The 55675-nt window shown below is 69.6% G+C and carries 58 protein-coding genes (2 of these 58 cut by a window edge); 31 read left to right on the forward strand and 27 right to left on the reverse strand.

Features of this window, described 5'->3' with window-relative positions; translation table 11 throughout:
• Window positions 1-424, forward strand: the 3' portion of a protein-coding gene (locus ACFYZ3_RS25685) for a serine/threonine-protein kinase (RefSeq protein WP_388522074.1). 1322 nt of this gene lie to the left of the window's left edge; only the last 424 of its 1746 coding nucleotides appear in the window; its start codon lies off the left edge, out of view; the stop codon is at window positions 422-424.
• A 43-nt stretch (window positions 425-467) separates the two neighbouring features.
• Here the strand turns inward: ACFYZ3_RS25685 and ACFYZ3_RS25690 are convergent, their stop codons facing one another.
• Window positions 468-5045 carry an FtsK/SpoIIIE domain-containing protein gene (locus tag ACFYZ3_RS25690; RefSeq protein WP_388522077.1) on the reverse strand — a complete coding sequence of 1526 codons (4578 nt, stop codon included), beginning with the start codon at window positions 5043-5045 and terminating at the stop codon, window positions 468-470.
• 285 nt (window positions 5046-5330) lie between these two features.
• Here ACFYZ3_RS25690 and ACFYZ3_RS25695 point away from each other — a divergent pair, with 285 nt between their 5' ends.
• Window positions 5331-5633, forward strand: coding sequence for a WXG100 family type VII secretion target (locus ACFYZ3_RS25695; RefSeq protein WP_016326975.1), 303 nt, complete (start codon window positions 5331-5333; stop codon window positions 5631-5633).
• Window positions 5634-6162: 529 nt separating this feature from the next.
• On the opposite strand, the gene ACFYZ3_RS25700 is transcribed toward ACFYZ3_RS25695, so the two are convergent.
• The 12 genes from ACFYZ3_RS25700 to ACFYZ3_RS25755 all read right to left on the reverse strand — a co-directional run bounded on the left by ACFYZ3_RS25700 (window position 6163) and on the right by ACFYZ3_RS25755 (window position 15683).
• Window positions 6163-6873, reverse strand: coding sequence for a hypothetical protein (locus ACFYZ3_RS25700; protein ID WP_388522080.1), 711 nt, complete (start codon window positions 6871-6873; stop codon window positions 6163-6165).
• Window positions 6874-6925: 52 nt separating this feature from the next.
• Window positions 6926-7840 (reverse strand): hypothetical protein, encoded by a 915-nt coding sequence (locus tag ACFYZ3_RS25705; RefSeq protein ID WP_388522082.1) that lies wholly within the window; start codon window positions 7838-7840, stop codon window positions 6926-6928.
• A 52-nt stretch (window positions 7841-7892) separates the two neighbouring features.
• Complete coding sequence (locus ACFYZ3_RS25710; protein ID WP_388522084.1) at window positions 7893-9110, reverse strand: enoyl-CoA hydratase/isomerase family protein; 1218 nt, start codon at window positions 9108-9110, stop codon at window positions 7893-7895.
• Window positions 9111-9112: 2 nt separating this feature from the next.
• Window positions 9113-9418 carry a hypothetical protein gene (locus tag ACFYZ3_RS25715; RefSeq protein WP_373901298.1) on the reverse strand — a complete coding sequence of 102 codons (306 nt, stop codon included), beginning with the start codon at window positions 9416-9418 and terminating at the stop codon, window positions 9113-9115.
• 206 nt (window positions 9419-9624) lie between these two features.
• Window positions 9625-10266, reverse strand: coding sequence for a hypothetical protein (locus ACFYZ3_RS25720; protein ID WP_388522086.1), 642 nt, complete (start codon window positions 10264-10266; stop codon window positions 9625-9627).
• Window positions 10267-10308: 42 nt separating this feature from the next.
• Window positions 10309-10842 carry a hypothetical protein gene (locus ACFYZ3_RS25725; protein ID WP_388522089.1) on the reverse strand — a complete coding sequence of 178 codons (534 nt, stop codon included), beginning with the start codon at window positions 10840-10842 and terminating at the stop codon, window positions 10309-10311.
• 85 nt (window positions 10843-10927) lie between these two features.
• Complete coding sequence (locus ACFYZ3_RS25730) at window positions 10928-11341, reverse strand: hypothetical protein (protein ID WP_388522092.1); 414 nt, start codon at window positions 11339-11341, stop codon at window positions 10928-10930.
• Between the two features lie 9 nt (window positions 11342-11350).
• Window positions 11351-12706 (reverse strand): hypothetical protein, encoded by a 1356-nt coding sequence (locus tag ACFYZ3_RS25735; protein WP_388522094.1) that lies wholly within the window; start codon window positions 12704-12706, stop codon window positions 11351-11353.
• A gap of 4 nt (window positions 12707-12710) precedes the next feature.
• A complete protein-coding gene (locus ACFYZ3_RS25740) occupies window positions 12711-13010 on the reverse strand; it encodes a WXG100 family type VII secretion target (RefSeq protein ID WP_388522097.1) in 300 nt (99 codons plus the stop codon).
• A gap of 206 nt (window positions 13011-13216) precedes the next feature.
• Window positions 13217-13930 carry a hypothetical protein gene (locus ACFYZ3_RS25745; protein ID WP_388522100.1) on the reverse strand — a complete coding sequence of 238 codons (714 nt, stop codon included), beginning with the start codon at window positions 13928-13930 and terminating at the stop codon, window positions 13217-13219.
• Window positions 13930-15015, reverse strand: a complete 1086-nt coding sequence (locus ACFYZ3_RS25750; protein WP_388522103.1) for a hypothetical protein — start codon at window positions 15013-15015, stop codon at window positions 13930-13932. The genes ACFYZ3_RS25745 and ACFYZ3_RS25750 overlap by 1 nt, the downstream gene beginning before the upstream one ends.
• Window positions 15012-15683 (reverse strand): hypothetical protein, encoded by a 672-nt coding sequence (locus tag ACFYZ3_RS25755; protein ID WP_388522106.1) that lies wholly within the window; start codon window positions 15681-15683, stop codon window positions 15012-15014. Before ACFYZ3_RS25755 ends, ACFYZ3_RS25750 begins: the two co-directional genes overlap by 4 nt.
• Before the next feature lie 141 nt (window positions 15684-15824).
• Here ACFYZ3_RS25755 and ACFYZ3_RS25760 point away from each other — a divergent pair, with 141 nt between their 5' ends.
• Together ACFYZ3_RS25760 and ACFYZ3_RS25765 are read left to right on the forward strand one after the other, a co-directional pair.
• Window positions 15825-16457 carry a hypothetical protein gene (locus ACFYZ3_RS25760; protein WP_388522109.1) on the forward strand — a complete coding sequence of 211 codons (633 nt, stop codon included), beginning with the start codon at window positions 15825-15827 and terminating at the stop codon, window positions 16455-16457.
• Complete coding sequence (locus ACFYZ3_RS25765; protein ID WP_388522111.1) at window positions 16444-17031, forward strand: hypothetical protein; 588 nt, start codon at window positions 16444-16446, stop codon at window positions 17029-17031. Before ACFYZ3_RS25760 ends, ACFYZ3_RS25765 begins: the two co-directional genes overlap by 14 nt.
• Window positions 17032-17058: 27 nt before the next feature.
• Here the strand turns inward: ACFYZ3_RS25765 and ACFYZ3_RS25770 are convergent, their stop codons facing one another.
• The 3 genes from ACFYZ3_RS25770 to ACFYZ3_RS25780 are packed head-to-tail and all read right to left on the reverse strand — an operon-like array spanning window position 17059 to window position 19675.
• On the reverse strand, window positions 17059-17946 hold the full coding sequence (locus ACFYZ3_RS25770; RefSeq protein WP_388522114.1) for a hypothetical protein: 888 nt from the start codon (window positions 17944-17946) through the stop codon (window positions 17059-17061).
• The gene (locus tag ACFYZ3_RS25775; protein WP_388522117.1) at window positions 17943-18713 is read right to left on the reverse strand and encodes a hypothetical protein; all 771 of its coding nucleotides are present in this window, start codon (window positions 18711-18713) and stop codon (window positions 17943-17945) included. Before ACFYZ3_RS25775 ends, ACFYZ3_RS25770 begins: the two co-directional genes overlap by 4 nt.
• 32 nt (window positions 18714-18745) lie before the next feature.
• On the reverse strand, window positions 18746-19675 hold the full coding sequence (locus ACFYZ3_RS25780; protein ID WP_388522120.1) for a hypothetical protein: 930 nt from the start codon (window positions 19673-19675) through the stop codon (window positions 18746-18748).
• Between the two features lie 501 nt (window positions 19676-20176).
• On the opposite strand from ACFYZ3_RS25780, the gene ACFYZ3_RS25785 reads away from it, so the two are divergent.
• From ACFYZ3_RS25785 to ACFYZ3_RS25835, 11 genes are all read left to right on the forward strand, one after another.
• On the forward strand, window positions 20177-20896 hold the full coding sequence (locus ACFYZ3_RS25785; protein WP_388522122.1) for a hypothetical protein: 720 nt from the start codon (window positions 20177-20179) through the stop codon (window positions 20894-20896).
• 18 nt (window positions 20897-20914) lie between these two features.
• Complete coding sequence (locus ACFYZ3_RS25790) at window positions 20915-21781, forward strand: hypothetical protein (RefSeq protein WP_388522125.1); 867 nt, start codon at window positions 20915-20917, stop codon at window positions 21779-21781.
• Window positions 21778-23085: a CpaF family protein gene (locus ACFYZ3_RS25795; RefSeq protein ID WP_388522128.1), complete on the forward strand. Its 1308-nt coding sequence runs from the start codon at window positions 21778-21780 to the stop codon at window positions 23083-23085. Before ACFYZ3_RS25790 ends, ACFYZ3_RS25795 begins: the two co-directional genes overlap by 4 nt.
• A gap of 73 nt (window positions 23086-23158) precedes the next feature.
• Entirely contained in the window at window positions 23159-24160 is a 1002-nt protein-coding gene (locus ACFYZ3_RS25800) for a type II secretion system F family protein (RefSeq protein ID WP_388522262.1), read from the forward strand.
• Window positions 24157-25083 carry a type II secretion system F family protein gene (locus ACFYZ3_RS25805; RefSeq protein WP_388522131.1) on the forward strand — a complete coding sequence of 309 codons (927 nt, stop codon included), beginning with the start codon at window positions 24157-24159 and terminating at the stop codon, window positions 25081-25083. The genes ACFYZ3_RS25800 and ACFYZ3_RS25805 overlap by 4 nt, the downstream gene beginning before the upstream one ends.
• 57 nt (window positions 25084-25140) lie before the next feature.
• Entirely contained in the window at window positions 25141-25392 is a 252-nt protein-coding gene (locus tag ACFYZ3_RS25810) for a hypothetical protein (RefSeq protein ID WP_388522134.1), read from the forward strand.
• Between the two features lie 29 nt (window positions 25393-25421).
• On the forward strand, window positions 25422-25883 hold the full coding sequence (locus ACFYZ3_RS25815) for a TadE family protein (RefSeq protein WP_388522137.1): 462 nt from the start codon (window positions 25422-25424) through the stop codon (window positions 25881-25883).
• Window positions 25883-26329, forward strand: coding sequence for a TadE/TadG family type IV pilus assembly protein (locus tag ACFYZ3_RS25820; protein WP_388522140.1), 447 nt, complete (start codon window positions 25883-25885; stop codon window positions 26327-26329). Before ACFYZ3_RS25815 ends, ACFYZ3_RS25820 begins: the two co-directional genes overlap by 1 nt.
• Window positions 26326-26787 (forward strand): TadE/TadG family type IV pilus assembly protein, encoded by a 462-nt coding sequence (locus ACFYZ3_RS25825; protein ID WP_388522143.1) that lies wholly within the window; start codon window positions 26326-26328, stop codon window positions 26785-26787. The genes ACFYZ3_RS25820 and ACFYZ3_RS25825 overlap by 4 nt, the downstream gene beginning before the upstream one ends.
• Window positions 26788-26847: 60 nt before the next feature.
• Window positions 26848-27519: a hypothetical protein gene (locus tag ACFYZ3_RS25830; RefSeq protein ID WP_388522146.1), complete on the forward strand. Its 672-nt coding sequence runs from the start codon at window positions 26848-26850 to the stop codon at window positions 27517-27519.
• Complete coding sequence (locus tag ACFYZ3_RS25835; RefSeq protein ID WP_388522149.1) at window positions 27519-28565, forward strand: hypothetical protein; 1047 nt, start codon at window positions 27519-27521, stop codon at window positions 28563-28565. The genes ACFYZ3_RS25830 and ACFYZ3_RS25835 overlap by 1 nt, the downstream gene beginning before the upstream one ends.
• Window positions 28566-28572: 7 nt before the next feature.
• Here the strand turns inward: ACFYZ3_RS25835 and ACFYZ3_RS25840 are convergent, their stop codons facing one another.
• From ACFYZ3_RS25840 to ACFYZ3_RS25865, 6 genes are all read right to left on the reverse strand, one after another.
• Window positions 28573-30468 (reverse strand): serine/threonine-protein kinase, encoded by a 1896-nt coding sequence (locus ACFYZ3_RS25840; protein ID WP_388522152.1) that lies wholly within the window; start codon window positions 30466-30468, stop codon window positions 28573-28575.
• Between the two features lie 109 nt (window positions 30469-30577).
• Window positions 30578-30820: a hypothetical protein gene (locus ACFYZ3_RS25845; protein WP_388522155.1), complete on the reverse strand. Its 243-nt coding sequence runs from the start codon at window positions 30818-30820 to the stop codon at window positions 30578-30580.
• Window positions 30821-31125: 305 nt separating this feature from the next.
• Window positions 31126-31467, reverse strand: coding sequence for a hypothetical protein (locus ACFYZ3_RS25850; RefSeq protein ID WP_388522157.1), 342 nt, complete (start codon window positions 31465-31467; stop codon window positions 31126-31128).
• 22 nt (window positions 31468-31489) lie between these two features.
• Window positions 31490-32113, reverse strand: a complete 624-nt coding sequence (locus ACFYZ3_RS25855; RefSeq protein ID WP_388522159.1) for a hypothetical protein — start codon at window positions 32111-32113, stop codon at window positions 31490-31492.
• Entirely contained in the window at window positions 32113-32796 is a 684-nt protein-coding gene (locus ACFYZ3_RS25860) for a hypothetical protein (RefSeq protein WP_388522162.1), read from the reverse strand. The genes ACFYZ3_RS25855 and ACFYZ3_RS25860 overlap by 1 nt, the downstream gene beginning before the upstream one ends.
• Window positions 32797-32871: 75 nt before the next feature.
• Entirely contained in the window at window positions 32872-34458 is a 1587-nt protein-coding gene (locus tag ACFYZ3_RS25865; RefSeq protein WP_388522165.1) for a putative T7SS-secreted protein, read from the reverse strand.
• 150 nt (window positions 34459-34608) lie between these two features.
• Here ACFYZ3_RS25865 and ACFYZ3_RS25870 point away from each other — a divergent pair, with 150 nt between their 5' ends.
• The 7 genes from ACFYZ3_RS25870 (at window position 34609) to ACFYZ3_RS25900 (ending at window position 42634) form a co-directional block, all read left to right on the forward strand.
• Window positions 34609-34890 carry a hypothetical protein gene (locus ACFYZ3_RS25870; protein ID WP_388522167.1) on the forward strand — a complete coding sequence of 94 codons (282 nt, stop codon included), beginning with the start codon at window positions 34609-34611 and terminating at the stop codon, window positions 34888-34890.
• 123 nt (window positions 34891-35013) lie between these two features.
• Window positions 35014-35664: a hypothetical protein gene (locus tag ACFYZ3_RS25875; protein WP_388522170.1), complete on the forward strand. Its 651-nt coding sequence runs from the start codon at window positions 35014-35016 to the stop codon at window positions 35662-35664.
• Window positions 35664-36731, forward strand: coding sequence for a hypothetical protein (locus ACFYZ3_RS25880; RefSeq protein ID WP_388522173.1), 1068 nt, complete (start codon window positions 35664-35666; stop codon window positions 36729-36731). Before ACFYZ3_RS25875 ends, ACFYZ3_RS25880 begins: the two co-directional genes overlap by 1 nt.
• Before the next feature lie 218 nt (window positions 36732-36949).
• Window positions 36950-39961, forward strand: coding sequence for a BTAD domain-containing putative transcriptional regulator (locus ACFYZ3_RS25885; RefSeq protein ID WP_388522175.1), 3012 nt, complete (start codon window positions 36950-36952; stop codon window positions 39959-39961).
• Window positions 39958-40749 carry a prepilin peptidase gene (locus ACFYZ3_RS25890; RefSeq protein WP_388522178.1) on the forward strand — a complete coding sequence of 264 codons (792 nt, stop codon included), beginning with the start codon at window positions 39958-39960 and terminating at the stop codon, window positions 40747-40749. Before ACFYZ3_RS25885 ends, ACFYZ3_RS25890 begins: the two co-directional genes overlap by 4 nt.
• 78 nt (window positions 40750-40827) lie before the next feature.
• Window positions 40828-42027 (forward strand): cyclic dehypoxanthinyl futalosine synthase, encoded by a 1200-nt coding sequence (gene mqnC / locus ACFYZ3_RS25895; RefSeq protein ID WP_388522181.1) that lies wholly within the window; start codon window positions 40828-40830, stop codon window positions 42025-42027.
• 7 nt (window positions 42028-42034) lie between these two features.
• The gene (locus ACFYZ3_RS25900; RefSeq protein ID WP_388522184.1) at window positions 42035-42634 is read left to right on the forward strand and encodes a hypothetical protein; all 600 of its coding nucleotides are present in this window, start codon (window positions 42035-42037) and stop codon (window positions 42632-42634) included.
• A 36-nt stretch (window positions 42635-42670) separates the two neighbouring features.
• Here the strand turns inward: ACFYZ3_RS25900 and ACFYZ3_RS25905 are convergent, their stop codons facing one another.
• The gene (locus tag ACFYZ3_RS25905) at window positions 42671-43675 is read right to left on the reverse strand and encodes a chitinase (protein WP_388522187.1); all 1005 of its coding nucleotides are present in this window, start codon (window positions 43673-43675) and stop codon (window positions 42671-42673) included.
• A 193-nt stretch (window positions 43676-43868) separates the two neighbouring features.
• On the opposite strand from ACFYZ3_RS25905, the gene ACFYZ3_RS25910 reads away from it, so the two are divergent.
• From ACFYZ3_RS25910 to ACFYZ3_RS25925, 4 genes are all read left to right on the forward strand, one after another.
• The gene (locus ACFYZ3_RS25910; RefSeq protein ID WP_388522190.1) at window positions 43869-44279 is read left to right on the forward strand and encodes a hypothetical protein; all 411 of its coding nucleotides are present in this window, start codon (window positions 43869-43871) and stop codon (window positions 44277-44279) included.
• Between the two features lie 18 nt (window positions 44280-44297).
• On the forward strand, window positions 44298-46568 hold the full coding sequence (locus ACFYZ3_RS25915; RefSeq protein ID WP_388522193.1) for a bifunctional polysaccharide deacetylase/glycosyltransferase family 2 protein: 2271 nt from the start codon (window positions 44298-44300) through the stop codon (window positions 46566-46568).
• Complete coding sequence (locus ACFYZ3_RS25920; protein WP_388522196.1) at window positions 46568-47668, forward strand: acyltransferase; 1101 nt, start codon at window positions 46568-46570, stop codon at window positions 47666-47668. The genes ACFYZ3_RS25915 and ACFYZ3_RS25920 overlap by 1 nt, the downstream gene beginning before the upstream one ends.
• A 104-nt stretch (window positions 47669-47772) precedes the next feature.
• Complete coding sequence (locus ACFYZ3_RS25925; RefSeq protein WP_388522199.1) at window positions 47773-48468, forward strand: demethylmenaquinone methyltransferase; 696 nt, start codon at window positions 47773-47775, stop codon at window positions 48466-48468.
• Here ACFYZ3_RS25925 and ACFYZ3_RS25930 read toward each other — a convergent pair.
• Together ACFYZ3_RS25930 and ACFYZ3_RS25935 are read right to left on the reverse strand one after the other, a co-directional pair.
• On the reverse strand, window positions 48455-48802 hold the full coding sequence (locus tag ACFYZ3_RS25930; RefSeq protein ID WP_388522202.1) for a PASTA domain-containing protein: 348 nt from the start codon (window positions 48800-48802) through the stop codon (window positions 48455-48457). The two genes, ACFYZ3_RS25925 and ACFYZ3_RS25930, sit on opposite strands and share 14 nt — an antisense overlap.
• A gap of 109 nt (window positions 48803-48911) precedes the next feature.
• Window positions 48912-49448, reverse strand: coding sequence for a GNAT family N-acetyltransferase (locus ACFYZ3_RS25935; RefSeq protein ID WP_388522205.1), 537 nt, complete (start codon window positions 49446-49448; stop codon window positions 48912-48914).
• 97 nt (window positions 49449-49545) lie between these two features.
• Here ACFYZ3_RS25935 and ACFYZ3_RS25940 point away from each other — a divergent pair, with 97 nt between their 5' ends.
• Entirely contained in the window at window positions 49546-50838 is a 1293-nt protein-coding gene (locus ACFYZ3_RS25940) for a geranylgeranyl reductase family protein (protein ID WP_388522208.1), read from the forward strand.
• Window positions 50839-50937: 99 nt separating this feature from the next.
• Here the strand turns inward: ACFYZ3_RS25940 and def are convergent, their stop codons facing one another.
• Complete coding sequence (def, locus tag ACFYZ3_RS25945) at window positions 50938-51564, reverse strand: peptide deformylase (protein ID WP_388522211.1); 627 nt, start codon at window positions 51562-51564, stop codon at window positions 50938-50940.
• 130 nt (window positions 51565-51694) lie between these two features.
• A complete protein-coding gene (locus tag ACFYZ3_RS25950; protein ID WP_388522214.1) occupies window positions 51695-52528 on the reverse strand; it encodes a C40 family peptidase in 834 nt (277 codons plus the stop codon).
• Between the two features lie 806 nt (window positions 52529-53334).
• Here ACFYZ3_RS25950 and ACFYZ3_RS25955 point away from each other — a divergent pair.
• The 4 genes in view from ACFYZ3_RS25955 to ACFYZ3_RS25970 are tightly spaced (at most 12 nt apart) and all read left to right on the forward strand, a layout consistent with a single transcriptional unit that may run on beyond the window.
• A complete protein-coding gene (locus ACFYZ3_RS25955; RefSeq protein WP_003974383.1) occupies window positions 53335-53694 on the forward strand; it encodes an NADH-quinone oxidoreductase subunit A in 360 nt (119 codons plus the stop codon).
• 12 nt (window positions 53695-53706) lie between these two features.
• The gene (locus ACFYZ3_RS25960; RefSeq protein WP_031035164.1) at window positions 53707-54261 is read left to right on the forward strand and encodes an NADH-quinone oxidoreductase subunit B family protein; all 555 of its coding nucleotides are present in this window, start codon (window positions 53707-53709) and stop codon (window positions 54259-54261) included.
• On the forward strand, window positions 54258-55013 hold the full coding sequence (locus ACFYZ3_RS25965; protein ID WP_388522218.1) for an NADH-quinone oxidoreductase subunit C: 756 nt from the start codon (window positions 54258-54260) through the stop codon (window positions 55011-55013). The genes ACFYZ3_RS25960 and ACFYZ3_RS25965 overlap by 4 nt, the downstream gene beginning before the upstream one ends.
• A protein-coding gene (locus ACFYZ3_RS25970; protein ID WP_388522221.1) for an NADH-quinone oxidoreductase subunit D crosses the window boundary here: on the forward strand, window positions 55010-55675 show its 5' portion. It continues 657 nt past the right edge of the window; 666 of the gene's 1323 nt are visible here — the first part of the coding sequence; it begins with the start codon at window positions 55010-55012; its stop codon lies beyond the right edge, outside the window. The genes ACFYZ3_RS25965 and ACFYZ3_RS25970 overlap by 4 nt, the downstream gene beginning before the upstream one ends.

Genomic DNA, 55675 nt, shown 5'->3' on the forward strand with positions numbered 1-55675 from the left:
GGGCTCGGGCAACGACGCGAACAACGCCGGGGGCAGCGACGGCACCCACGAGCCTCCCGCCGCCACCGCCGGTGCGCTGCCCGCGCGCTACCTCGGCACCTGGGAGGGCCAGGCCGCCGCCCTGGACGGCAAGCTGCCGCTGGGCACCTTCCGGATCACCATCAAGCAGGCGAAGGTCGGCCAGGAACTGGGCAGGCTCCACCAGACCGACGCGCTGGGCGGCGTCTGCGTCGACGTGATCACCCTCAAGAAGGTGACGGAGAAGCAGCTCGTCGCCGGTTCCGTCGGCGCCGAGGACAACCACGACGGCTGCAACCCCGCCCCCACGACCGTCACCTTCACCCCGGTCGGCGACGACCTCGACTACGCGTCGAAGAGCGAGGAGTCGGGCCGGCCGGAGGCACGGCTGTCGAAGATCGAGTAGCGGGGCCGGTTCTCCACCCGCCGACCGCCTCCGCCACGCCGCCTCAGCCCGGCACCACGACCGTGCGCAGCTCTCCGTCGCCGAGGTGCAGCATGCCCTTGCCCGGCGTGACCTGGCCGCCGACCATCTGGCGCGAGATGCGCAGCCCGATGAGGTCCCCGCTGGAGGACTCCTGCGGGGAGAGCAGGATGCCGCGGCGGGCCTTCTTGGCGTCGACCTGCCAGCCGGAGAAGCCGCTGCACACGTCCTCCTCGTCACCGGCGATGACGAGGGCGAGGCCGCGTTCGGCGCCCCGGGAGACGATCTTCTTCATCTGGCTCTCGGCGTCGCAGTCCTCAAGGATCTCGCCGTCGTCGACGAGCACGGCGATGGGCTCCTCCAGGCTTGCTCCGTCGATCAGCTCCTCGAACTCGTCCTCGTCGATGTCGTCCCCGGTGAAGACCTTCAGCACGCCCTCCGCGCCGTCCAGTTGGCGCACCGGCGACTGGCGGGGCGCCGCCACGATCAGACGGGTGCCCTGGGCGAGGAGCGACTGGGCGACGTTCATCAGCACCGTGGAGCGGCCCGACTTGGCCGGCCCGGCGATGACGAAGGACGGCACGCCGTCGGCGAGGTCGGGGCCGAAGCCGACGATCTCGTCGCCGCCGATGCCGATCAGCGCCCACAGCTTGGAGCGGGACGCCTCCGGGTCGCGCATCTCCCAGGCCTCGGGGAAGGAGATCCGGCTGGGCAGGCTGTCGACGCGGAACGGGCGCCGGGCGCGCGGGACGTCGGTGTCGCGGGCGGTGGCGGCCTCGCCGATCGCGGTGATCGCCGCGGCCTGGCCCTGCCCGGTGGTGTCCTCGGAGAGCAGCGCGAACTGCGTCTCCGTACCGGCCTCGTTGCGGAAGGCGCGGCCCGGCGGGATCTCCTCGGGCACCTTGCGGGTGGGGATGCCGAGCGAGGCGAAGTCGCTGCGGTCGGCCAGGCGCAGACCGTACTTGTCCTCGGTGAGAGTCGCGATGCGGCCCACGAGCAGGGTGCGGTCACCGGTCAGGATCAGGTGGATGCCGACGCTGGCACCCTCGCGCATCATCGTCTGCAACTCGTCGGTCAGCGACCCGTGGTCGACCTCGCCGAGGGTGGGCACCCATCCCTCCCAGCGGTCCAGCAGGACGACGATGTGCGGCATCCGATCGGCCTCCTCCGCCGAGGCACGCTGCTCACCGATGTCCGCGAACCCCGAGTCGGCCAGCAGGTCCTGACGACGCGACAGCTCGCCCTTGAGCCGGTTGACGAGCCGTACGACCCGTTCGGTCTGGTTGCGGCCCACGACCGCGCCGCAGTGCGGCAGCCGGGTCAGCGCGTTGAGGGCGCCGTTGCCGCAGTCGATGCCGTAGAGGTGGACGTCGGCGGTGGAGTGGGTGCGGGCCAGCGAGCCCGCGATGGTGCGCAGCACCTGGGAACGGCCGCTGCGCGGAGCGCCGCCGATCATCAGGTGCCCGAAGCTCGCGAAGTCGACGACGACCGGGCGGCGGGCCTGGTCGGAGGGCAGGTCCTCGATGCCGTACGGGGCCGGCGGCAGCTTGCCCGGCACGGCGCCGGCGAGGGCCGGGACCTCGATCTCGTCCAGCAGCAGCTTCTCGTCCAGCGCGGGCAGCCACGGGCTGTGCTGGGCCGGGATGCCCATCGACCGGTTGGCGTCGCGCACCGCGTCCACCAGCACCTTGAGGTCGGTGATCTCGTCGTCCTCCCGGGACTCGGTCTTCGGCTTGGTCAGCGTCGCCCGGCCCAGTTCCTCCCAGCCCAGCGGTCCGACCCAGGGTGCGAGGGCGGCGGGATCGGCGGCACCGGGCCGACGGCCACCGACACGTCCCGACTGGAAGGGAACGAGCGAGGAGTGACCGAGGCGTACGTAGGCACGGCCCGGGGTGTTCTTGGAGATGTGCCCGGCCTCGGGCGAGTCGATGACGTCCGACGACTCGCCTCCGTCGGTCACGCGCAGGGCGATCCGGAGGTTGGTGTTGGCGCGGATCTCGGGGGAGACGACACCGCTGGGCCGCTGGGTGGCGAGCAGCAGGTGGATGCCGAGCGAACGTCCTCGCTGGGCGATGTTGACGAGCCCGGTCACGAAGTCGGGCAGGTCGCGCACCATGGAGGCGAACTCGTCGATGACGATGAGCAGCCGAGGCACCGGAGCGTGCGAGGGGTCCCTCCGCACCAGATCCTGGTAGTCCTCGATGTCCTTGGCGTCGGCGGCGGCCAGGATGTGCTCGCGCCGCTTCAGCTCGGCGCCCAGCGACTCCAGTGCCCGCTCCACCAGGTGCGCGTCGAGGTCGGTCACCATGCCGACGGTGTGCGGCAGCTTCACGCAGTCCTTGAACGCGGAGCCGCCCTTGTAGTCGACGAGGACGAACGTCATGTTCTCGGGTGTGTTCGCGACGGCGAGGGCGGCCACGATCGTCTGCAGCAGCTCCGACTTGCCGGAACCGGTCGTACCGGCGATGAGGCCGTGCGGCCCGTCCTTGCGCATGTCGATGCCGAAGGGGCCGTCGTACGACTCGCCGATGACGGCCATCGTCGACTGCCCGCCCATCCGCCACCGCGCGCCGATCGCGTCGGCCGTCGGCGGCTCCAGCTGCAGCACGTCGAGCAGTCGGCTCGCCCCGGGCAGCGCGGAGTCCTCGGTCTCGCCGCTGATGTCGCGCAGCGCGGACAGCGACCGCGCCAGCCGCAGACACCAGGCGGGCGTGACGAAGTCGGGCCGTACGCCGGTGATCCGCTCGACCCCCGCCTCCTCCACCCGCAGCCGCAGCTTCTCGGCGCGGGCCCGCTGCTCGGGCTCGGCCGGGGCGTTGGTGTGCCACGCCTGGAAGGACGGGAAACCCCCCGCGACCTGCTGCGCGGGCTGTGCCTGCTCGTCCCGCTGCTGCGGCCCGCTCTCCTCGGCCTTGGGCTCGGCGACGACGAACGCCTGGCACTCACCCGGCAGGAACCGTTCCTCGGCGTCGATGCACACGGCGAACATCGACACGGCCGGCCCTTCACGCAGCAGCCGTACGACTCCGGGCAGCGACCGCAGCCGCCGCGAGCCGTCCCACACCACCACGATGTCCGGATCGGTGAAACTGGAGCCCTGCGCTCCGCCGCCCTTCTGCTCCGCGGCCTTCTTGCGGGCGTCGAGGATCTGCGTCAGCTCGCCGATGCGGGCACCGACGGTCTCGGCGTCCGTACCGATGAGGACGTTGACGTCCTGCCCCCCGGAGGGCCGGGAATGCGGCAGCCACCGCACCCAGTCCCACTCGCCCTGGGCGGAGTTCTCGCTCAGCACGTAGAACTGCACGTCCATCGGGCTGTGCAGCGCGGCGGTCTGTGCGACCGCCCAGCGCCCCAGCGACCGGGCCGAGTCCCCGGGTCCCGCGATGCCGACGACTCCCAGGGTGCGCAGCGACAGTGCCACGGGCGCGTCCTCGATCTTCCAGGTGACCTGGCGCCGGTGGTCGTCCTGCTCGGGGTCGTCGAGCACGACCTCGGAGGGCAGTTGCCCGGTCCCCACCCGCAGCAGCAGATGATCACGGTCGGTCCGCCGCCGCTCCCACAACCGCGTCCGGGGCCCGGTCCCCACGGACAGCACGACCGCCGGATCGGGAATGGCCTGCCGCCGGTCGTCCCGTTCGGCGACCAGAGCGTCCTGGGCGTCCTTCTCGATCCGCGCCTTCTGCTCCTCGTACTCCTTGACCTGCTTGGCGTGGGACTTGCGGCCGTGCTTCTTGTCGTTGAAGTAGTTGGCGAACAGGAGGATCGGGCTGAGACCGGCCATGATCAGGTAGTACCAGCGCCCGAACACCATCACGGCGACCACGGCACCGACGAGCGGCGTCAACGCCATCAGCCAGGGCAGCGGCCGGGCCTCGTAGTCGCGGGGCGACGAGGGCAGCCGGAAGTTGGTCTGCCGCTCGGCCGGCCGCAGCCGGGGCGGCCGGTTGTAGTCCAGTCCCACCCCGTCCTCGGACCACTTGAGCGCGGCGTTGGGCGGCGCGTACCGGGCCAGCTCGACGAGCGAGTTCCCGACCGCTATCTGCGCCCCGAGCGGCCAGTCGTCGCCGTCCCGTTCCTTGACGGACTCCCCGTCGAGGGTGACGCCCTCCTTGTCTCCGTGCACGGCGACCTTGCAGGTCCCGTCGGTGGAGACGGAGAGGGTGAGCGCACGGGCCTCGACTTCGGGATCCTCGATCCGGACATACGCGGCCGGTCCGCTCCCGATGTCGTACTTCCCCACCCCGAGCCGGTGCACGAACCCGGCACCCGGCCCGCCTACGACCCGCAACTCCACTAGCCCGGTGGGCTCTCCGGGCAGGCACCCGGACGGGTCCTGCAGACTGACGACGGCGCCCTCGCGCAACGGCGACCCGATGACCGTGGCGGACGGATCGACGGCGTACCCGTCGACGTAGACGAGCGGCGCACCGCCGGCTCCCGCCTGGCCCTGATGTCCGATGGGGATGACCTGCGCGCCCGCGACCCCGACCTGCTTGGCCAGCTCCTCGGCGATGTCCCCGACGGTGGACTCGGGATCCGCGTCGAGCACGACGTCGGCGGAGCTCCCGCCGTACGGATCGACGACGGTCAGAGTCAGTCGCACGCTTGTCCTCCCCAGGCGAGCCCCTGCGGCCGCTTCCACACCACGGCTCACAGTCCAGGCGACGATATCCGCTGGGTGTCGCGGTCCGGCAACAGGGCGGTGACCGGACGTTCCCGTTGGCAACGCAGGGATGTGACACCACTGGCCTCCCCCGTAAGCTGCTGCCTCAGAGCGGACGATCACACCGGTCGTGTCATACGACCGGCGTGACCGGTGCGCCGGTTCGATCCGCAAACGAGGAGCCACGGGGGCTGGCCCTGCGGCGTTGTGAGAGGAAGCGGCTTCATGCCCAAAGACCTTGACATTACATATCAGGACATGCGGGATGCCGCCAAGCATGTCGTGAAGGAGAAGGAAAAGCTCCAGGAGAAGCTCGACGGCCTCCGCAAGTACATCGCGAACCTGGTCGAGTCGGGCTACGTCACGAAGTCCTCCTCCAAGGCCTTCGACGACAACTTCGACGAGTTCACCCGCGGCGCCAAGGACACCCTCGACGGCCTCGACGGCATGGGCGACTACCTCACGATGGCGGCCGACAAGTTCGAGCAGATCGACGACGAGCTGGCCAAGCAGGCGCGGAGCAAGTGACTCCTTGCCGATAGGCATGCGTGTTGTCGCTCGGAGCGGCCCTCGGAGCCCTGTTCCGAGGGCCGTCCTTCGCGGACTCCGCGGAAGTCGGAGGGCCGCAGCGATCGCCGTATCCGAAGGGAAACGTGCACGTGGACGTCTGGCAGCCGGACTCCGGGGAAACGTTGCTCGCACGCGCGCCCGCCCCCTTCGCGACTGGTGCGGCGCCACAGGTACGGGGAATGAGCTGGTTCCGTGACACGGAGCGCAACGACATCCAGCACGAGCTTCCGGGGTGGCCGGAGGGCCCGTCCTTCACTCCTCGGTCGATGGGTAACACCGTCGCACACCGCTTGCTGAGAGGTGCCGCAAAGGTCACCGAGGTGACCGTCATAGCGGCCCGCGGCGCTGCGGGGGCAACGTCGCTACGCCCCCTCGGCTCCCGACTCCGGTACGGACACACCCGGCGACCCCGCCAACGAGGTCGATGACTTTCCCGTCAACTCACTTCTGCTTTCGGAGTCACCGAAACAAGCCTCGTCCTTGTTTCTCAGACCTGGTCGCCCAGAGGATCGTGGAACGAGAGCGTCTGGAGAATGGCCGACATCAGGCGGTAGATCTCGGTCCAATGGTCCATGGACGGTGTGTTGAGGGTGAACACCGCGGTGTACGGGCCTGTGGGAAAGGGGACGTGCACCTGGATCTGGCCGGTGAGGAGCTTCGTCTCGTTGGAGTCGTTCGTGGTTTCCGGATCGAGAGGGTACTCACGCAGGGTGATGCAGGAGATCGCCGGGCCGCAGGGAAGGTCGACCCAGATGGCGTCGTTGTAGGGGTCGCCGGACAGAGTCGCGAGGATGCCCTGAGCGACCACGTCGGTGTCGGTCTCGGACTGGCCGGTCGGGATGATTCCCAGGGTAAAGGCGCAGTGAGCGACACCCTCGGAGGGTTCGTACCGCATCCCCTCGTCGGCATCCGCGGTCGTGTCGGTGTCGGCCGTGGAGAACAAGCCCACGGCGGCGTAGGAAAGGCCTGTGGACGCCATCAGTTCGCCCATGGCCGCGTAGTGGGGGGCAGCGGATTGCCAGATGCTCTCGTCACCACGGGAGTACAGCTCCCGTACCAATGCCGATGCGCGTTCGACGCGCCCCTCCCAAGTGGCGTCCAGGGGGAGGGCGAAGAATCCCTCCGGGGCAACGAACCAGAGGGGTGGAAGGCCGTCCCCTCGCCGTGCGGCCTGCGGAATGGATATGTCAGACGTCATAAGTGATTCGTGCCGTTCTCGTCCGGTGTGAGGCTCGCAGTTTGTAATCCTGTCAGGTGAGGAAGTCGTCCGGGTGATATTCCGTCAGGCTGAGTTCGGTGCCGTCGGCGTCCATGACGGTGTTCAGGCCTGAGTGCCCGAAAAAGGCGTGAACCGTGCTGGGGGCGAATACCTCGACGCGGAAGCAGCCGCATGTGTTCTGCTTGACGAGCGGGGCCTGGGCGTCTGGTGCCTGTGCTGAAGCGAACCGCTCCGCGGTTTCCCGCTGAGCGGTTGTCAGGGAGTCCAGGGGAATGAAATCAAGCGGCTCGAGAAGGTAGCGAGTCAGCCTCTCTCGTTTCACGCTGCTCAATCTGACCCACGAGTCGTCCGTGAAGAGGATCTTCACGTCGTTGCCGACCTTGAAGTCACGCAGTTCCACACTCTTGATGCCGGACCGCGCAACTTCCCACAAGGGTTCGTCGTCGATGAGGGTGTCGTCTCCCTTGACGTACGGGAAGCCGACGATCACCATGCGGCGGTCCGTGACGACCGCGTGCGTGCGGTAGTGATCAGGAGAGGTCCGGCCCGGATCCAACTGCCACGGCAAGGTCCGAGCCGTGGTGCCCGGGGCGGCCCAGACGACCGGGAAGTCCTCGACCTCGTCCGCACGGTCGTGAGAGATGTCGGCACCCGTCTTCCCGGACGGCCCTCCGACGCTCCCCCCTTGGGAGGACAGCGCTCCCCACGCCACGGTCATCGCGGCGATCGCCGTGCCCTTGAGCGTGTTCAGTGCGGTCGCCTTGGCCGCCGACCGCTCCGTGTACGTCGGTCCCTCCGGCCAGTCGGGCAGTTGCCCTTGAATGTCGTTGCGCTCTGTGTCGCGAAACCAACGTTTTCCTCTGACCCGCATGGCCGCGCCGGAGGCGAACACCACGGGCGCGCGAGCGAGGAGAGTCTCCCCCTGAGGGGGTAGCCAGAGGGTCATCGCCGTCGTTCCTTCTCCATAGGGGACATAGGGGTGATGTGCTCCCGGGGAATCAGTCGGTCACATGCCCGTAGATCTTCGGAGCGACCTTGAGACCGGCGTCCAACGCCATTCCGGCAGCACTGAAGGAATCCAGATTCACACCCGGTATCAGGTTCGCGCCCTTCGTCCCGATCAACTGGCCCGGGTGGTAGCCGGCGTAGGACAGGCCGCCCATGCGCGACATCAGACCGCTGGTCGAGTGCGCGACCTCGAAGACCTCGTCGGAGAACCCGCCGATCTTCACCAGGCCCGCCTTGCCCAGGCCGCCTGTGATATTGGCGGATTCCTTTCCGAAGGAAAGCAGCACACGTGCTCTACCGATTTCGGTGGCCTTGAATCCTTTGCCCAGCCGACTCGCGGTAGAGGCCGCCTTGGCCGCGCCGACGACCTTCGCTCCTTTGCCGAGCATGCCGATGCCGGGCAGCAACCCCACGGCGTCCAAGCCGATTTGTCCCCAGCCCACGTCGGCACCGGCCGCCTTCGCTACGCCGTGAGTCGCCAGCGACAACCCGGCGCCGATGAGTGCGGCCGTTCCGAAGATCGCCGAGAGAGGAGGGAAGGGAAGGGTCACGATGGCCAGCATGCCGAGCACTGCCGTGATGTCGCTCATCACGTCACCGATCGCCTTGATCAGATCCGCGTGCTCCTTGAGCCAGTCGCCGGTGGCGTCCCAGGCGTCGGCGATGCCCTTGCCGAGTTTGTCCCAGAAGCCGGGCTCGTTGGGGGCGATGTCGGCGGCCTTGTCCAGCTCCTTGCCGATGCTGCGGGCCGCTTCCCTGAAGCGTTCCTCCAGGTCGTGGACCTTCTGGATGACTCCGTCGACCGCGCTGGACGCCTCGCCGAGTTCCTTGCTGCCCTTGCCTTCGGCCTTCGCCTCGGCGTCGGCTTTCGCGTCGAGCTTGTCGCCGGCCGACTTCTCCAGCCGGTTCGCCTCGTCCTGGAACTCCTTCAGCTCGTTGGACCAGCGGTGCAACGCGCGCGAGGCCTTGTCGAAGGACTCGAAGCTCTTGCGGATGAGCGGGGTGACGTCCTCGCCGATGTACTCGGTGAACGCGATCGCGGTCTTGCCCTTCCAGGCGCCGCATTCGATGCGCTCGAGTTCTCTCACCGCGGTGCCCAGGTCACTGGCCAGACCACCGAGCTTCTTGGCGATGTCGCGGGTGTCCTCGACATCTCCAGGGGTGGGGTCCCAGCCTATGTTCGGGAACGCGGGACGCGTACCGGCCACGTCTACTTCCCCTTCTTGGCCTTGGCGGCCTTGAGGGACTCGGCCAGCTCCAGGTCGAGATCGCTGAACGTGTCGCCGATGTGGTTGATCATCTTCACGGCGCCCTGTGTGTGCTTGCCCAGCTGCTTGATCCCGTAGCCCCACTCATCCGCGAAGTCCTGGACGTCGTCGATGAGTTTCGGTTCACCGACCGCCGAGGCGTCGGTGCCGCGCAACGTCCGGCGTGTGGCTTCCATGCGGTCGCTGATGGTGGAGAACGTCTCCTTCAGATGCTGGAAGATGGTGTCGTCGAGTGTCAGGTCGCTCATGCGGCGGTCGAGTCCCTCCGGGCGTTGGGGGCAAGCTCACTGACCGTATCGATCGGGCGCACGATTTCGCCACCGCGAACTGGTCAAGTGCTGCCACACCGCGGGCCCAGGTCAGACCTCGTACTCGAACGGCCTTCTCTGGCCTCGGTCCCAAGGAGGTTCTCGGACAGGCTGCCCACTCGCCGCTACGCGCCCTGCGCCACAGGTCAATGCGCCGTCCCCGGAAGCCGGAGCGTCCGCGCGAAGTCGTCCAATGCCTCCATCGCCGCGGCGATCACTTCCGGATCGTCGTGGTGCCCCCGAAGGCAGACGTCGGGGACTCCGGGCGGGGTGTGCCAGTGGTACGTCACCGAGGTCATCATGATGGAGCTGTCCGCCGGATAGGAGCGGGTGACCCGGATGCCGTCCTCGCCCAGATGCGGGGAGGCGAACGGAATACTGCCGGTTCGTTGCTGCCACTCGGGGATTTCCGGGTGCGGCACAGTGAATGCGGTGAATCCCTCACAAGAGGCAGTGTCATGAGCCTCGCAGTGGATGCGGGTGGCGTGCATCACCAGCGGCATGTAGGTCAGCGGCACAGGGTGATAGATGAACGCCTCGTCGGCCTCTAGCTTGTCCCGGAGCGTGACGATCGTCTGTTCGTAGAAGCTCTTGTGGAATCGGCGGAGTTTGCGGGTGAGTTCGATCTGGTGGATCGTGGCCAGGCCGGTCAGGTGCAGATCCAGCCATTCCTTGAAATTCTTCTTGTCGATATGGAGGTGGAGATAGCCCCAGAGGCCCGGGTCGGCATCCGTATCGATGTGGAGAGGAGCGCCGAGGTCGGTGCTCCAAAGGGGGCCTTCGGACATGATCGGTCTCTTTCCTCGGAGGGCACAGCAGAAACGGAACCTTTAGGCGTAGCTCCAGCGGAAGGTGCCCATCACGGCATCGAACAACTCCACGAGGATGTCATAGAAGGTGGGGTCCGAGCCTGGGGCGATCAGGGCGCTGAACGAGAAGGTGAGGTACTGGTCGGGGGCGCTGTATGGAACCGGAACGAAGTACTCCACCCGACGGTGAGCGACGTCGACTCCCTCAGACGTGTCGGCGGGTACATCCCGCTCGGAGCGGAGGGCGGCGGTGCCGTCGAGTTCTCGCGTCTCGGCGCCCGGAGTCACGGAGGCGAGCGCGGCCAGGACCGCTTCCGGGCCGCTGTGGGGTCTGACCCGCGGAATCTCGATCGGTTCAGAGGCCACGATCGAGACCGGCAGCGCGACGCCATGAAGGCGTTCAGTGGGGAGGTAGAGGGTCATTCCTCCCTTGGCTCTGGCCCGGCGGACGACCTTCTTCATCTCCTGGGTGAGCTTCAGCCGCGCCTTCGGAATGTCGTCCTTGGGGAAGCTGACGGGCAGTTGTGCGACGGCCTTGCGGACGATGCGGTCCATCGCCTCCTCGGTTCCCGTGTGTAGTGGAATCACATCCCAGCCGGGTGGTGGTACCAGGTTGAAACCGTTCGGAGGCCGCCAGTGCTCAGGGGTTGACATGGCGTCCCCGCTTCACTTCCACGGCATAGGTAACGCCTACGAAGAGAGACCACCCCAAGGCGGCGATCATGCCCGGCCAGAAACCGAAGAACAGCGCGGGCAAGAAGAATCCGCCGCCCATGGCGAGATCCCGGGTGAGGTAGGGTGGACGGTCCGCGTATCGTGGGTACTTCGCGAAGACCCAGACGTAATGCATGAGGCAGCCGATGATCCCAGCCTCATAGACACGGAGTACGTCATCCATCAGTGGCTTCGGCACCAGGATCATGATTCCCAACACCGGCAGGAACAGCGGCATTCCGATGATCAACGTCAGCCGGAGCCGCCGGTTGGGGCCGGTGCCAAGACCGGTGCGGGCGGCCTCGGACTCGACAATGCGTCGCGCCGAGTTCAGGTCCATGGTCATTCCTTACCAGTGGGTGTCGGGGGCGGGTTTCAGGGTGTTGTCCTTCCAGTCCGAGTACGCCGCGTTGTACGGCTTCTCACCGGTTCCGAACTCCTTGTCGGTGACGGTTGTCAGGTCGCTCTTTCCTAGCGCCTTGTCCATGACGTCCATCCCCATGCCGGTCCAGGCGATGCCGAGGCCCACCTGATAGGACCTGTACGCCTTGTCCGCCGCAGCCCCCGCGGCCGCCGGGAAGGCGGCCTTGTTCGCCTGCAGCATCTTCGCCATGCCGGCCATCTCCTTGTCGCCGAGGTGTACCAGCGTCGACAAAGGGCTGACCCTCAGCGGATTCTTGACGACCAGGCCGACGTTCTGGGAGATGGACTTGCGCATCGCGTTACGGGCCGCTCCGAGGGCCTGCCGCCCCGGTCCTTGCGGCAATTTGGTCATCATCCGCCCCGTGTCGTCCAGGATGCCCTTGACGCCCCTGAGTCCGCGGCTCAGGCCGGCTGTTCGGGCGGTCTGAGCGGCGCCCACGGTCGCCTTGGCGCCGCTGGCAAGCTTCGCGGCAGCCCCGAGTCCGCCCACCACGAGCAGCCCACCCACGACGTCGAAGATGACATCCGTCCAGGTGGCATCGCCGGATGCCACGAGCAGGAGTCTGAGTCCGATCGTGAGCACCGCGATGCCGAGGACGACGAAATTCAAGAAGGGAATGGCGAGAGCCACGAAACCGGCCACCGTCGCGACCCACCCCAGGATATCGATGAAGGCCTTGATCAGGTCTGCGTGGTCATGGACCCAGCCCTTGACGTCGTCCCACCACGAGTCCTCGATCACGTCGTCGATCTCGTCGCGGATCTTGCCCGCGTAGTGGTTGGCCCGGGCGTCCCGGTCGCCGGTAACGGTGTGCAGCCGAGTGCGGTACGACTGCAGGGGGTCGTCGATGGGACTGGTGCCGCTGGGCGGCGTCTGCGGAACGTCCGTGTCCTCTGAGCCGGACTTCTTGGCCTTGTCGGCCTCGACCTCCTCCTGCTTCGCCTTGGCCTCGCGCAGGATCTTGTCGGCGTCGCCCTGGAAGTCCTCCAGCTCGTTCGACCACTTGGTGAGGTGGCCGTGCACACGCTCGTATCGGCCGGCTACCTCCCGCATGTGCTTCTCCAGCGTGGAGGACTCGTCGCGCAGGGTCTTTACGTACTTGCCCTTAAGGGTTTCGTCGTCGCCGATCGCCTTGAGGTTCTTGGCCTGGTCACGGAGCTTCTCGGCTACCGAGATCATGTGCTTGACCTCGGCACGGATCTCCTCTGGATCCCCGGGCACGGGATCGGCTTCGCACAGCGGCTGCCAGTCCACCGGGCGGCGCTTGGAAGTCGGTGTCATGGCGTCACTTCTTCTGCTTCTTCTTGTTCGCCTCGGCCAACTGCTTGTCGAGGTCCTCGAACGCCTTCTTGCTTCCGGCCACGAGCGTGCCGACCGATTCGATGGACTCGATGAGCCTGGTGCGGTAGTCGTCCCAGTTGTCGACGAAGTCCTCCATGGCCCCTGCGACGGCACCGGACCCCCAGTGCTCCTTCATGTCGTCCCGGCGGTTCTTGATGTCCTTGAAGGTCGTTCTTAGCTGGCCGAGCTTGCGCTCGCAGTCTGCGAGGAACTCAAAGTCGACCGTCAGGTCCGGGTCGCTCACGCAGCTTCCTTCCCCCGTGCTTGATCATTCTGCGGCGTGCGCCGTGAGGCAAAGTTTTGGTCAAGAGGTCAGACGCTACTGGGGGAGTTATCAGTTTCGCCAGAGCGAACTGCTTCGCAACCTGGTCTAATTGTGACGTACGGCGCACGCGTGTCTTGACCGTGTCGTGATTGGTGAAGGCTCAGGACACTGAGGCGCGTCGTTGTTCAGGCCCCGGAGACGCTCGGGGAATGCCGATCGCGGGCGTTGTGCACGCGAGGCAGTCGCATCAGGTGCTTGTGGACCTCGCTGTGTGATTCGTCGGTGATGACGGTCAGCCACGACCCGTCCGAGAACACGACGCGGAGCCTGTCACTGGGATGGACACCGAGGAGCGGATCCTCCACCCGGGCCTCCGACGCCGGAATCTCGGCAACGACGACCATGCGCTCCGTCTGCCGGACGGACACCCGCTTGGGAGGAGCGGCCAACACGATGTGCTCCGGCGTCAGTACGAGCAGGCGCTTGTGATGCGAGGAGTGTCCGTACCAGCTCAGCAGGAACTGTCCGGCCGCCGCCGTCCAGTCCCCGTCGAAGAGCTGATCCAGGGCGTGGGCCTTGATGGCCTTCTTCCGCTCCTCGTCGTCCCGAGCCCGGGCCCGGGACCTGGCGCGCTCCTTGGAGCTCAGGAGCCACTCCGCCAGGTCCTCCAGCGAAGCGAGCAACGCCAGGAGCGCCGCGGAGGGCCAGAGGAGGGCCACCAGCGCGACGCCCAGCGTGCCGAGCGGCCGGATGAACGCGGGGCGTACGGGTGCTCCGCCCGCAGCTTCGTGCACGTCCGCGGGCGGACCAGGCACCCTGCTGATCCGGCACCAGGCGGCGCAGTCGGCCTCAAGGCCGAGTCGTGTCTTCGCGACCTTGGCGAGTCCTGTGGTCCTCATCAGCGATTGACTGCCTGGATTTCCTGGACGGTGACGGCCTGTCCGTTCTCGAAGGTGCCGTCGGGCAGGTCGCCGCCCGCACCGCCGGTGCCGGTCCAGGCGATCTCCCAGGTGATGGTGGCCTGGAGGTCGAAGGTGCCGTCTCCGGAGGAGCGGAGGTACTTGATGCCGCAGGGTGGGGTCCGGTCGGCGTTGCCCTTGGCGTAGGGCTCGCCGATGGAGCCGTCGTCGTTGATCGTGCACTCGCCGGAGGCCGGGTAGGTCTCGGCATCCGGAGTGCCCGGCTCCAGCTTGAGGGACACCGGCTTGGCGGTGGTCGTGGCCGTGAGGGCGAAGCCGGGGGCGTTGATGGCGGCCGTGGCCTGGACCTCGTGGAAGTCGGCCTTGTCGAGCCAGGCCCAGGTCGGCAGGTTCACCTTCGTGGTCTGGGCGGGGGCGAGGGTGACCTCGGTGCCGGGCAGCTCCATGTGCTGGTACGCGAGGGCGGCGAGAACCTCCGGAGTGATGGCCTCCTCGTACTGGGGCGGCGGGGCCTCGCCGTTGTCGACCCAGAACGGGAGGTCGGTGCAGGAGTTCCGCTTGAGGAAGTCGGGCTCGTCGGGATTCTCGACACCGGCCCAGAACATGCCCTCGCCGTCCTTGGCGACGTTGTAGTCCTTGTAACCGGGGGTGTCCGTCCAGCCGTACTCGTCCTCGTAGTGCGCCTTCGTCTGGCCGATCGCCGCGGCGGGGGTCCCGGTCATGCCGGGTGCGCTCGCGGCCTCCTCTATCTCGGCGGACATCTTCTTCTTGAAGTCCTTGGCACCGAGATAGGGGGCGTACCAGCAGGGTGGGGGAGTCCAGTTGACGTCGGCGGACGTCACGTTTCCCTTGCTGCCGTCGGGGGCGACGGATCCTGAGTACTCGATGCGTACGGCGGCGTAGATGCCGGAACCTTTGCGGCCCCCGTCCTCTTTGGTGCCGGCGCCCTGGTCGTTCCCGGTCGGTTCCGCGGCGTGGACCGGCGCACCGATTACGACGGTGCCGAAGGCCAGTATCAGTGCTGCTGTACCGGCGCCCAATGTCGTACGCACTACCCCCTTCACTGGCACTGCTTCGCCTTCGTCTCGACGAACACCTTGGAGGCCTGCCAGAGGTGTTCTGCCGTGGGGTACTTGACCATGATGATTTCGAAGTGGTCGAAGTCGGCGATGCTGGGCTCGCTCTTGAGGACCTTCCCGGTCTTGACCTCTTTCCCGTAGAACTTGCTGGAGTCCACGCAGAACGCGACCTCCACCGAGTTGCCGTTGGAGGCGGATCGAGTGGCGACGTCGTAGTGACGTCGGGTGCCGGTCGAAGTCCATCCGCCGTCGATGCGACTGTTGATCTGCGTCTCGGCGTAGTGCAGACCACCGCCGGTGGCGTATGCGGCCACGGCGGCGTCCTTGGCCGTTCGCTTGTCGACGCCCCGATAGATCGCGCGGATGAAGTTCGCCGCATCCTCCATGGCGGCCGCTTCATTTTTGTCCTTCGGCGTCTCCCAGTCGAAGACCAGGTTCATGTCCTTGGGGAGAGACACGTCGACGCCGTCCGGCTTGTCCTCCGCCGGCGCCGCCGAGGGCTCGGCTGTCTCGCTCGGGGTCGCAGACCCCTGGTCCGCTCCCGCGATCTTGTCGTTGTCGCTGGGCTTGTCGTCCCCGCCTCCGCAGGCCGTCAGCAGCAAGGCGGCTGAGGCGGCGAGCGCGGCAGCAACGGGCAAAGAGCGGCGCTTCACAGTGGACTCCCCGTGAGACAGAAGTGAGGTCAAGGCTACTGACGGTATCTGCGTGCTTCCCGGTTTCGCCAGAGTGAACTGCCTCGGGAATCGCTACGGTGTTCCGGACACGCGAGGGGCTAGCGAGGGGCGAGGAGTCACGTGGCGGACGTCATATCCCGGGGCAGGACGGCCAGGTCCGACCTGGTGCGGTGGCTGGCGTTCAGCCTGCTGTGCGCCGGGGGTTCGCTGGGACTGGCCTGGCTGGGGCCCGTCGTGCCGCTTCCGGCCGTGGTGCGTGGGGTGGGCGGCCTGTTCGCCATTCTGATCCTTCCGCTGGCGTCGCTCCTGGTTCCGGTACTCCTGCTGCGCCGCGTGCCGCGCAAGAAGCGAAAAGTGGCGTGGCAGTTGATCGTGCCCCTGATCGCCGGAGTGGCCCTGGGCATTTTCGGCACGGGCGCCGGGGACTCGGTCGCCTTGGCGGACCGGGGTGTGTCGGGCGACGTCGTGGTCGTCAGCGCGGACTACAGCAGTACCAACCACTGCGAACTGCGCACCGTAGACGGACGGGATGTCTCGCCCTCGCTCTCGGAGAGCGACGGGTGCTGGGACTCGACGTCGAAGGGCGACGAGCTGCAGGTGCGGTACGACCCCGAAGGTGTCGCGAGTCCCGACGACGGACACACCAGCTCCAACGGCGTGCTCCTGGCGACGCTCTTCGGGGCGGCCGTCGTGATGGGCACCTGGGGCGCCGTGCGGCAGAGCAGGTGGGATCGGGCGTATGACGGAGCGTGAGCGGTTGAGGGACGCGGTGACGGATAGCAACCGTCGGTTCCGACTGCGCGACGGCGTCGGACTCGTGCTGCTCGTCGCGGTCGGAGCGGCGGTGCTCGTCGGCGCGTTCGGAGGGATGAGGTGGGCCGTTCGCGAGAGCGCGCCCGTGCTCTACGGCCTGCCCGGGGGGTCGTGGGGCATCGGGGTCGCCCTCGGGCTGGTCACCCTCCTCGGGTGGGGCGGCGCCCTGTCAAGGAGGCTCGAGAGCTCCACCGCGAACGGCTCCGGAAAGGCGTCGGGGAGGGTTCTGCGCAGAGTTGCCCGGGGTGCGTGCGCTGCGGCTGCCGTCGTGCCGGTCTTCTTCCTGATCAGCGGGTTGCGGGGAAAGAACTGCCGGTCCTATGAGACGGGTTGCGCGTACGTCCCCGGCACCGGCTCCGCGCTCTTCGTGTACATCGGTTGCGTGGCCGTCGTGGGATGGCTCACCTACCGCCGACGCCGTGCCGTGCTCGAGGAGCGCCGTGCGCGCGAACGTGAACGCCTGCGGAAGCTGCGCAGGAAGGGCAAGGGGAAGAGCCGCGCCGCCCGCCGCTAGCGGTGGGTACGCTCTGTCGGCCCCACCTCACGCGAAGGCCTCCTTCGATATCTCCACTGTCCGGAAGCTCACCCACCGCCCCAGCCACTCCCACCGCACCGCGCACACGAAGAGCAAGAACGGCGCCGGCACCCCCACCACCGCGACCGCCCACCCCGGCAGCACCCAGCCCAGCTGGGACACGCACAGGCAGCAGGCGAGGAGGGCGGCGCCCGTGCGGGCGAAGGTGAGGGCCGTGGCGGTCGCCGTACGACGCGGGGCAGGCGACGGCTGCAAGGGGGCCGCGACGAAGTAGCCGAGGGCCGCGCCCACGTGCAGCCCCCAGAGGATGCCGCCCGGCAGGATGAGGGCGGGAGCGCCCGCGGCCGGGAGAGGGAAGCCGAGTCCATAAGCCAGGCCCACGACGGCACCCCCCAGAACGCTCGTGAGGACGACGAGGCCCGTCACATGGCCCCGCACCTGCCCGCCCAGGTTCTCCTCAGGCCGCCGCACTGTACGGAAGGCCGCCCCCGAGAGCGTCGCATACACCGGTGTGCCGATCACCAGTCCGATCGCCGCTCCGAACACGCCACCGCTCTTGCCTGGACCGTCGGGCGCGGGGAACAGCCCTTCCGCCTGCCAGGCCGCCGGGGCCAGGAGCAGGACGAAGAGCCAGTAGCCGGCCAGGAGGACCCAGCCCGCGCCGATCCGCGCCCCACGCCTTCGCGCCACCGGTGTCTGCAGCAGCCCTGTCACCGGCAGCGCGATCAAGGCCCAGGCGAAGATGAGGGCCTCGCCGGTCCGGTCCCGTTCCTCGGCCTTCGCCAGGGCCCACTCGAACAGCTCGGGCCGGGACACCGTAAGTAGCACCGTCAGGGCGAGGGCGATCACGCTTCCGGTGACACCGGCCGCGATGCGCAACCGGAGGTCTCTCATGATCCCGACCCGGCCGCCAGCTTGCCGTTCTGCGCCTTCACCACCGTCGGCGACAGCTTCGCGTCGCTGGGCCTGCCGTTGGCGATCGCCATGCCGTCGACCGAGAAGTAGACGGCGAGGACGTCGCCGGTGCGGACGACCTCGCCGTGCAGGACGTGCGGGACACCACGGAAGGTCATCGTGGACGTGAAGCCGAGCGACTCGTCACCGGCCGGGGCGACCTTCTCCGCCGTGACGGAGTCGTACGGGCTCTCGTTGCCGTTCGCCTTGGCCGTGAAGCCGTCCCCGCACGCGTCCACGGCCGTCCGCGCGTCGGCGAAGGTGGACTGAGCCTTCCCCGGGGCATAGGACGCCAGAGTGACGTAGGTGAAGGTGACGCCCTTCGTCAGCTGTGTCGGCGCGTCCGTCGGGCCGGAGGTCAGCCGGGTGAGATCGGCCTCGGGGGTGCCGAGGGGCAGTTGGTTCATGGCGTACGCGAGGGGTGCGCAGACGGGCTTGTCGACGGTCACCTCGTCCGTCGACTTGGCGAAGGCGTACTCGTCGTCCGGCTCCTCCACCTCGAAGCCGTTGGTGTCGGACTTCGTGACGACCGTCGCAGCCAGGTGTTCGGCGGGGGTGGGCGCCTCGGCCGTGGAGGCGGACGTCGATGAGCCTGCCTTCGGTTCGTCGGTCGCCGCGTCCGGGTCCGAGCTGCCTCCGCACGCGGTGAGCGCGGCGACGGACAGCAGGGCCAGGACGGCGAGGGCTGTGGACGTGGGGCGGTTCACGGGTACTCCGTTGCTCCGTAGGCGGGGGCGGGTCAGTGGGTGTCGTCGAGCAGTGCGCGCAGCTGCGGGGAGAGTTCCGGAACCCGCGCGCCCGCCGCCTGTGCCGCCTCCAGCTCCTTGACGTACTTGAGGGCCTGCTCGCGCAACTCCTCCTTCTCGCGGCCCTGGCGATGGCCTGCCAGCCAGATCCAGATGGCCACGGGTACGAGGAGGAGGGCCGCGTATCCGACCCCAGTGCCCACGGTGACGGCCCAGGTCACGCCGCCCGCGCCGGCGAGGACCAGGAGGCAGCCCACCTCGTCGTGCCAGCCGCCCGCGTCCGCCGTGTGCTCGTAGTGCGACACGGCCCAGGGCTTCGGCGGGACGGGGACAGGGGCGGGGGCGGGCACGGTGGGCGAGGGCGAGGGCGAGGGCGAGGGTGAGGGCGAGGATGCCGTCTCCGTCTCCGCGTGGGCCTCCGGTGCCGGCTCCACCGGCGGGTACGTCGGGATCGGGGCCGCGCCCTTTCCGCCTCCACCGTTCGTCCGGCCCTCCAGCCATGGCGGTATGTGCGCAAGAGGGATGCCGTGGGCGCGGGCGACGCCGAGGACCTCGCGGTAGCCGGCCAAGGGGCCGTTGCGCAGTGCGCGCTTCCATTGGGCTCGCGCGTGTACGAGCAGAGCCGCGCCGACGACGGTCAGGCCGCCTGCGGCACCCAGTACGGCGAACAGGTGGGCGTCAAGCGCCGGGGACAGCGGGATCCCGAACGGTAGGAACATGCCCGCCATCAGCGTCAGCAGTCCCAGATAGGCCGCCGGTCGGCGCTGTTCAGTCTCCAGGGACTTGCGGCGTTCGGTCAGCAGCGCCGTCACGGCCGCGTCGTCGGTGTAGTCGACGCCGTAGCGCGTGCCGATGTCCCGCGCGGCCTCCCGAACCCGGGCGTCGGCTCTCAACGCCGCCCCGCTCACCGGAAGTAGCCCCATCCGTATCCCCCGCTCCCGCTGCGTATGCGTACCGTCACTGATCCGGACGAAAATCATGGCACGGGCGGTCGGGGCTCTCGTGAGTGAATCGTGCAGGGGTCATGGGTGCACCGTGACGAACCGCATGCGGAAGGCGTCCGGCCCTGGCCGTCTTTGATTCGCGCGAGCACAGTGGGAGAGGCCGCTCCAGGGGCCGTGCTCAAGGGGGTTCCGTGAGCGCGAAGTTGCAGATGAGTAACGGTGGACGGGGTGCGCGGGCGGGGGAGGGCATGCCTTGAGGGGCTTATGTGCGGCTGATACGGTGCGATGGCTTGACACTCGCCTTACTGCTGGCTATTCGCCCAGCTCGGGCGGGTGCGTACGGGGATGCCCCGGGACGCCATCGGTCGGGCGGTCACGGGTGAAGTGTCCGAAATTGCAGACGATTCTGCGTACTTGGGCGATCGGTGCCCGAGTAAGTACGTGGCAGGCAATTTTCTTGGTTGTACGGGGAGCGGTTGCGTGAAGATCCAGGAGCGTACGGGGGCGGGCGCGGGACGTTCCGCGGCTCCGGCTCAGCCGTCGGTCGGTGACCGGCTTCCCAGCCCTCCTCGCGAGCGCAAACCGGCGCTGGCCGCGCTGGCGGTGCTGCTGATCCTGCTGGGCGCGCTCGGCGCGACGATGCTGGTGCTGCAGGTCGGTGACCGGATCGAGGCGATCCAGGTGACGGCGGACATCAAGCCCGGTGAGTCCATCACCAAGGACAACATCAAGGTCGTCATGGTCAACGACGACTCCGGCGCCCACTTCGTGCCGTGGGACCAGCGCGCGAGCCTGATGAAGCTTCAGGCCAAGTCCACGATCTACAGCGGCACCGTCGTCGTCGGTGAGATGTTCGGTGCCAAGGCGCAGACACCCGAGGGCAAGGCGTCCGTCGGACTGGCTCTCAAGGAGGGCCAGTACTACGCGGGCATCAAGGGCGGTGACACGGTCGCCGCGTACCGGGTCGGTACGAGTGGTTCCAGTGGCTCGGACTCGTCCGACAAGGACGCCTCGTCGTCCTCCTCCGGCAATGGTCTCCTCGCGAACGCCTCGGTGGAGAGCGTCAAGGGGGACAGTGACGCCACCGTGAGCACCGGCAGCAAGTCCATCACCCTCCTCGTCGACGAAGCTGACGCTGCCGCACTCGCGTCGGCCTCGTCCGCCGGCGAGGTCGCCCTCGTGCGCGTTCCCGGCAAGTAGAAGGCGACCGAAGAAGCCATGGCCCTCATCGCCCTCGCCGCCGACAAGGGTTCCCCCGGCGTCACCACCGCGGCCGTCGCCCTCGCGGCGGTCTGGCCGCGCCGTGTCCTGCTTGCCGAGACCGACCCGGCGGGCGGCGACCTGGTGTACCGGTCGGCCGCCGCGCACGGCGGTCCGCTGAATCCGAACACCGGCATGCTGTCGATCGCCGCGACCGCCCGCCGCGGTCTCGTGCCCGACCAGCTCTGGGACCATGTACAGCCGCTCAGCGGCGGCCTCGAAGTCCTCGTCGGCCTCGGCATCTCCGAGCAGGCCGCCGGGCTCGCCGGCCTGTGGCCCATCCTCGGCCGGGCGTTCGCCTCCCTCGCCGACTCCCCGAACGCCCCCGCCGACGTCATCGCCGACTGCGGCCGGGTCAGCGGGGACTCCCCGGCGACCGAGCTGTTCCCGCACGCCTCCCTCGTCCTCCTCCTCTCCCGTACCGAGCCGGAGGCCATCGCCCGGGTCCGGGACCGTGCCGCCGCGCTGTCCAACAAGCTGCACGGCGGATCGCGGGGCGCCGCCGGCCTCGGCCTGCCGTTGGTCGGTGTCGTCCTCGTCGCCGACACGAACAACGCGGCCAAGCTCTCCGGCCAGGTCAACGACATGCTGGTGCACGCCCAGACCGGCGCCCGTGTGGTCGGCACGATCGCCGACGACCCGGCCGGCGCCGACCAGCTGGCCGGGCGCAGGCGCGGGCGGCTGGAGAAGTCGCTGCTCATCCGCTCGGCCCGCAAGGTCACCTCGGACCTGTACCAGCAGTTCGGCGCCGCCTGGTCCATGCCCGCCGGTCCCGGTACCGCAGGTCCCGCCGGCATGTCCGGCCAGGCGGGGGCCGGCCGATGACCGCTGTCGACCACTCGTTGGTCAAGCGGTTCCGGCAGGACGCCGGCGACCGCATCTCCGAGCAGCGCCGCCAGGACCAGGTCAGCGGCGTCACGCCGATGTCCACCGAGGACGAACGGCACTACGCGCGCGCCGTCATCGCGCAGATACTCGAGGAATACGCCCGCGCCGAGATCAACGCCGGGCGTACGCCGCTGGACGCGGAGACGGAGGAGGCGTACGCGGCCGCCGTGCACGCCGCGCTCTTCGGCGTCGGGCGGCTCCAGCCGCTCCTCGACGACCCCGAGGTCGAGAACATCGACATCAACGGCTGCGACCACGTCTTCGTCGGCTACTCCGACGGGCGGGAGACGCGCGGCGAGCCGGTCGCCGAGACCGACGAGGAACTCATCGAGCTGATCCAGATCCTCGGTGCCTACTCGGGCCTGTCCTCCCGCCCCTTCGACTCCGCCAACCCGCAGCTGGACCTCAGGCTGCCGGACGGTTCGCGTCTGTCGGCGGTCATGGACGTCGCCCGGCGTCCGGCACTCTCCATCCGTCGCGCCCGCCTGGGCAAGGTCTTCATCTCCGACCTGGTCGGCAACGGCACCCTCACCCCCGAGCTGGGCCACTTCCTGGCCTGCGCCGTCCGGGCCCGCAAGAACATCATGATCGCGGGTGCCACCAACGCCGGCAAGACGACGCTGCTGCGTGCCCTCGCCAACGAGATCCCGCCGCACGAGCGGTTGATCACGGTGGAACGTGCGCTGGAGCTGGGCCTCGACACCTTCCCCGAACTCCACCCCAACGTCGTGGCGTTCGAGGAGCGACTGCCCAACTCGGAGGGCCAGGGCGCCATCAGCATGGCGGAGCTGGTCCGCCGTTCGCTGCGTATGAACCCCTCCCGCGTCATCGTCGGCGAGGTGCTCGGCGACGAGATCGTCACCATGCTGAACGCGATGTCGCAGGGCAACGACGGCTCGCTCTCCACGATCCACGCCAACAGCTCGCACGAGGTCTTCAACCGCATCTCCACGTACGCCCTCCAGGCGACCGAGCGGCTGCCGATCGAGGCCAGCCAGATGCTGGTGGCCGGCGCCGTCAACTTCGTCGTCTTCGTCCAGCGGCGCAACGACTTCCAGAGCGGCGGCCGCCTCCAGCGCATGGTCACCTCGGTCCGCGAGGTCAACGGCGTCGACGGCCGGGTGCTGTCCAGCGAGGTGTTCGCCGAGACGGCCGACGGCCAGGTCGTACCGCACGCCCCCATCGCCTGCCTGGAGGAACTCATCGCCTACGGCTACCGGCCCAACGGAACGTGGGGGTGAGACGGAGATGAGCGGCATGAGCGACACGGACGACATGACCACCACGCTCGCGGCACTGGACTCGCTCGGCTCCATGGGCGGGCTGTTCTCCACCACCGTCCTGTACGCGCTCGGCTGCGGCGTCGCCGTCGGCGGCGGCCTGGCCCTTTTCCTCGTCGCCGTACGCGGACTGCCCGCCAAGCCCGAGCACGAGAAGCGGCAGGCCAGCGAGCGCGTCAACGAGCTGATCCGCTGGGCGGGCCGGCGCGGTTCCGCCGCGGCCCTCGTCGGCCTCGTCGTCCTGCTCCTGACCCGCTGGGCGGTCCTGGGCATCGCCGCCGGTGTCCTCGTCTTCTTCTGGGACCGCCTCTTCGGTGGCGCCGCCGAGGAACGCGCCGCCATGAAGCGGGTGGAGGCCCTCGCCTCCTGGACCGAGTCGCTGCGCGACACCATCGCGGGCGCGGTCGGCCTGGAGCAGGCCATCCCTGCCTCCGCCCGAGCCGCAGCGCCCGTACTCCGCCCCCACCTGGACGCCCTGGTCGACCGGCTGCGCTCGCGCACCCCGCTGCCCGAAGCACTCCAGCACCTCGCCGACGAGATCGACGACGCGTCCGCCGACATCATCGTCGCCGCCCTCATCCTCAACGCACGCCTGCGCGGCCCGGGTCTGCGGCAGGTCCTCGGCGCGCTCGCCAAGTCCGCGCGCGAGGAGGTCGACATGCGCCAGCGCGTGATGGCCCAGCGCGCCTCGACCCGCCGGTCCGTGCAGATCGTGGTCGCGGTGTCGGTGCTCTTCGTCCTCGGCCTGTCCATCTTCAACCGGGACTTCGTCGAGCCGTACAGCTCACCCGTCGGCCAGCTCGTGCTGGCCTGCGTGTGCGGTCTGTTCGCCCTGGGCTTCTGGTGGATGCGCAAGCTGTCGACCATCGAGACGCCGGAACGCTTCCTGGTCCGGGACGGCTCCGACGTCCAGTTCGTGCGCCCCCGCACGCCGGGCGGGCCGGGCCCCTCCGGCCAGCCGGGACAGCCCGTACAGCGCCTGCCGCAACCGGCACAGCCGTCGCCGGCGTCTGGGGACGAGGGGGTACGACGATGAACGTGACCATGCCGGTCCTGGTCGGCGCCGTCATCGGCCTGGGCATCTACGCCCTGGTCCGGGCCCTGATGCCGAGCAGACGCAGCCCGATCCAGCAGGTGGCCCGGATCGACGCGATGAGGGCGCGTGGGGCGGCGTACGAGTCGTCGTCGTCGCGTACGGCGCGGACCACCGGCCGTCTCGACTCGCTGCGCGCGCAGGTCGGCGCCCGTGTCGCCGAGCTGTACATGCAACAGGGCTGGCAGCAGCGCTCGCTGCGCGCGGACCTGGCGGTGCTCGACCGCAGCTGGGAGAAGTTCCTGGCGACGAAGGTGCTGCTGGCCGTGGGCGGCCTGTTCTTCGGCCCGCTCCTGTTCGCCATCGTCTGGCAGCTGGGCTTCGGCAGCAGCCCGATCATCCCGGTCTGGCTGGCCCTGCTCTGCGCGGCGCTCTTCTTTTTCCTCCCCGACCTGGAGGTACGCCGGGACGCCGCCGACAAGCGCCGTGACCTGCGGCGCGTGATCGGGGCGTACCTGGACCTGGTCTCCATGAGCCTGGCCGGCGGCCGCGGTCTGCCGGAGGCACTGATGGCGGCGGCGGAGGTGTCGGACGGCTGGGCCACCCACCGCATCCGCAACGCCCTGGCCGACGCGCGCATCACGGGCATCAGCCAGTGGCAGGCGCTCGGCCAGCTGGGCGACGAACTGGGCGTCGAGGAACTCAAGGACCTCTCCACCTCCCTCGCCCTGGTGGCGGACGACGGTGCCAAGGTCCGCGAGTCCCTGGCCTCCCGTGCCGAGACCATGCGCCACCGCGAACTCTCCGAGATCGAGGGCAGCGCGGGTGAGAAGTCCCAGTCGATGCTCGTGGCCCAGCTCCTGCTGTGCGCCGGGTTCCTGGTGTTCCTGATCTATCCGGCGGCGATGCGGGTGTTTCAGGTGTGACTCAGCTCTTCCAGCTCCGAGCCGCTTCCAGAATCTGATTCGAAAGGACACATCACCATGAACGGACGGAACTTCCGCACCGGCATCCCGGCCGTGGACTTCTTGGTCACCTTCCTGCAGGGCCGCGTACAGCGAGTCCGCTCCGGCGAACTCGACCGCGGCGCGTCCGCCGTCGAGTGGGTGATCATCTCGGCGGTCGTCGTCGCGCTCGTCGGCGTGGTGGCCGCGATCATCACCAAGGCCATGAAGAAGGGTGCCGAAGGCGTCGGCGAGTGCATCGAGGGCGCCGACGCGAGCGGCACCTGCTGAGGCCGGTCGGACGTACGGGGTACACGGGGATGCCGGCAAGCGTGCTCGGACGGGTACGCCGCAGGGTGGAGACCGCGCGTGGAGCGGCGGCCACCCGCGGCGATTCCGGCATGACCGCGATCGAGTTCGTGTTCCTCACGCCGGTGCTGTTCTTCATGATCTTCGCGACGGTGCAGTTCGGTCTGTACTTCTTCGCCGACCACGTGGCACAGGCGGCGGCCCAGGCGGGCGCGCGCAAGGCCCGCGCGACGGCGCACGACCAGCCCGGCGGCTGGCGGGGCGAGGCGCGGGACGTGGTCGACAGCTACATCAGCCAGCTGGGCCCCCAGCTGGTCCTGGCACCGGACGTGAAGACGCTCCAGCCCGAACAGGACACGGTCGGCGTGGAGATCACCGCCCGGGTCCCCACGGTCTTCCCGGGCCTGGACCTGACGGTGCACGCGCAGTCGATGGGGCCGGTGGAGCGGTTCGTGCAGGAGGGGGAGAACTAGTGGTCGCCCTTTCCCGCACCGGCGCGCGTTCGGCGTCGACCGGCGGCGACGAGACCGACGACCGGGGCCTGTCCACCGTCGAGGTGGTGATCCTCGCCCCGGTGATGATCCTCTTCATCCTCGTCCTGGTGGGCTTCGGCCAACTCGTCGAAGGCCGCGGCGCTCTGGACGGCGCGGCCCGGGACGCGGCACGCGCGGGCTCGATCCAGAAGGACCACGGCACGGCGATGGCAGAGGCGAGGAAGGCGGCCCGGGCCGACCTGGAGGACGTCTGCTCCGGCCCCGTCTCCGTCGTCCAGAAGAGCGCGGGCTTCGAACCGGACACGCTCTTCACGGTCGAGGTCAGCTGCGAGGTACGCGGCCTGTCGATGCTCGGCCTCGACATCCCCACCTCCCTCTCGGCGAGCTTCAGCTCCCCGCTGGACCCGTACCGGAGGACGGAGTGAGACACCTCGTTCCCGACTGGTTGGCGGAGCGCGGCGCCCGCCTGGACGACCGCGGCTCCGGCGCCGGCGCGGTCATCATCTTCGCCCTGGTCTTCCTCTCCCTCTCGGCCTTCGTCATCGACGGCGGCATGTCCATCTCCAAGCGGGAACGCGCCGCGGACATCGCCGAACAGGCCGCCCGCTACGCCGCCCAGGACATCGACCGCGAGGCCCTCTACGACAACGTAGGCGGCCCCGCCCCCATCAACTACGAGAACTGCGACGCCCGGGTGAAGGCCTTCGCCGCCGAGATGGACATGGCCGGCGGGGACATCGCCGCGACGCACTGCGTGGTGGCCGACGCCGGACAGGTGCAGGTCGAGGTCCAGCTCACCTACTCCCCGGTGTTCACGGGGGCGTTCTACGGCGGCGACGTGGTGGTCCACGGTCGGGCGGTGGCGGAGAACGAGGTGGGCTGACCGATGCCGCCCCGCCCGTAAGCGCCATCCATCCCCCCCACCAACGGAGGTACGACTCCCATGCGCACACGTACGACGACCGCGACCGCTGCCGCAGCTCTGACGACGGCGGTGGCCCTCCTGCTGACCGGCTGCGGCGGGGGCTCGGACTCCGACGACTCGGGCAAGGACGAGATCGCCGGCGCGGACCCGGGGGCTTCGGCGTCCGCGTCGGCGTCGCCGTCTCCCTCCGCGAGTGAGGACGGGGTCGAGCGTCCGGAGATCAAGCTGCCGAAGGACATCGAGAACGTCTTCGAGGGCGGCACGACGGGCGATGCGAAGAAGGACGCCGTACTGGCGGACAACGAGCGGCGCGTCAACTCGATCGACGAGGCAATCGTCGTGGACGCGGAAAAGCACCCGGCGCTGGAGTTCTACTCCAAGGATGACGCTCTGATGTCGGCCGCCACCTACATCAAGTCCTTCTACGACAACAGTCGCAGCTTCACCGGCAAGACGCGCTACTACGACCGCGAGGTCACGTTCGGGAAGGACGGATCGGCGACGGTCACCTACTGCATGGACAGCACCGGCACCTACCCGAAGGACCGGAAGTCCGGCAAGGTGGACCGGTCGGTCAAGGCGTCTCCCAACGACTACGTCTTCTACAACACCCGGCTGGAAAAGAACGCCGAAGGCGTGTGGCAGACAACGAGTGTGTCGTCGACCGAGGCGGCTGAGAGGTGCATGTGATGCGCCTCATCACCTCGAAGCGCCTGGTTGTCGTCCCCGCTCTGGCCCTCGCGCTGAGCGCCGTACCGACCGGGGCCCACGCGGGTGGCGGCCGCACCGCGGGCGGTGGCACGGAGGGCAGCGGCAAGGGCTCCGCCAAGGGCCCCGTCATCACGGCCGAGACCAAGGTCACGACGACCGTGAACGGCAGCTCCCGGACGACCGGCACCAGTACGCTCACGCCGCAGAACAGCAACTGGACGCCACCGGCATGCTGGTACGAGCCCGCCTTTTCGCCCAAGGAGATCGAAGCCACGGTGAAGTTGTGGCGGGGCATCGACGGGGTGCCCTTCCTGGGCGGTGTCGGGAAGTTCGTCGGTGACACGCTGGACGCGTACTACAAGGACGGGAAGTACAAGAACTACAACCTCGACAAACAGGGCGAGGGGATGTTCTGGGCCGCGGTGAAGAACCCGAACCGCAAGGACGATCCGGAGGCCAACTCCTGCGACAAGCAGCCGTTCTGGGTGGACGAGGGGAACGTGCCCGACGACCCGCTCGCCGTGTCGCCGAAGATTCTCGCCGAGTACGCCTACGACGAACTCCCGGTCCCCGGCACGGAGATCGAGATGCGGCCGGCCGACGCCACGAAGGTGAACCTGCCCACCTGGATCTGGCTGGACGAGACGAGGTTCAAGAAGATCTCGGTCACCGCCGGCCTCCCCGGCACCGGCCTCTCCGCCACCACCACCGCCGAACCCGTCTCCCTGCACATCGACCCCGGCACGAGCGACGCCCGGACGTACCCGGCCTCCGGCGACTGCGAGATCAACGCCGACGGCAGCATCGGGGAGCCGTATGCGGAGGGCAAGGCGAACGACACCCCGCCCTGCGGTGCCACGTACCTGCGCTCCTCCGGCTCCGACGGCTCGTACCCCCTGCGGGCCACCGTCACCTGGAAGATCTCGTGGACCAGCACCACGGGTGAGGGCGGCGACCTCCCCGACGGCACGTTCGGCGCGACGCGGAACGTGAAGGTGCAGGAGATCCAGTCGGTGAACCGCTAGGCCACGGTCACTCGGGCTTCCACTGCGTGGCCGTGAAGACGTACGTCCGCAGATTGTCGTTGTCCGCGCCCTCCTTGTTGGCCCTGGTGACCCACAGCTGGGTCACCGCACCCTGGCCCGACTCGATGCACAGCGCGGTACCCACCTTGAGGACGGAGTCGTCCCTGATGCTGCTGAGCGGGATCGGGTTCGGAAGGGTCGCCGCGCGGGCGGCGTCACGGCACTCGGTGGGTGTGGGGCGGCGTTCGGCCAGGATGCCGAACGATCCGCCGCCGTCGGCCAGGCGGATGCCGTTCACCTTGATCGGGTCGGGGCAGTCCGTGTACGTCAGCCACTGCCCGGAGGTCGGCACGTAGGCCCCGCCGGTCTTCAGATCGAGGTCGTTGATGTCGAGCGTGGTGACGTCGGCCGGGGTACACAGTGTGCCCGAGCCGACGTCCTCGGCGTTCTCGTAGTACTTGGGGGCCCGCAGGACCAGGTTCTTGTCCCGTGCGCTCACCTGCCACCCGGGCTCGGTCCTCGGCGCGTCGCCGGATGCGGAGGCACCGGTCCCGGGGTCCTGCTCGACCGCACCGTCGGCGGCACCGGCGTCGGCGGCAGCGGCACCGGAGGGGGTCGGGCCGGAGGCGTGGCCCGATGCCGCCCCGTCGTTCCCGGATCCGTCGTCCGCCAGCAGTTGGTAGGCGGCGACCGACCCCCCGCCGATGGCGAGGACTCCGACGACGGCGAGGGCGACGACCAGCGGCCCACGACGGCGCGCGGACGGTGCACCCGGCGCGGTGAGTCCCTGGTGGGCCGGGCCGCCGGTCTGCGGGGGTTGGGACGGGGCTGTGGGCGCCGAGGCCATGAACGCCTCGCCCGGTGAGTTCGCGGGCCGGGTGGGCGCGGCCGCCGCGAAGGCGCCCTGCGGCGACAGTCCGGGCTGAGTGGGCACGAAGGGCACGGGAGGTGCGGAGGGCACCGGTGGCGCGGGATGCGGGACGGCCCCGGACGGGCCGGGAGCAGCCGAGTACAGGCGCAGTGTCTGCTCCTGCTCCGCGATCTGCTGCGCCACCGGCGTCGGCAACCACCAGCCCTCCTGGCGGGCCAGTCCAGAGGTCCCGGCCAGTGCGTGGCAGGTCTCGATGACGCGTGCGGGAGTCGGCCGTGCGCCCGGCTCCTTCGCCAGGCAGGCGCCGACGAGACCGCGCAACTCCTCCGGGCAGGCCGTCAGATCGGGCTCGTTGGACACGATCCGGTACAGGAGCGCGTGGGAGGAGCCCTCGCCGAAGGGGTGGCGTCCGGTGGCCGCGAAGCAGGCGACCAGGCCCAGCGCGAAGACGTCCAGGGCCGGTGTGACATCACCGCCCATGGCCTGTTCGGGCGCCATGTAGGCGGGGGTGCCGAGTCGTACGTCCGTCCCGGTCAGCGCGGTGGTGTCGGCGGCGCGGGCGATCCCGAAGTCGATGACGCGCGGGCCGTACGAGGCCAGGAGCACGTTGGACGGCTTCAGGTCGCGATGGACGACACCGGCCGCGTGGACGGTCTGGAGGGCCTCGGCGATGCCGGCGACCAGCTGCAGCACTGTGGACAGCGGCAACGGGCCGTGCTGGTACACGGCGGAGGCGAGGGACGGGCCGGGAACGTAGCCGACGGCAAGCCAGGGCTCCGGACCGTCGGTGAGACTGTCGAGGACGGGAGCGGTGTACGGGCCCTGCACACGCCGGGCCGCCGCCACCTCGTGGGCGAAGCGCTTGCGGAACTCCGCGTCCTGGGCGTAGTCGGGCCGTACGACCTTCAGGGCGACCGGCTGCCCGCCGCGGGTGTGCGACAGATACACGACTCCCATGCCGCCCTCACCCAGCCGCGCACGCAGTCGGTAACCGGCTATCTCCCGGCCGTCGTCGGGTGACAGGGCTTCCATCGGGGGAGTCCTTCCGCGAGTGGGTTGAGTGAGCCATGGTACGGAAGTCGGGCAGCGTGCTCGTGTGCCGGCCACGATGCGGTCGGCAGGGGAGGCGCGGGGGCTGCGTTCACCCCATGGGTATCCCGAGCTCCCGCGTCAGAATGTCGACGAGCCTGCTCTCCGGGACCTCCGGCGGCCGGTGGTCCAGCTCTCCCACACGCGCGAGGAAGTCGCCGGGAAGAGCCAGGTGGTATGTGGCCACGTAGTAGGCGAGATCCTCCCGCCAGAGCCAGACACCGTCCGTGAGGAGCGAGCCGGCGCTCACCAGGATCGGCCCTTCGGCATCCAGCACGTCGGCCTGCGCACCCATCTCCGACCAGATCCCGGTGCCTTGCCGGAGGTACTGGACGAGCCGGTGCTCGTCGCTGTCCGCCGACGACCTGACCGCATCCTTGATCGTGCCGTCGGTGGGGAACCCCCAGCCGGGAGAGAGCTCGTCGAAGAACCCGACAGCCCTGACCGTACGTGCCGTCCGGGCACCCTCAGTCCGGATTCCGCCTCCTCCAGGAACCTGGCCAGTGACTCGGCCGGCCCGTGGGGGAGCGAGCCGGGGGAGAAGTCGGCCTCCAGTTGCGGCTCACCGACGAGGTGCGGCACGGGGACCCTGGCCATCTGCTACTTGTCGCCGCCCTTGCCGCCCTTCCCACCCCGTTTGTCCTCCGTCTTCACGGCGTCGTTGACCTGCTTGGTGAGTTCGTCGTCGAGTTTCTTGAACTCGCGGACCACGGCATCCGACATGCTCGCGAGTGCGTCGAGCTGCTGGGTGATGTCCTCCCGGCCGTCCTCCCAGTTGGACTCGAAGTCGCCGAGGGCGTCGTTGACGCTGCCGTCGCCGATGTCGTCCTTGTAGGACTCGAAGAGCCTCTTCGTGTGGTTCAGCCGCGTCTTGAGCGACCGCAGCCGGCGACCGTAGTCCTCCAGCTCGGTCAACGGCAGTGCGAGGTCGCTCTTGCCCATGGCCCGAAGTCCTCTCTGCGGTTCAGACGAAACGGAACGTGCCGGTCACAGCGTCGAAGATGTCGTGGAACGCCTCGGCGAGATCCAGCACCGGGCTGGCCCCGGAGACGAGGACGACCTGGTCGGCGGTTCCCGGGACGGGGATGTACGTCTGCGTCAGCACCATACGGAGGGTACGACTGTCGCCCGGCGCCACGGGCACGTCCTCCACGCCGTACGTCCGCGCGGCCGGGCCCACTTCGGGAATGTCGACGGTCGTCACCTTGCGCCAGACGTCGCCTTCACGCCGCGCGGTGATCGTACGCAGGCTGTCGGCGATGGCCCGGGGATCGGTGGACAGGGCGACACCCTGCTTGTTCTTGGCGCCGAGCACGGTGACGGTGACGGTCGCGGAGAGCGGCACGCCGTCGAAGTTCTCCGCCATGCAGCCCAGGTAGAGGGCCCCGGAGTCGTGGGCGTCCTTGGCCATCTTCCGGAGCATGGCGGTCAGGTCGGCGCGGTACGGCGCCAGCTCGGGCGTCTCGGCGAGGCGCTCGTCCACCAAGGCGCGGATCGTGGCCTCCCGGCCTTCGGGACGGATGTCGAACTCCCACCACGATTCCGGGACCGAAAGGGATACACCAAGGGGTGTGGAAGGTGTGGACATCAGGCCTCGTCGTCGTAACTTACCGGGGTGTAATTCTGAACGTACTCCGTGAGGAATGCCACCGCCTCACGAGGTAGGCGCAGTGGTGCCCGAGCCACGTACTCGAGCAGCAGTTTCGGCGGGTAGTAGTCGACCGCTTCGTATTCCACGACGTCCGGCTCGTAGCGGTCCGTCACGCCCAGGACGGACAGCAGGGACGCAAGGCTCAACTCCCTTACGTCGTCACCAAGGTCGACCGGAAGACGGTACGGGACGACGTCCGAGGAAGACCGGAGAGTGCCGCCGCGGGCGAGTTCGGTGATGTCTTCCAGGCGCAGCCGGAACCACGGTCCGTTGCGTTTCACCACCATCCATCGGTCGGCAACGCCGCTCTGGAACACGCAGCATTCGGTGCCGGAAAAAATCTCCGTCATGCCCAGGCCCATCCTGGTAAGAGGAGGAGGAGAGCCATCCAGGCTCTCGACCTCTTCATGACCGGCGCGCAGCATGCGGGTGAACTCGTCGAAGAAGAGCCCGTTTCGATCGGACTCGGACAAGCAGGAGAAATGGAGGTTGCCGTCGAGGAAGGACGGTTTCGGGGCCCACGGATCCCGCAGCAGACGGTACCCGGCGACACCGTCGCACTGTCCCGTGATGAGTGGAGCCGGAGCACCACAGATCTGGCACTCATTCACGTCTGGCATCTTGATCGCCTGTCGGTCCGGGTTGGGGTCACTTGAATCGCAGTGGAAGGGGGCAGTTTGTCGATTCTTCTGTCATCATAGGCCGGTCACCGGGACGATTCCGCCGCGCTCGCCGATGGGGCCGCCTGGAGGGTATGTGCCCGGAGGCAATTCCAGAACGCCGGTGTTGTCGAAGAACCGGACTTGCCCGTCGCGGCTGATGACCGCTTCCATATGAGGGGACCTCTTGTTGTCCAGGTCGCGGCTCATGCTGTTCTTCATGCCACGAGCGGCTTCCATCTCGTCAGGCGGCCCGGGCAGGCGGTCTTCGGGATGCGTGTGCACGGTGAACTTGTAGCCCTCGTCGCGCAGTTCCTTCGGGACGATCGTCGTGACCTCGTCCCCCTGGAAGAGACGCATCTGTCCCGAGGGGTTCTGTACGACTGCGTGTTCCACTCCGTGGAACTGCTGAAGTTCGGACATGTGGGATATGTTGACTTCGTTGGGCGAAATGCGAACGGGCCCTTTGGTCAGATCCCTTGCCAATTGCCGCGCCTTGGGGGTGAGGGCCCGGTAGGGGATCGTGCCACCGAAGAGACGGGTAGATCCCTTGAACGGGCGGTAGATGCCCCGTAGACCCTCTCCCGACCTCAGCTGGTGGATCTTCTTGAGCAGCCCTCCACCGATTCCCTTCATGAAACCGGTGCCCAAGGCCCGCAGGCCGCCCGCCTTCCACAGCTTGCCGAGCTTCGCGAGGCTGGTGAAGCCTTTGGTGGCGGGTATGCAGTCCAGGGCGGCCCATAGGAGATCACCCCACCCGGCCTCGCCTTTGATGACCTTTCTTATCGTGTCCGCCATCACGACGAGTGCCGCCGCGAACACCAGCCAGCCCAGCGGGCCGCCCACGATCATCACGATGATGCCGACGATCGTCACGACCCACTTGCATATGGTGACGATCTCGTCCCAGTGGTCGGAGACCCAGTCGCCGATCTCCTCCCACCAGTGCCGGTTCGGAATACCGGCGTCGGAGGCTTCCCGGAGCTTGGTCACCGTGCGGCGGGCGGCCTCCTCGCGTAGCCCCTTCGCCTGACCGGCGAGTTTCTTGGCCGCGTCGAGGGCGCTCCGGGCACTCTCCACGTTCCGCTCGGCCGCCGCCTGGCGGGCCTTCGCGTGCTGGGCGTCACGCGTGGCGCGGCGGACGTCGGCCTCGTCGGGCTTGGGGACGTCCTTGCCGCCGTTCTTGGCCGGGTCGTACGAGTCGCTCTTCTCGGTCGCTCTGCGTACCCAGTCCTCGGCACCGGTCAGTGCGGTCTGGGCGGTGGTGAGCTCCTCGCGGGCCTTGCGGCCGTCACGCAGCGCCTTGTCGGCCTTCTCCTGGGCATCCTGGAGATCCGGCCAGAAGGTGGCCAGCGCGTCGCCCGCCAGGCCGTACGACTTCTTCAGCTTGCGCAGCTTCTTCGGGGCGTCCTCGAACTCCTCGGCGAACACCTCCGCCGTCTTGCCCGCCCAGGAGAGGATCTCCTCCTCCTTGGCGATGCCCTTGAGGTCGCGCAGGACGTCGGACACGTCGTCGGCGAAGTCGTGCAGGGTGCCGGCGAGTTTGCGAATGCGGTCCGGATCGCCGGGCGTCGGGTCCTTGTCCAGGTCGAGTACGTACCAGTCCGCCGGCCTGTGCGACACCGTGTTTCTCCCCCGTGCACGTGCGATGCCCTCGCTTGGAACGCGCGTACGAACTTATCGCACCCGAGCGTGCGCCCGGTCAGACAGTGGTCCTCTTGAGGCTCTGTACGAGGGCGTCGGGGCGCACGGGCCGCCGCCCCACTGGAACCGTTGGCTTTCGCCCTGCGGACCTCGGAGATCCGCTACTTCTTCAACAACCCGGTGGCCGAGAAGGTCCGTGAGGAAGGCCGCGTGGAGGGCCGGGAAGAGGGCCGACTTGAGGATCGGGCCGAGATGACCCTCCGGATCCTGGAGTGGCGGGCCGTCCCGGTTCCTGACGCCGTGCGCGAGAAGGTACTTGGCTCCTCGGACCTGGACCAGCTCGAAGTCTGGGCCCACCGTGGGGTGACCGCCGAGCGGGCCGAGGATCTGTTCGCCGGGGGCGGGGCCTGACGATCGGGAAGGCAGGGTCCGCCGACAGCCGGCTCCTGTCACGGCCGGGACCCGTCTGCCGGCAGGTCCCTTGGATAGCGTGGGTTCACTCCAGCTGCCCCCCACCTCAACGGGAGTCCAAGCGTGAACCGCCCCGCCCGGCTCGTGACCGCCGCGCTCACCGCATCCGCGGCCCTGCTGTTGACCGCCTGCGGCTCGGGCGACGACGACGCATCGTCGGACAAGATCAAGGGTGCGGACACCAGTAGTGGGGCAACCGCCTCCGTGAGCCCTACGGCCTCTGCCGCGCCGGATGGTGTCGACCGGCCGGAGATTATGCTCCCCAAGGAGTTCCAGGCCGACTTCGAGAGCTGGACGAACAGCGATCCGAAGCTCCAGGCGATCCTGAACGACGGCCGTGAGGAGCTGCGTTCCCAGTACGCCGCGGTGATCGAGGCGGACCCGGAGTCCGAAGCGGTGGCGTTCTACAACTCGGACGCCACTCTGCCGACCGCCCAAAAGTGGATCAAGCAGTTCGTCGACGACGGCGAAACCCTGATCGGCAAGGTCACGGTCTTCGACCCCCAGGTCAGCATCGGTGACTCCGGATCCGGTGTGCTCTTCTACTGTGTCGACGAGCGCCAGGCTTCCACGAAGGACCGCAAGACCGGTGAAGTCACCAAGACCCCGGACAAGCCGGAGAGTGTGATTCAGTACCGGATCAACCTCGACAAGACGTCACAAGGGGTCTGGAAAGCTGCGTCCGTCGAAGTGGTGCCGGGAGCCTGCTCCTGATGGGGGCGCCGTCCAAGGCGGGTCTCCTGCTCTCCGGTTCGCTTTGCGCGATGGTCCTGGCCTCTCCGGGTGCACAGGCGATCGGTGACGAGGACAACCGGCAGCCGTCCACGGGCTCTTCCGGAAACGCCGACGGCAACACACTGACCGCCTCCGCGACCACTACCAGCATCAAGGTCACACAGGTCGGCGGCAGCGGCTCCGGCAACTCTCCCGAAGCGCTCGCCCCGGTGGACCCCAACTGGGAGCCGCCCGCCTGCTGGTACGAGCCCGTGGCCACGCCCGAGCAACTCAAGGCCGCCGTGGACCGCCTCAAGAAGGGCGGTGATCTGGTGGCTGTCACGCCGACGCTCTCCTGGGGTGAGGAGCTGATGGTGACCCAGTACGAGAAGGGTGAGGGCCGGACCAGTGACAGTGACGGCTACAAGAACTACAACATCGGCAAGGACGGTCGGTTCTGGCGCGGAGTGATCAACAAGGAAAGGGAGAACGACGCGGCGTCGTACGAATGCGACCGCACCCTGTTCTGGCAGGACGCCAATACCCTCCCGGACAATGATCACGCTCCCACTCCCGAGGTCCTCGCCGCCTACGCGTACGACAAGATCAAGGTTCCCGGTACGGAGGTCGAGCTCAAGCCTGCCGCCGAGTCCAAGGTGAACCTGCCGACCTGGGTGTGGCTGGACAAGGCGACCTTCCGGGAGGTCAAGGTCCGAGCAGAGTTGGAGGCGGCAGGCGTGTGGGCGGAGACCACCGCCAAACCCGTGGCGCTGCACCTGGACCCGGGTACCGAGGACGCTGAGACGTATCCCTCGTCCGGCGACTGCGAGATCAACGCCGACGGTTCCATCGGCACTCCCTACACCAAGGGTGCTGCCGAACGGACGCCGCCGTGCGGGATCAAGTATCTGCGTGCGAGTGGCGGTGCTCCGTACCAGTTGAAGGCGTCGATCACATGGGAGATCTCCTGGCAGGGCTCCGGCGGAGCCCAGGGGGATCTGCCCGACGGCACCTTCGAGACCACGCAGGACATGGCGGTGCGGGAGATCCAGGCCGTCAACCGGTAGGCCCCGTCAGGCGCCCGGTGCTGGAAGCCCGCTTTCTCACGCGGGAGCAGTCTGACGGCTTTACGGGTAAAGGGGGAGAAACGGTGCAGGAGTTGCGAGCCCGGCTCTTCGTGGCCTTCTCCGCCGTCGGCGCCAGTCCATAAGATCTCTGTAGGCTCGACGAGCCTCCGACAGCTCACGCAATTGACTGCTCCCGCACTCGACACAGGACACCCGCCATGCCGCGACGCCGCACCACCAGCTCGCCAAGCTCGACGGCACCCCCGGCGCCCTCGGCTCCGAGAAACCGCACGCCCCAGCCCGTGCGGGTGCGGCGGCGGACGTTCGGGGACTTCGTCAAGGCGTTTCTCGCCCTTGTCGTGCTGGCGGGGCTGGTCGTCGGGGTGCCGTTCGCGCTGGCCGTGACCGCGGGATGGCCGTTCCCGGGCGGTGCGCCGAGCCTCGACTGGCTGCAGCGTGAGATCACCGTCACCACGTTCCTGCACATCCTGACCGTCATCGTCTGGCTCGCCTGGGCGCAGTTCACCGCCTGTGTGCTCGTCGAGGTCAAGGCCGCGCTGTCCGGCGTCGGGGTACCGGGGCGGGTGCCGGGGTCGGGGCCCAGTCAGTTGCTCGCCCGGCAGTTGGTCGCCGCCCTGCTCCTCGTCGGTGCCACCGCGGCGAGCCTCACGCCGGGGCTGTCGCAGCTGGGGCAGAGCCTGGAGGGGAACCAGAAGCCGTCCGTCGCCGCCGCCCAGCAGACGCCGGGGATCTTCGCCCAGCAGCAGGAGCAGGCCGCCGCCACCGCGGGCGCCCTCGCCGAGCAGGCCGGACAGGCGGGGCAGGCCGCCGCGCGGGCCGACGGCGGTTCCGCCGCCGCGCACGGCGACACGAAGTACTACCGGATCCAGCCGCCCGAAGGACGTCACCACGACTCCCTGTGGGAGGTGGCCGAACGGCACCTCGGTGACGGGCGGCGGTACAAGGAGATCTTCGAGCTCAACAAGGACCGGGTGCAGCCCGACGGGTCCCGGCTGTCGGAGGCCAGCCTCATCCGGCCCGGCTGGATCATGGAGATGCCCGGCGACGCCCGCGGCGGCGAACTGGTCGAGATGCCCGACGAGGCGCCGAACGTCTCCGAGCAGGTGCAGCAGCAAATCAGCGACTACGCCCGGACCGGGGACCACGCCCAGGGAAGCGGCGGCGGGGACGTGCAGGTCTCCCTGCCCGAGCAACGGCCCGCGCCCGCCGACCCGGCCAACCCCGTCACGCCGGCCACTCCCGTCCCCAGTACGGGTCAGGAGCACGCCGCCCCCGCCGCCGGACAGGCCGGGGACTCCTTCGGGCTGCCCGAGGCGCTGCTCACCGCGCCGCTGCTCGCCGCCGGTCTCCTCGGCGCTCTCGGGCGACGGCGCCGGCAGGCGATGTGGCAGTCGGCGCTCGGCGCGGTCGGCGGACGGCGCGGCATGGAGCCGCCCACGCCGACCGGCGACGCCCAGGACGTCCAGGACGCGCTGCTCGTCGGCGCCGACCCCGAGGGCGTACGCCTGCTCGACCGGTCGCTGCGCGGGCTGGCCGCCTCCCTCACCGCCGACTCCCGCCCGCTGCCCGTCGTCTACGCGGCCTGGATGAGCGGCAACGGCGACCTGCATCTCCAGCTCGCCCAGCCGGCCGGGAAGCCGCCCTCCCCCTGGCGGCAGGGGCAGGACCAGACCTTCTGGATGCTGGCCCGCGCCGACGCCGAGGGGTACGAGGAGGCCGAGACGGCCGCGCCGTACCCCGGGCTCGTCAGTCTCGGCACCATGGACGACTCCCGGTTGCTGCTCAACCTGGAGGCCGTGCCCGGCATCGTCTCGCTCGGGGGCACCGAGGCCGACCGGGCCGCCGTGTTCGCGTCGGTCGCCGCCGAGCTGGCCACCAACGGCTGGTCGGACCGTATGACCATCACCCTGGTCGGGTTCGGGGACGATCTCACCCCCCTCGCGCCCAACCGGATCCGCCATCTCGACGGGTTCGAGGACCTCTTCGAGACCATGTCCGCCGAGACCCGGCAGCGGCGCGGCGCGCTCGGCACCGCCGGGCACGACTCGGTGCTCACCGGCCGCACCGGGCCCGCCCAGCACACGCGCTGGGCCCCGCACCTCGTCCTGCTGGCCGCCCAGCCCTCCGACGACGACGCGCTGCGACTGGCCGAACTCGCCGCCGACGCCGGCCGGCTCGGCATCGGCTACCTCGTCGGCACCGGCGGTGCCGACCTGCCCGGTGCCGCCTGGGAGATGGAGATCACCGGCGAGGGCCGCCTGCTCGCGCCGCTGCTCGGGCTCGAACTGGACGCCCAGCTGCTGCCGGCCGCCCAGCGGCGTGCCGTCGTCGAGCTGTTCACCGACGCCGACCCCGGCTCCGGCCCCGGCTCCGACCCCGAGGGCGGGCCCGGCCGGCCGGCCAACGCCCCGCCGTTCCTCGTCGACATCAGCGAGCAGGGGCGGCCCGCGGTGTACGCCCGCCTCGTCGGGTCGTACGAGATCATCGGCCTGGACGCGCCCGACGGCGAGCGCAGCGCCCTGCTGCACGAGGCGCTGGCGCTGCTCCTGCTGCACCGCGAGGGGGTCCACCCGCGCGTGCTGTCCTCCGCGCTGTGGCCGCGCGGTGTGACGGCGGACGTGCGCGACGCGCTGCTGGAGCGGCTGCGGGCCTGGCTCGGCTCCGACCCCGACGGCACCCCTCGGCTCGGCACCGACGCCACCGGCCGGCTCACCCTCGCCAAGTCCGTCGTCTCCGACCTCGACGTCCTGCGCTCCCTCTACTACGAGGCCACGCAGGGCCGGGGCGTCGGCAGCCGCCAGGTGCGCGGGCGGCTGCTCACCGACGCGCTGGTGCTGGTGCGCGGGCCGCTGCTCGCCGACCGGCCCGAGGGGCGCTACCGCTGGCTCACCCACGAGATCGTCGACGCCCAGCTCCCGCTGCTCGTCGCCGACACCGGCCTGGCGCTCTCCGAGTTCCACCTGGAGAAGGACCGCGCGGAGAAGGCCATCGAGGCGCTGAACGCGGCGCTGCGGACCGCTCCCGCCGACGAGCGCCTGTGGCACGAGCTGCTGCGCGCCACGCACAGCACCGGGGATCCCGGCCGGCTGCGCGCCCTCGCCGCCGACCTCGTCGCCCGCAGTGGAGCCCGCGGGGTGCCGCCGCGCACCGAGGCGCTGCTCGACGAGCTGCTGCCGACCTGGCGCGAGGGCGTCTCCGCCGCCGGATGAGCATCGTCACCGCCGTCGACACCGGCATCGGCAGCGCCCTCGACAGCGCCATCGACATCGATCTCGTGGTCGTCCTCGTCGCCGCGCTGTGGGGTGCGGCGACGGGCGCGTTGCTGCCCCGCGCGTCCTACCGGTTCTCCGCCCCGTCGGGGGAGGCGTGGCGCGAGCGGTGTCCGGACGGGCACCCCGTACGCGGCTGGCTCGGCCGGGGCCGGTGCGGGCAGTGTCCGGCCGAGCAGGCGTCCTACGGCCCGCGCACCGCGTCCCTCGCCGTCGCCACTGCCCTCGTCTGCGCCGCCCTCGCCGCCGCCACCGGAACCAGGCCCGAGGCGGCCGTCTGGCTCCTGCTCGCCCCGGTCGGCGTGCTGCTGGCCGTCGTCGACCTGAAGGTGCGGCGGCTGCCCGACCCGCTCACCCTGCCGCTCGCCGGCGCCGCCCTCGTCCTGCTCGGGTTCACCGCGCTCGTGCCCGAGCACGCGGGGGAGTGGACGACCGCCCTGCTGGGCGCCCTCGCCCTCGGCGCCGGCTACCTCGTGCTGTTCCTCATCAACCCGGCCGGCATGGGCTTCGGCGACGTCAAGCTCGCCCTCACGGCCGGTGCCGTCCTCGGCTGGTACGGCTGGCCCACCCTGATGCTGGGCACCTTCGCCGGGTTCCTGCTCGGGGCGTTGTACGGCGGCGCCCTCCTCGTCGCCCGGCGCGCGAACCGCAAGACGGCCATCCCCTTCGGGCCGTTCCTCATCGCGGGCGCCTTCCTGGGCGTCCTGGCCGGGGCGTACGCGGCCTGAGCACGAGCGGGCAAAACGCCTGGCGTACGCTGGGCAGGTCCGTCCACAACCCTTACGAACCTTGCGAAAGGGACGCCGGTGACCGAGAAGGCCGACCTTCAGCCCATCCTCGACCGCGCCGCCGCCGGTGGGCGGATCACCCCCGAAGAGGCGCTCGTCCTCTACCGGGACGCCCCGCTGCACGCGCTGGGCGCCGCCGCCGATGCCGTACGCAGGCGCAAGTACGCCGGTACGGAGCACATCGCCACGTACATCATCGAGCGCAACATCAACTACACGAACGTGTGCGTCACGGCGTGCAAGTTCTGCGCCTTCTACGCGGCCCCCAAGGACACCAAGAAGGGCTGGTCCCGCGACCTCGACGACATCCTGCGCCGCTGCGCGGAGACGGTCGAGCTGGGCGGCACGCAGATCATGTTCCAGGGCGGCCACCACCCGGACTACGGCGTCGAGTACTACGAGGAGCACTTCGCCGCCATCAAGAAGGAGTTCCCGCAGCTCGTCATCCACAGCCTGGGGGCGAGCGAGGTCGAGCACATGGCGCGGATTTCGAAGGTGTCCGTCGAGGAGGCGATCCGGCGGATCCACGCCGCCGGGCTCGACTCCTTCGCCGGTGCCGGTGCGGAGCTGCTGCCCGAGCGGCCGCGCAAGGCCATCGCGCCGCTGAAGGAGTCCGGCGAGCGCTGGCTGGAGATCATGGAGATCGCGCACGGGCTGGGCGTCGAGTCGACGTCCACCATGCTGATGGGCACCGGCGAGACCAACGCCGAGCGCATCGAGCACCTGCGCATGATCCGGGACGTGCAGGACCGCACCGGCGGTTTCCGCGCCTTCATCCCGTACACCTACCAGCCCGAGAACAACCACCTGAAGGGCCGCACGCAGGCCACGCTCTTCGAGTACCTGCGGATGATCGCCATCGCCCGCGTGTTCCTCGACAACGTCGCCCACATCCAGGGCTCCTGGCTGACCACCGGCAAGGAGGTCGGCCAGCTCTCCCTGCACTACGGCGCGGACGACCTCGGCTCGATCATGCTCGAGGAGAACGTCGTCTCCTCCGCGGGCGCCAAGCACCGGTCCAACCGGCTGGAGATCATCGACCTGATCCGCAAGGCGGGGCGGGTCCCGGCGCAGCGGGCCACGACGTACGAGCACCTCGTCGTGCACGACGACCCGGCGAACGACCCCGTCGACGAGCGCGTCGTCTCCCACATCTCCTCCACGGCGATCGAGGGCGGCACGGCCCACCCCGAGCTGAAGCTGCTCGCCCCCAACTGAGTCCGCCGTGCTGACGATCCACGCCTGCGAATCCTCACCCGAGACGGCCGTCGTGGTCGACGGCGCGCACATCGCCGCCGTCGGCCCGTACGAGGCGCTGGCCGCCGATCACCCCCGGGCGCGGGTGCGCCGGTGGCCCGGCATCCTGACGCCCGGACTGCTCAACCCGTACGGCCCGGAACTGCTGGAGCAGGCGTACCACCCCGACCCGCGCGAAGCGGACCGGCTGGGCACGGAGCCGATCTTCGGGGAGCGCGGGCTCGCGCTCCTCGGTGCGGACGCGTCCGCGCGGGGCGCCAGCGCGCGCCGAGGGGTACAACGCATGCTGGCGCACGGCACCGTCGCCGTCGCCGGTGAGCTGCGAAGCCGCGCGGCCCTGGACGCGGTGCGCGGAGCGGGGCTCGCCCTGGCGGGGCGTCCGGCCTCCCTGCCCGGGCCCGCGTCCTTCTCGCCGGTGCCGCTGGTGCTGCTTCCCGCCCTCGCCCCCGGGAAGCCCGCCCGGTTCGCGGTGTTCGACGTGTCCGACCGGGCCGCGCTCGTGCGGGAGGGCGCGTCCACGTGTGTGGCCACCGTCGTGGGCGGTCGTCTGGTGTACCGGGGGCGCTGAGCGCGCGGTCCCGCGGGGCTCGTCCGACGTCCCGGCCTACGCGCCGAACGCCGTCCCGAACGCCCCGTCCTCCTGCGCCACGCCGCTGCACGCGGTGAGCGCGTCGGTGGCCGGCGCGTCCTCGGCGCACCGCTTGTCCCGGAACGCCGCCCACATCGACACCCAGGCGATGCCCTTCTCCTCGGCGAAGGCGCGGACCTCGGCGGCGTCCGCGAGCGTGAAGGTCTCACCGGCGACGTCGTTGACGCCGAGCATCGAGGTGAGGGCCATGCCCCGCCAGGCGTCCGCGTCGGAGGTGCCGAAGACCTTCCGCAGCTGGGTGTGTGCGGCCTTGGCCGAGGTGACGGCGTAGTCACCCATGTCGTCGGTGTACGACTCGCCGTAGTTCATGGTCATGAGGTTGACCGTGGAGACCTGTACGCCGTGGTCGTTGGCCGACGCCAGCAGTGCAAGGCCGTCGGTGTCCAGGCCCGAGGGCATCACCGGGAGGGTGAAGGAGACCTCCAGGCCGTCCCGTTGCTCCTGGAGCAGCGCGATCGCCTCCGAGCGCAGGGCGACGGAGCCGGCGTCGGTCAGCGCGTCGCCCTCGATGTCGAAGTCCGCCCGTGTCGAACCGGCCGCGTCCAGGGCGGTGCCGTACGCCGCCGCGAGTGCCGAGGCGCTGTCGCAGGCCGCCGCCAGCTCTGTGCCGGAGGCGCCGCCGAAGGAGACGCGGACGGTGGCGCCGGACTCCGTCAGCTTCGCGACGCGGGAGGCGACGGAGGCGTCGTCGATGTCCTGGACGCCGTTCCAGCGGGGGGTGCAGTCGCCGTCCGAGGACGAGATGACGAACGCCAGGTTGTACGCCGTGGGGGAGCCCGCCGTGTCGGTGCCGGAGGCGGTGGTGGCACTGACGTAGGGGGCGTAGGCCGTGGTCGGCGCGGACGAGCCGGACGGAGACGCGGGGGCCGCGTCCGTGGTGCCGTCCTGTCCGGCGCAGCCCGCGGTGGCCAGGGTGAACAACAGGGCGCACCCGGCTGCCGCGTTCCGGTGAACCCTCATGAGCGCACGCTCCCGTTCTCGTCCGTGGTCGTCGTCGGACCAGTGAAGGTGTCACGCCTACCTGGGCCTTCGCTGAGGAAAGGGCGCCGTTCGGTGTCATCTCCCAGGAAACGGACAGGAATCGCCGCTTTTCACCGGGATCTCTCAAGGAACTGCCAGTTCGCGACAGGCAAGGCTCCTTAACGTCCGGGGCATGCAATCCGAGCCTGTCACCGCCTCCCGAGCCGCCACGCGCGGTCGACGTCGCAAACGCGGCACCGCGCCCGCCGGGGGGCCCGTGTTCGTCGACGGCACCGGACGCCGGGCCCGGCTGCTGCGCCGGCTGGGCCTGCTGGTGGGACTCGTGTGCGTCGGCTACACGGCCGTCCTGGGCCTGGCCTTCATGGGCGTCGGCATCTCGGTCAACCCGTCCTCGCTGCTGCCCTTCGGGGGCGACGGCGGTGGTGGGGGACCGGAGAGCGGCGCCGGTCCCGGCGGCGGCACACGTCCGCAGGGCGGCGGTGTCGCCCCCACGGGTGTCCCGCCGAGCCTCGCGCCCTCCGATTTCCCCAGCGCGGTCCCCGGTACCGGTCCCGCCGCTGCCACCACCGCCCCCACCGACTGACCGGACGCCCCCACGCTCATGACCATGCCCACCTCACCCCCCACCCCGCCCGCGCGGGGCCGCCGCCGTGCCCCCTCCCGGATGGAACGGGCCGCCGGCCGGGCCGCTGCACTGCAACGCCCGCGCGTCCTCCTCGCCCTGCTCCTCCTGCTCGCGCTGACCTGCGTGATGCTCCTCGACGGCTATCTGCGTGCGGAGGTCGGCGGCGACCAGCGCGTACGCACCGGAGCCTCGGCGAGCGACGTCCCCGACGACGTGCTCGACGGCGGGCCGATCCTGTCCTTCCCCGGCGGACGGGCCACCACCGTCTCCGTCCCGGACAAGACGATCGTGCTGACCTTCGACGACGGCCCCGACCCCACCTGGACGCCGCAGGTGCTGGAGATCCTGGAGAAGTACGACGTGCCCGGCACGTTCTTCCTGGTCGGCTCGATGGTCTCGCGCCACCCGGGGATCGTGCGGGACATGGTCGAGCAGGGCAACGAGGTGGGCGTCCACACCTTCACCCACGTCGACCTCTCCTACCAGAGCCAGGCCCGCGTCACCCGCGAGATCGAGCAGACCCAGCTCGCCCTGGCGGGTGCGGCCGGCATCACCACCACGCTGTTCCGGGCGCCGTACTCCTCCCAGACGGACGCCATCGACAACTACAGCTGGCCCGTCTACGAGAGCCTCGGCGAGGACGGCTACACCAGCGTCTTCATCGACACCGACAGCGACGACTGGAAACGGCCCGGCGTCTCGAAGATCGTCGAGTGGGCGACGCCGGAGGACGGCGAGGGGGCCTCCGTCCTCTTCCACGACGCCGGGGGCGAGCGGTCGCAGACGATCGAAGCGCTGCCGAAGTACATCGAGAAGATGAAGGCGAAGGGCTACACCTTCACCACGGTCAGCGGTGTCATGGCCGATCAGCAGCCGCAGCAGGCACAGCAGCCGCAGCAGGCACAGCAGTCGCAGCAGTCGCAGCAGCAACCCGTAAGCGGGCTCCAGGCCGCCCACCACAGGGCCACCGGCGCCACCCTCTACGAGGGCAAGGCGCTGATCGCGGCCGTCGCCGTGGCCGAGTGGACGGTTCCCGCGCTGTCGGTCGGGCTCGTCGTCGTGGGCGTGGCCGTCATGGGCCGGTTCGCGATGATGCTGCTGCTCGCCCGCCGTCATCACCGGCAGCGCAACAGACGCCGGTTCGGCTGGGGCCCGCCCGTCACCGGGCCGGTGAGCGTGATCGTCCCGGCGTACAACGAGAAGGAGTGCATCGAGGCGACGTTGAGGTCCCTCGCGCGCAGCACGCACCCCGTCGAGATCATCGTCGTGGACGACGGGTCGACGGACGGCACGGCCGAGATCGCCGAGTCCCTGGGGCTGCCGGACGTCCGGGTCGTGCGGCAGGCCAACGCGGGCAAGCCCGCCGCCCTCAACAACGGCGTCCGCCACGCCCGGTACGGCATCGTCGTGATGATGGACGGCGACACCGTCTTCGAGCCCGACACCGTACGGCACCTGGTGCAGCCCTTCGCCGACCCCGGCGTCGGCGCGGTCGCGGGCAACGCCAAGGTCGGCAACCGGCGCACCCTCATCGGCGCCTGGCAGCACATCGAGTACGTGATGGGCTTCAACCTGGACCGGCGCATGTACGACCTGCTGCGCTGCATGCCGACCATCCCGGGCGCGATCGGCGCGTTCCGGCGTGAGGCCCTCCTCCAGGCGGGCGGCATGAGCGACGACACCCTCGCCGAGGACACCGACATCACCATCGCCCTGCACCGCGCGGGATGGCGGGTGGTCTACGAGGAGCACGCCCGCGCCTGGACGGAGGCGCCGGGGTCGCTCGGCCAGCTCTGGTCACAGCGCTACCGCTGGTCGTACGGCACGATGCAGGCACTGTGGAAGCACCGCCGGTCGCTGACGGACAGGGGCCCGTCGGGCCGTTTCGGGCGGGTCGGGATGCCGCTGGTGGTGCTCTTCCAGGTGGTCACGCCGGTCTTCGCCCCGCTCATCGACGTGTTCACCGTCTACTCGATGCTGTTCGTCGACTTCCGCGCGGCGCTCCTCGCGTGGCTCGCGGTGCTGGGCGTGCAGCTGGTGTGCGCGGCGTACGCCTTCCGGCTCGACCGGGAGAAGTACCGGTATCTGCTGATGATGCCGCTCCAGCAGCTGGCGTACCGGCAGATGATGTACCTCGTCCTCATCCACTCCTGCGTCACCGCCCTGACCGGCGGGCGGCTGCGCTGGCAGAAGCTGAGGCGGACCGGCGAGGTGGGGACGCCGACGGGGACCCCGGGGACCGGCTGATGGGGGCGCACAGCAAAGGCGCCGGACGTACTGCGCGGGCCGTGCGCGCCGAAGGGGGTGCCCCGGCGCTGGGCCGGGACCGGTACTTCGACGTCCTGCGCGCCCTCGCCCTCGTCCGGGTCGTCGCGTACCACGCCTTCGGCTGGCCGTGGGCGGGGCTGGTCTTTCCTTCCATGGGCGTCATGTTCGGGCTGGCCGGCACCCTGATGGCGCGCTCGCTCCAGCGGCCCGCGGCGGCGGTGCTCAGGAGCCGGCTGCGCCGCCTGCTGCCGCCGTTCTGGTGCTGGGGCCTGTTCGTGGTGGGGGCGATGCTGGCGCGCGGCTGGATGCCGGGGTGGCAGATCGTCTACTGGGTCGTGCCGCTCGGCGACCCGCCGGGCAGCGCGTGGGGCGAGCAGGCCTGGGAGATCCTCTGGTACCTCAGGACGTATCTGTGGTTCGTCCTGCTCTCCCCGCTGCTGCTGCGGGTCTTCCGGCTCGCGCCCGTGCCGGTGCTGCTGCTGTCCCTCGCGCCGGTCGTGGCGTTCCACTTCCTCTGGCGGCCGCCGGAGAACCGCTTCGGCACCGGGCTGCTCGACCTCGCCACGTACCTCTTCTGCTGGATCCTCGGCTTCGCGCACCGCGACGGTGTGCTGGCCCGCCTGAGACCGGCCGCGGTCGTCGTCCTGTCGCTCGCGGCCCTCGCCTGCGGCGCCTGGTACGCCTTCGCGCACCGGGGCGAGTACGGCACCTACGATCTCGACGACATCCCGCTCGCGCAGGCCTTCTGGTCGGCCGGTTTCGTGACGCTGCTGATGTACTCCAAGGCGCGGCTCGGGGTCGGCCTCCCGGGGCTGGTCCGGCTGCGGCGGCTGGACCGGCTGGTGACGGTGTTCAACGCCCGCGCGGTGACGGTCTACCTCTGGCACGAGCTGGCCCTCGTCCTGGCCGTGCCCCTGATCGACCGGTTCTGGGACGTGCCCGCCTTCGCGGCGTACCTGCCGCTGGAGAGCCAGTGGTTCCTGCTCGGGGTGGGCTGGGTCCTGATCGCGGGGTTCGTGCTGCTGTTCGGGTGGGTGGAGGACGTCGCCGCGCGGAGGAGACCACGCCTGCTGCCGTGAGCCGTGAGCCGTGAGCCGTGAGCCCTAAGCCGTGAGCCGTGAGCCGGGGGCTGCGGCTCCGGGGCGCGGGGCGCGGGGCGGGGCGGGGCTGCAACAATGGGCCCGTGACCCGCGCTTCCCTGAACAAGCAGCCGCACGAAGTCGCCTCGATGTTCGACCACGTCGCGGAACGGTACGACCTGACGAACGCCGTGCTCTCGCTCGGCCAGGACCGGGCGTGGCGCAAGGCGGTCGCCAGAGCCGTCGACGCCCGCCCGGCGCAGAAGGTCCTGGACCTGGCGGCCGGCACGGCGACCTCGTCCCTCCCCTTCGCCCGCACCGGCGCCTACGTCGTCCCCTGCGACTTCTCCCAGGGCATGCTCCAGGTCGGCAAGGAACGGCACTCCTGGCTGCCGTTCACCGCGGGCGACGCGACGCGGCTGCCGTTCAAGGACGACGTCTTCGACGCCGTCACCATCTCCTTCGGGCTGCGCAACGTCCAGGACACGGACGCCGCGCTGCGCGAGATGTACCGGGTGACGCGGCCCGGCGGCCGGGTCGTCATCTGCGAGTTCTCGCACCCGACCTGGGCGCCGTTCCGCACCGTCTACACCGAGTACCTGATGCGCGCCCTGCCGCCGGTGGCCCGCGCGGTGTCGTCCAACCCCGACGCGTACGTCTACCTCGCCGAGTCCATCCGGGCCTGGCCCGACCAGCCGGCGCTCGCCGAGCGGCTGGGCAAGGCCGGCTGGTCCAGGGTCGCGTGGCGCAACCTGACGGGCGGCGTGGTGACACTGCACCGCGGGTTCAAGGCGGGCTGAGGGCGGCGCAGTAGGAGGGCGGTCCCCCCGGCTCCGCCAGCTCCCGGCCAAGCCCGCCCGGCGGAGGAAGCGGCACACGCGGCTCGCGGACGCCCCCGCCGCCCTCACCCTCCCCGAAGTCGAACCACACGTACACCGTCGACTCCCGGAGCACCTGTGCCCCGGGCCGCGGATACTGGCGTACGACGTGGTCGACAACGGCGGCCCGGAGGTCCGGCCGGTCCGGCGCGTACAGGGACAGGCCCTGTCCGTGGGCGGTCTCGTACGCGTCCACGGCCATGAGGCCGACCAGGCGCGGTACGAGGACATCGGGTTTCTCGGATACCAGGCGCACGGACGTCACCCCCAGCGGTACCCGGCAGAGTAGCGCCGCCGGGCACCGCCCGGAAGCGTCAAGTGGCTGAATGTGACAGTTGGTTACTCTGAGTCATTTTCGGGTCTCGCTACCGGTGCAGGTCGAGGCGGTAGCAGTGCCCCCGCTGCTCGGAGGAAGGGTCCGAGGGCGGGTTCGAGGGCGGGATCGTGAAGACCTCGGCGAGCCGCATGCCCAGCCGCTCCGTGACCGCGATGGACCGGGCGTTGCGCGCGTTGACCATCGCGACCACCTCCGCCACACCCGCACCGCGGACCCGCTCCAGCGTCTGCCGCGCGGCCGCCGTGACATATCCCTTGCCCCAGTGCGCCCGGCCGAGCCGCCAGCCGATCTCGATCTCGCCCTTGGGACCCCAGTCCCCCGGCCACGGCTGGGCGCCGGTGAACCCTATGACCTGCCCGGACTCGTCCACCATGGTCCACAGGCAGAAGCCGTGCTCGGCGTCGTGTCGGCGCTGGCGGGCGGTCAGCTCCTCGTAGACGGACAGCTCCGCCGCCCTCCCGCCGTGGAACTCCATGACGTCCGGGTCGTCGAAGATCCGGTGCCAGGCGACGGCGTCCTCGTCGGTGGGGACGCGCAACCGTACAACGGGGAGAGGTCGCTTCACTGGGCAGCCCTTCAGCCGGGTGATCGGTGACGCTGAATAGACTGCCCATGACCAGTGCCGGTCGGCACGCAGATTCCGAACTTGGGGAGATCCCGCCGTGACCGTCGAGACTGAGCCGCTCTCCGAGAACACCGCCGACGTCATCGTCGTGGGCGCGGGGCCGGCCGGCTCCACGACCGCGTACCACCTGGCCAAGTCGGGACTCGACGTCCTGCTGCTGGAGAAGACCGCTTTCCCCAGGGAGAAGGTCTGCGGCGACGGCCTGACCCCGCGCGCGGTCAAGCAGCTCGTCGCCATGGGCATCGACATCTCCGAGGAGGCCGGCTGGCTGCGCAACAAGGGCCTGCGCATCATCGGCGGCGGCTCGCGCCTCCAGCTGGACTGGCCGGATCTCGCCTCCTTCCCCGACTACGGACTCGTCCGCAAGCGCGACGACTTCGACGAGCAGCTCGCCCGGCAGGCCCAGAAGGCAGGCGCCCGGCTGTACGAGCGCTGCAACGTGGGCACGCCGATCGTGGACGACCGCACCGGCCGCATCACCGGCGTCCACGCCAAGCTGGGCGAGGACAAGCGCGAGGTCACCTTCCACGCGCCGCTGGTCGTGGCCGCCGACGGCAACTCCACCCGGCTGTCCCTGGCGATGGGCCTGCACCGCCGCGAGGACCGCCCCATGGGTGTCGCCGTCCGCACCTACTTCACCTCGCCCCGCCACGACGACGACTACCTGGAGTCCTGGCTGGAGCTGTGGGACCGGCGCGGCCCGCAGGACCGCCTGCTGCCCGGCTACGGCTGGGTCTTCGGCATGGGCGACGGCACCTCCAACGTCGGCCTGGGCGTCCTGAACACCTCCGCCGCCTTCAAGGAACTCGACTGGCGCGAGATCCTCAAGGCCTGGTGCGCGTCCATGCCCGAGGACTGGGGCTACACCCCGGACAACATGACCGGCCCGATCCGCGGTGCCGCGCTGCCCATGGCCTTCAACCGCCAGCCCCACTACACCAAGGGCCTGCTCCTCGTCGGCGACGCCGGCGGCCTGGTGAACCCCTTCAACGGCGAGGGCATCGCCTACGCCATGGAGTCCGGCCAGATCGCCGCCGACGTCGTCGTCCAGGCCCACGCGCGGGCGACGCCGGCCCAGCGCGAGATCGCCCTGCAGCGCTACCCGCGCGTCCTGAAGGACACCTACGGCGGCTACTACAACCTGGGCCGCGCCTTCGTGAAGCTCATCGGCAACCCGAAGGTCATGCAGATCGCGACCCAGCGCGGCCTCACCCACCCGATCCTGATGAAGTTCACCCTGAAGATGCTCGCCAACCTGACGGACCCGACGGGCGGCGACGCGATGGACCGCATCATCAACGGACTGAGCAAGGTCGCGCCGAAGGCGTGAACCGAGGGCCCGGTCTGAGACCGGGCCCTGAGGCCGGGCCGAGCTTTGAGGCCGGGCCGGGCTCTGAGACCGGGCCCGGAGAGCAAGCCCGAGGGCCGGTCAGGCGGCGAAGGCCGCGGCGTTGGCGGCCCGGCGCGCGAAGACCTCCTCGCGCCGGTCCGCCGACTGCCGCAGCGCCGCCTTCCGTTCCCGGCCGGAGAGCCGGTCCAGGTAGACGTGCCCGTTCACGTGGTCGGTCTCGTGGGCGAGGCAGCGGGCGAAGTAGCCGGAGCCCTCGACGAGGAGCGGCACGCCGTCCTTGTCCAGACCGCGCACGACGGCCCGGTCGGGCCGCGGTACGGCCATGACGGCGCCCGGCACCGACAGGCACCCCTCGCCCTCGTCGAGCAGCCGGCGCGCGGCCGGGTCGAGGGCGTCGAGGACAGGATTGACGATGTGTCCGACATGTCGGACACCGTCGTCGTCCGGGCAGTCGTAGACGAACAGGCGCAGGTCGACCCCGACCTGATTGGCCGCCAGTCCGGCCCCCTCCGCGACGTACATCGTGCGGAACATGTCGTCGATGAGCGCGGCGAGGTCGGGCCCGAACTCCGTGACGTCCCGGCACGGCCGGTGCAGCACTTCCTCGCCGACCTCGGTGACGCGCCGCACCGCTCCGCGCCTGGCCTCGGGCGCGAACGGGGGGTAGGAGGCGGTGGGCCGCCCCTGGACGAAGACACTCGGCATGACGTTCTCTCCTTCGGCTCGTGGACGGGCCGGTGGGAACCGGCCCGCGCCGAGCATGCCAGGACAGGACGGAGGGCCGCAGCCCCCGAGCGGCTGCGGCCCTTTCGCGCGTGTAGCGGGTGGGTGCGGCTTACAGCACGCGCACCGCGCCGCTCGGCGGGTCGTAGGAGAGCGGCCTCTCGACGACGCCCGTGGAGGAGTTCTGCGCGCCGACGAACATGCCGCCGCCGACGTAGACACCCACGTGGTACGCGCTGCCCGCGCCGCCCCAGTAGAGGATGTCGCCCGGCTGGAGGTTGTCCAGGCCGACCTGGGTGCCGGCCGTCGACTGCGCCTGGGAGACGCGGGGCAGGCTGATGCCGACCTGCTTGAAGGCGGCCTGCACGAGACCGGAGCAGTCGTAGGCGGACGGACCGGTGGCGCCGGAGACGTACGCCTTGCCGACCTGGGCCTGCACGAAGGAGACGACGGCGGCGGCCGAACCGGTCGCCGTGGACGTGCCGGTGCTGGTGCTGCTGCCGGTGCCGGTGGAGGAGCCGGTGTCCGAGGATGCGCTCAGGGTGGTGCGCTCGGCGGCGCGCGAGGCGCGCTGGGCGGCCTCCTTGCGCGCGGCGTCCGCGGCCTTCTTCCTGGCGTCCGCGGCCTTCTTCTTGGCCTCGGCGAGGTCCGCCTTGGCCTGCTTGGCGGCCTTGGCGGCCGCCGCGTCACGCTCGGCCTGCAGCTGGTAGCTCGCGGCCGCCTGCTGCGTGACGTCCGCGGACTGGGCGACCTGAGCGGCCAGGTCGGCCGTCAGGGTGGGCAGTTCGAGGGTCTGCGTCACGGGTTCGGCCGCGTGGGCCGCCCCCGACGCACCGGCCACTGCCAGGGTGCTGAGGACGCCACCGGCAACTCCGGTCCGCATCGCGATCGTCGACGCGCTGCGGCGGGGCTTCCGGTGGCTGCGTATGTGAGCGGTGTGGGACATAGGGACAACCGGTATCAGTAGCTCCTCCATACCTTCAAGAAACGTGTGCTGCGCCACAGTTGTTCAATCGGGCCGCCGAATCCCGGGCGTGTCGCTCTTTATTGACGCCGTAACGGACATAGTGGACGGGCTGTAACCGGCCTGTGATCACGGTCTTTGATCGTTACGCCCGAATTGCCCCGCGCTTACCACTTGTTGGGACACTTGGCCAAGCCCGGTTCTCAGACGTCTCTCATGAATGTGGCGCAGGTCACGGAACGGTTACCCCAGCGGGCGCGTCCGTCGCGTGCGGGGTGCGCCGCTCGAGCCGTAGTGGCCGTCGTGGCCGTCGCGGCGGTGGCGCCGGTGCGCGTCGCCGCTCGTGAACGCGTGCACGTGTCCACACCGCCCCCCGGTCCTCCCTCTCATGTGTGAACGCCTCCTCTATCAAGGGCAGACGTCCAGCGCCAATTTGCATGCAAGGGAACCATCTTGATATGGAGACGCACCCTGCTCGGGCCCTCTGGCCAGCGACGACGAGCGAAAATGTCACCTCTGGTGATCAGGTGAACGCTTCTTGTGTGAAGATCACCGCTCATCCGACTTCATGATCGTTCGTCAGGTGGTGGAGATCACAAAGCTTGTGCAATACCCCGTGTCGCAGATCACAGAGCGTCGGGCATAGGATGCGAGGCAGTTGGGCTTGTGACCTGCTTCACATGTTCGCGATCTTCGTCGGGACGGGCGGGGCTCGTGGGGCTGTTGGGGCGGCTGTGAGTCCAGTGCAACCGCCAGCAGTCAGTGCCGACTGAGAGGAGCGAGGAGCGGTGAACGCGTATGCGCCCATCCTCGTACTGGGAGCCCTCGGGGCAGGCTTTGCGATCTTCTCCGTGGTGATGGCCACGCTGATCGGTCCGAAGCGGTACAACCGGGCGAAGCTCGAGGCCTACGAGTGCGGCATCGAGCCGACCCCCACGCCGGCCGGCGGCGGGCGCTTTCCCATCAAGTACTACCTGACGGCGATGCTCTTCATCATCTTCGATATCGAGATCGTCTTCCTCTACCCCTGGGCCGTCACCTTCGACGCCCTGGGGATTTTCGGGCTCGTGGAGATGCTGCTCTTCGTGCTCACCGTCTTCGTCGCGTACGCGTACGTATGGCGGCGCGGCGGCCTGGAATGGGACTGAGGGGCCTTTGACATGGGACTCGAAGAAAAACTGCCGAGCGGCTTCCTGCTGACCACCGTCGAGCAGGCCGCGGGCTGGGTGCGCAAGTCGTCCGTCTTCCCGGCCACGTTCGGCCTCGCCTGCTGTGCCATCGAGATGATGACCACCGGCGCCGGCCGCTACGACCTGGCGCGCTTCGGCATGGAGGTCTTCCGCGGCTCGCCGCGGCAGGCGGACCTGATGATCGTCGCGGGCCGGGTCAGCCAGAAGATGGCACCGGTGCTGCGGCAGGTCTACGACCAGATGCCGAACCCGAAGTGGGTCATCTCCATGGGGGTCTGCGCCTCCTCGGGCGGCATGTTCAACAACTACGCCATCGTCCAGGGCGTCGACCACGTCGTCCCGGTCGACATCTACCTCCCCGGCTGCCCGCCGCGGCCCGAGATGCTGATGGACGCCATCCTCAAGCTCCACCAGAAGATCCAGGGCTCCAAGCTCGGGGTCAACGCCGAGGAAGCGGCCCGCGAGGCGGAGGAAGCGGCCCTCAAGGCCCTGCCCACGATCGAGATGAAGGGGCTGCTGCGGTGAGCGACGCGAACAACACCGCGGGTGACGCGGGCGACGTCAATCCCGAGAAGGAGCTGTCCGCCGAGAACCTCCCGGGCCAGCGGGGCCAGGGCGGCGAGGAGATCCGCGTCCAGCGCGGCATGTTCGGCGCCAACAACGGCGGCGACACCTCCGGCTACGGCGGCCTGGTCCGCTCCGTCCGGCTCCCCGGACCGGCGAGCCGGCCCTACGGCGGCTGGTTCGACGAGGTCGCCGACGAACTCGAGGGCGCGCTGGAGGAGCAGGGGCTCCTGCCCGAGAACGCCATCGAGAAGACGGTCGTCGACCGCGGCGAGGTGACCTTCCACATCGAGCGCGAGCACCTGGTCCGCGTCGCCCGCACCCTGCGCGACGACCCGGCCCTGCGCTTCGAACTGTGCACCGGCGTCAGCGGCGTCCACTACCCGCACGACAAGGGCCGCGAGCTGCACGCCGTCTACCACCTGCGCTCGATCACCCACAACCGGCTGATCCGCCTCGAAGTCAGCGCCCCCGACGCCGACCCGCACATCCCGTCGCTGGTCTCCGTCTATCCGACCAACGACTGGCACGAGCGCGAGACGTACGACTTCTTCGGCATCGTCTTCGACGATCACCCGGCCCTGACGCGGATCATGATGCCGGACGACTGGCAGGGCTTTCCGCAGCGCAAGGACTACCCCCTCGGCGGCATCCCCGTCGAGTACAAGGGTGCCCAGATCCCGGCTCCGGACCAGCGGAGGTCGTACTCGTGAGCACTTCCCACGCCTCCCCCAGGGAGACGACCGAAGGCACCGTCTACACGGTCACCGGCGGTGACTGGGACGAGGTCGTCCAGTCCGCGGCCCGCGCCGACGACGAGCGCATCGTCGTCAACATGGGCCCGCAGCACCCGTCCACGCACGGCGTGCTCCGCCTCATCCTGGAGATCGACGGCGAGACAGTCACCGAGGCCCGCTGCGGCATCGGCTACCTGCACACCGGCATCGAGAAGAACCTCGAGTACCGGACCTGGACGCAGGGCACCACGTTCGTGACGCGCATGGACTACCTGACGCCGTTCTTCAACGAGGCGGCGTACTGCCTGGGCGTCGAGAAGCTCCTCGGCATCGAGGACCAGATCCCGGACCGGGCCACGATCATCCGGGTCATGCTCATGGAGCTGAACCGGCTCTCCTCGCACCTGGTGGCCATCGCCACCGGCGGCATGGAGCTGGGCGCCACCACGATCATGATCTACGGGTTCCGCGATCGTGAACTGATTCTCGACATCTACGAGCTGATCACCGGCCTCAGGATGAACCACGCGTACATCCGCCCGGGCGGGCTCGCCCAGGACCTGCCGCCGGGTGCGGTGGACCAGATCCGCGAGTTCGTGAAGAAGATGAACAAGAACCTCCCGGAGTACGACAAGCTC

The sequence above is a fragment of the Streptomyces sp. NPDC001599 genome, from assembly GCF_042893535.1.
Classification (GTDB): Bacteria; Actinomycetota; Actinomycetes; order Streptomycetales; family Streptomycetaceae; genus Streptomyces.

Coding starts and splice junctions, on each gene's coding strand:
- ACFYZ3_RS25695 (WP_016326975.1), top strand. CDS start 5,331: ATGCCCAAAGACCTTGACATTACATATCAGGACATGCGGGATGCCGCC.
- ACFYZ3_RS25700 (WP_388522080.1), bottom strand. CDS start 6,873: ATGACGTCTGACATATCCATTCCGCAGGCCGCACGGCGAGGGGACGGC.
- ACFYZ3_RS25705 (WP_388522082.1), bottom strand. CDS start 7,840: ATGACCCTCTGGCTACCCCCTCAGGGGGAGACTCTCCTCGCTCGCGCG.
- ACFYZ3_RS25715 (WP_373901298.1), bottom strand. CDS start 9,418: ATGAGCGACCTGACACTCGACGACACCATCTTCCAGCATCTGAAGGAG.
- ACFYZ3_RS25720 (WP_388522086.1), bottom strand. CDS start 10,266: ATGTCCGAAGGCCCCCTTTGGAGCACCGACCTCGGCGCTCCTCTCCAC.
- ACFYZ3_RS25725 (WP_388522089.1), bottom strand. CDS start 10,842: ATGGACCGCATCGTCCGCAAGGCCGTCGCACAACTGCCCGTCAGCTTC.
- ACFYZ3_RS25730 (WP_388522092.1), bottom strand. CDS start 11,341: ATGGACCTGAACTCGGCGCGACGCATTGTCGAGTCCGAGGCCGCCCGC.
- ACFYZ3_RS25735 (WP_388522094.1), bottom strand. CDS start 12,706: ATGACACCGACTTCCAAGCGCCGCCCGGTGGACTGGCAGCCGCTGTGC.
- ACFYZ3_RS25745 (WP_388522100.1), bottom strand. CDS start 13,930: ATGAGGACCACAGGACTCGCCAAGGTCGCGAAGACACGACTCGGCCTT.
- ACFYZ3_RS25765 (WP_388522111.1), top strand. CDS start 16,444: ATGACGGAGCGTGAGCGGTTGAGGGACGCGGTGACGGATAGCAACCGT.
- ACFYZ3_RS25770 (WP_388522114.1), bottom strand. CDS start 17,946: ATGAGAGACCTCCGGTTGCGCATCGCGGCCGGTGTCACCGGAAGCGTG.
- ACFYZ3_RS25780 (WP_388522120.1), bottom strand. CDS start 19,675: ATGGGGCTACTTCCGGTGAGCGGGGCGGCGTTGAGAGCCGACGCCCGG.
- ACFYZ3_RS25790 (WP_388522125.1), top strand. CDS start 20,915: ATGGCCCTCATCGCCCTCGCCGCCGACAAGGGTTCCCCCGGCGTCACC.
- ACFYZ3_RS25795 (WP_388522128.1), top strand. CDS start 21,778: ATGACCGCTGTCGACCACTCGTTGGTCAAGCGGTTCCGGCAGGACGCC.
- ACFYZ3_RS25800 (WP_388522262.1), top strand. CDS start 23,159: ATGGGCGGGCTGTTCTCCACCACCGTCCTGTACGCGCTCGGCTGCGGC.
- ACFYZ3_RS25805 (WP_388522131.1), top strand. CDS start 24,157: ATGAACGTGACCATGCCGGTCCTGGTCGGCGCCGTCATCGGCCTGGGC.
- ACFYZ3_RS25810 (WP_388522134.1), top strand. CDS start 25,141: ATGAACGGACGGAACTTCCGCACCGGCATCCCGGCCGTGGACTTCTTG.
- ACFYZ3_RS25815 (WP_388522137.1), top strand. CDS start 25,422: ATGCCGGCAAGCGTGCTCGGACGGGTACGCCGCAGGGTGGAGACCGCG.
- ACFYZ3_RS25830 (WP_388522146.1), top strand. CDS start 26,848: ATGCGCACACGTACGACGACCGCGACCGCTGCCGCAGCTCTGACGACG.
- ACFYZ3_RS25835 (WP_388522149.1), top strand. CDS start 27,519: ATGCGCCTCATCACCTCGAAGCGCCTGGTTGTCGTCCCCGCTCTGGCC.
- ACFYZ3_RS25840 (WP_388522152.1), bottom strand. CDS start 30,468: ATGGAAGCCCTGTCACCCGACGACGGCCGGGAGATAGCCGGTTACCGA.
- ACFYZ3_RS25845 (WP_388522155.1), bottom strand. CDS start 30,820: ATGGGTGCGCAGGCCGACGTGCTGGATGCCGAAGGGCCGATCCTGGTG.
- ACFYZ3_RS25850 (WP_388522157.1), bottom strand. CDS start 31,467: ATGGGCAAGAGCGACCTCGCACTGCCGTTGACCGAGCTGGAGGACTAC.
- ACFYZ3_RS25855 (WP_388522159.1), bottom strand. CDS start 32,113: ATGTCCACACCTTCCACACCCCTTGGTGTATCCCTTTCGGTCCCGGAA.
- ACFYZ3_RS25860 (WP_388522162.1), bottom strand. CDS start 32,796: ATGCCAGACGTGAATGAGTGCCAGATCTGTGGTGCTCCGGCTCCACTC.
- ACFYZ3_RS25880 (WP_388522173.1), top strand. CDS start 35,664: ATGGGGGCGCCGTCCAAGGCGGGTCTCCTGCTCTCCGGTTCGCTTTGC.
- ACFYZ3_RS25885 (WP_388522175.1), top strand. CDS start 36,950: ATGCCGCGACGCCGCACCACCAGCTCGCCAAGCTCGACGGCACCCCCG.
- ACFYZ3_RS25890 (WP_388522178.1), top strand. CDS start 39,958: ATGAGCATCGTCACCGCCGTCGACACCGGCATCGGCAGCGCCCTCGAC.
- ACFYZ3_RS25905 (WP_388522187.1), bottom strand. CDS start 43,675: ATGAGGGTTCACCGGAACGCGGCAGCCGGGTGCGCCCTGTTGTTCACC.
- ACFYZ3_RS25910 (WP_388522190.1), top strand. CDS start 43,869: ATGCAATCCGAGCCTGTCACCGCCTCCCGAGCCGCCACGCGCGGTCGA.
- ACFYZ3_RS25915 (WP_388522193.1), top strand. CDS start 44,298: ATGACCATGCCCACCTCACCCCCCACCCCGCCCGCGCGGGGCCGCCGC.
- ACFYZ3_RS25920 (WP_388522196.1), top strand. CDS start 46,568: ATGGGGGCGCACAGCAAAGGCGCCGGACGTACTGCGCGGGCCGTGCGC.
- def (WP_388522211.1), bottom strand. CDS start 51,564: ATGCCGAGTGTCTTCGTCCAGGGGCGGCCCACCGCCTCCTACCCCCCG.
- ACFYZ3_RS25950 (WP_388522214.1), bottom strand. CDS start 52,528: ATGTCCCACACCGCTCACATACGCAGCCACCGGAAGCCCCGCCGCAGC.
- ACFYZ3_RS25960 (WP_031035164.1), top strand. CDS start 53,707: ATGGGACTCGAAGAAAAACTGCCGAGCGGCTTCCTGCTGACCACCGTC.